The following is a 57641-nucleotide window of genomic DNA, read 5'->3' on the forward strand; positions in this document are numbered from 1 at the left end:
GCTCAGTTGGTAGAGCATCTCCCTTACAAGGAGGGGGTCATCAGTTCGAATCTGGTATCGCCCACCACTTCATCAGATTATTTCGCAGTTATCCCCCGATATTCAAAATAAGCTGTTCAATCAGCCGGCAGCGCAATTGATTCTTAATCGATTGGTCGCAGCTTCCTCAAATTCTACACAGCCCACCATCTAATGAATGATTCGAATTAAATGTCTCCTCAAATAGATTGTTAGCTAAATTTGTAGAACAGTTGACGTTCAATCAATTAATCATTTAGTTAATTAGTCACAAGTTCGAATCAGCTTCTTATGCCGCTCTGCTGCTTTTCTGATTTATCCTGAATAATTGTACATCAAAGCCAAATGCTCCATGTCTGAAGAGTACGCCAGTTCCGGCATACCGACATAGATGATGCAGATGCGTTATCCGGAATCCGGAGGATTTTAATTTATGCTATCAAAGTAAATGAGGCATATATTGATGTTCACATATTTACCCACGAGAAATAAATTGAAATCCACAAATAAACCCGCTATCTTGTTTAGTGTATTAAACAAAAATAAGCATATCTGCTATTTAATCTTATTATTTTACGTTCATTATATTTATGTACTAAACATTATTATGGTAAGGATAAGAAAGCATGGATTTTTTCGGCATTAATAACATATTAGAATATTTTTCGTTGGAAAAAACGTCATACATTGAAGTGGTCGGCGCTATAGCAGGGTTATTATGTATTTGGCTTGCCAGTCAGGAAAAAATTATTAACTATTTATTTGGGTTAATTAATGTTTCACTTTATGCCGTCGTTTTCTTCCAGATTCAGCTCTATGCCAGCCTTATGCTGCAAATTTTCTTTTTTGCCGCAAATGTTTATGGTTGGTATGCCTGGGGTCGGGTGAATGAGCAAAAGCAAGTTGAGCTCAAAATTCGTTGGCTTAAACCCAAGCAGATGATCATCGTCGCTGTTGTTTCCTTATTTGCCATTCTGGTGCTGACGTTTAACATCGATCATATATTTGGTTATATGGCTGAAACCGTGTTTATTATCTTAAAAGGGGTTGGTTTCAATATCGTAATGCCTGAATTACCACCAGATGCCCTCCCATTCCTGGATTCAGTCATTACAGTATTATCTATTGTGGCCATGATATTAATGACACGTAAGCATGTAGAAAACTGGTTAATATGGGGTGTTATCAATGTCATCAGTGTCGGGGTTTATTTCTACCAAGGTGCTTTGGTGATGTCGTTGCAATATGTCATTTTGACGGGTATTGCATTGAATGGCTCCCGTTTATGGATTCAGGCGGCGAAACATAATGGATAACCCCTTAAAGAAAGGGTAAAACAGAATTGATTTTTGGCTATAGGCAATGAATTTGCCTATAGCTTGTTATCAGTTTATTTATTTGAATTAACATCATTTTTACGTTTCATTATATTTTCTATACAGAAAGTATTCTTTTTTTACTCTCAAAGATTATTTACAGCACTACGCCTAACAGTTAGATTGAGATCACAAAATTATTTCAAATAGCTGTAAACACATTAGGTGAAAGTACAATGAACTACCAGAATGACGATATAAGAATCAAAGAAATAACAGAATTATTGCCACCAGTTGCATTACTTGAGAAATTTCCAGCGACAGAAGAAAGTGCTATTACTGTTCGTGAGGCACGTGAATCTATCCACAACATTTTAATTGGTGAAGATGATCGTCTCTTGGTAGTGATTGGGCCATGCTCCATTCATGATCCACTGGCTGCTTTGGAATATGCGGAGCGGCTGAAGAAATTACGTGAAGAATTGAAAGATGATTTAGAAATTGTTATGAGGGTTTATTTTGAAAAACCTCGTACAACCATTGGCTGGAAAGGGCTCATTAACGATCCAAATATGGATTGCAGTTTTAATATTAATAACGGATTGCGTATTGCCCGTAATTTGTTGCTTGATATTAATAACATGGGGCTGCCTACAGCGGGTGAATTCCTCGATATGATTTCACCACAATATCTGGCTGATCTCATGAGCTGGGGTGCGATAGGGGCGCGTACAACAGAATCTCAGGTTCATCGTGAATTAGCATCAGGGCTTTCCTGCCCGGTAGGTTTCAAAAATGGTACTGATGGCACGATTAAAGTTGCTATTGATGCCATTAATTCGGCCAGCTCATCGCATTGCTTCCTATCCGTGACTAAATGGGGTCACTCTGCAATTGTGAATACAACCGGCAACAATGACTGCCACATTATTTTACGTGGCGGAAAGGAGCCTAATTACAGTGCTGAGCATGTTAGTATCGTCAAGGAAAGTTTGGAGAAAGCCGGTTTAGCGCCTCGTCTGATGATTGATTTCAGCCATGCAAACAGTGCAAAGCAGTTCAAAAGACAAATGGATGTCGGAGTGGATGTTTGCGGTCAAATTGCAGGCGGTGAAAATGCAATTATGGGGGTCATGATAGAAAGCCATCTGGTTGAAGGAAACCAAAATCTGGAAAGTAGTGAACCTTTGGTTTATGGCCAGAGTGTGACAGACGCGTGTATCGGTTGGGAGGATACAGAAATCGTATTGCGTCAATTGTCTCAGGCTGCCAGAGATCGCAGAAAGTAATTCATTGATTTATGCCATAAAAAGCCGGAGAAACCTCCGGCTTTTTCGTTCTATTTTATTGAAACCCTGGCGGAATTACTTCGCTTTACCTTGGTTTGCAACTGCTGCCGCTTTTGCAGCGATTTCATCGGCATTACCCAAATAGTAGTGCTTTATTGGTTTCATGTTTTCATCAAACTCATAAACCAGCGGGACAGCAGTCGGAATATTCAGTTCAAGAATGGCGTCTTCACTCATATTGTCCAGATACTTAACCAGCGCACGAAGAGAGTTGCCGTGAGCGGCAATAATGACTTTCTCTCCTTTTTCCACACGAGGCTTGATAACTTCTTCCCAATAAGGAATAACACGCTCAATTGTAGTTGCAAGGCTTTCGGTAACCGGAAGCTCTTCGGATTTCAGATTCGCGTAGCGGGGATCATGGCCAGGATAACGTTCATCATCTTTGGTTAAATCAGGAGGGGTGATAGCAAAGCCACGACGCCATAATTTGACTTGATCATCGCCATATTTAGCGGCAGTTTCTGCTTTATCCAAACCTTGCAGTGCGCCGTAGTGACGCTCATTCAGTTTCCAGCTTTTTTCAACAGGCAGCCATTGCTGATCGACTTGGTCCAGAATGTTCCACAAAGTGTGAATGGCACGCTTTAAAACAGAAGTATAGGCAAAATCAAAAGAGAAGCCTTCTTGTTTCAGCAGTTGGCCTGCTTGCTGTGCCTCAGAGCGGCCTTTGTCAGACAATTCAACATCTGTCCAGCCGGTAAAACGGTTCTCTTTGTTCCACTCGCTCTCTCCGTGTCTTACAAGAACCAGTTTAGTTACAGCCATAGCTTAAACTCCTATCAGTACTTTTTAATACGAAATGAAATGGTTGCTGCGGGCATTATATGGCGCGACAGACCGAAACGGCAAACAATAGTCTCGTGACTTTTGCTTTAAATCATACCCACCAGCTTTATTGGATAGGTAAAGAATAAGAGATGGATGAGATTAAGGGTGAAATGGAATGCAACGGCAGTCCATAAACGGCCACTCCACATCCAGGACAGGCCATAAACCAATCCAGCCAATGTTGCGAAAATGACCATCAAAATGCCACCTGCAAAATGTGCACCACCAAAAAGCAGGGCGGTAATGGCAAGAGCGAGGTAAGGGTTCATCTTTTGACTGAGTTTTTGTTGAATATAACCCCGGAATAACGCTTCTTCAGCTAAAGACACGAAGAAAAGGTTAGCAACGATAAAAGCAGACAGCCAATCAGGAAGATGAAGTTCAACAGACAATCCGCCAAGGGCAGTTGCAAGCGACAACAATGCTGGAATCGAAACAATTAATAGTGACCATCCATGCGGAGGTGCATTAACCACAGGTGTTCGCATAAACAAAGTGGGTAAGCAGCATAATAAGATAAATGGCAGCAGCGCCTTATCAAAGTTGAAATACATTGAAAAAGGGGCACTAAGCGGGCCTGCCTGTACTTTATCCAGATATTTGAGGTTATCAAAACCAGGAAGATAATGGATGAACAGCAAGATACAGGATATGAACAGTAATGACTCTGTCAGGATGCTGAAAATAGCCCGCTTTTTACAATATGTGTGTTTTTTACAATAACAGTGTGTTAACCCCAGAATGGTTATTGCAATCAGTGTAATTATTGCCGGATAGGCAAGAATATTCGTGCTGATGCCTGCAATGACAGCGAAAAGTGCAATGATAAAAGCAATTTTCCGGAAATGTGCCAAAAATGCCAAGGAAGTGGCAAGTAATGCCCAGGCCATATAATCCCCTATTACCCTTAAAAAAATAACTCAATTAACTAAAAAATGGGTCGTTATTTTATATGTTTGGTTTAAAAATTCAAAATTAATAAAATTTTTTAAAAAATATTATTTTTTATAATCAAAGGATTGAGAACTATCGCCTGAAAGATGAAAGGGAAAATGGAGGATTTGGGGGGAAAGTACAACGAGTGATCCCGCTCATGACAGGAGCAGGATCACAATAATATCTGGTAAAACATAATAATTACAGTTGGTTGCGGATAACGCTTTCGGTTTCGTAACGATAAATATCACCATCAGCAATAAATCTCAGGCGGTGATTGATGCACTCTGGTGCGTCTTCCTGATGGTGGGAAACAAACAAAAGTTGCGTATTACCATTAGAAATCATGATATCAATGAATTGCAGAACCAACTGACGATTGAGGGGATCTAGCCCTTGTAAAGGTTCATCCAGAATCAGTAAGGCAGGATGCTTGACCAAAGCTCGAGCGATCAGAACAAGCCTCTGTTGTCCCCATGATAGGCTATGAAATGGAATAGTTGCTTTTTCACCGGATAAACCCAACAAAGTGAGCCACTCCCCCGCTAATTGTTGCTGGCGATCTGAAGCTGTCTGATAAAGCCCGATAGAGTCGAAGAAACCGGAAAGAATAACACTTTTGACATTAACGCTGACCCGGTATTCGAGATGCATAGTATTACTGACATAACCAATATGGCGTTTAATATCCCAAATGGTTTCCCCGCTTCCTCGTTGCCGGCCAAATAAGATTAATTCATTATTGTAGCCTTGAGGATGATCGCCTGTAATCAAGCTGAGGAGAGTTGATTTACCTGCTCCATTTTCACCGATGATCTGCCAATGTTCATTGGGATTGATTTGCCAGTTCAAGCCATGAAGAATGGGCTTGTCATTATACTGAACAACAATATTACGCATTGATACCAAAGGTTGGTCTACGGGAAGTGGTTCACTCACCCGGCTTTCATCTTTTCCGGGGAGATGAATATTTCTCAATTCTTCGCTGTGTCTTAATTGCGCAATGAGCGATTTTTTCAGAATACTTTCTTTTTCTCCGGATAAAGTGAGCTGACAATCAGCCAATACACCGATTTGCTCAACAAACTCCGGAATTTCGTGAAACCGGTTCAGGATTAAAACTAAAGTAATCCCTTTTGTTGCCAATGTTCCCAATAGTTGTGACAACTGGTTGCGGGCATAGGGATCTAACCCGTCAAACGGTTCATCCAGGATCAATAGATCGGGATTTGCCATTAATGCCTGACAAAGCAGAACCTTTCGGACTTCCCCGGTTGAAAGGTATTTGAAACGCCGTGAAAGCAAATCTTTGATACCGAAATATTGTGATAATTCGAGGCACTGCTCATTGTCTTTATGGTAAAGCTGGATGATGTCTGCTGCGGTGCGCCCGGTATCCTCCTCACCTTCACTGACTAAATCAGTATTATTTCGCTGCCATTCTTCATCAATTAATTTTTGCAATTGCTCGAAAGAGAGACGTATTGGTGTATGAAATGAACAATGGCGTTTACCTGATAGTTGAATTAATTCATTTGACAGGGCGCGTGCCAAAGACGATTTGCCACTGCCATTTGCGCCGACAAAAGCCCAACTTTCTCCGGAAATAATTTTCAGTGACGGCAACCGTAGGGTACGGGTGTCACTTAATCGGAAACTACTTTGCGTTATTTGCAATTCAGACATTCTTCTTCCTTTTTAAGCAACATCAACTAAAAGATCATCAGAAATAAGCGGAATAATGTTCAATGTCAATGAGTGGTTCTCTGTTATTCGCTGAGGATGAATAATTTTTGAAGGTGAGAGGAAAATTATTTAATGACAACAAATTGGATAACCAGTAGTTTTTCTCCTGATAAGTGAATCTGTCAAGGGGAAAAACTGGGTTAATTTGTTTAAGTAACCCCATGCACCGCGGATCAGCGAAAATGTTCTGCTGTAATTTGAGTGTTAACAATATTTCAGCTTGTTTCAGCTTGCATAATGGTTCATTTCAGGAAAATATTTGATAGCTTTAGGAAATGGCAGTAAGAACCGCACGTTTCGTCGGTTACTGTTACTGTTTTATTGTCTAAAATAGTGAAATTAACGTCTGTGTTATGTCAGGCATGGCACAGTTAATGGATTCGTCACTCAGAGTATGTGAGGTGGGCATGTTTGACTTGCTGAAAAGTATGGGTTTTTCACTGATTATGGTACCCGTAGTTATGGCGGCTATTTTGGCGCTGATTTACGTCATTGGTGAATTGTTCAATGTTATCTCCAAAACAGGAAATACCGGACAGCAGCCTTAATTTCTATGGTTTTCATTACCCGGTCATCCGGGTAATTCCTCAATCCTGCTTTCTTCCCGTCATTCTCTTCCGTATGTAACCTGATCGCTAAATTAACATAAAAGCTAAAACTGGCTCACAACTTGCCGACTAATCCCGGGATAGCATTTTCATTTAACGTTGTATCTTGTTATATACGACGCACCATATTGATTATCTTAGGTGAAATCTAAAATGAAAAAGAAAGTGAATCAATTGCTGATAGGTGCTGTAGTCTCTCTTGTTGTCGGAAATGCTTGGGCAGAAAATAAGGTGGTTGTTTTTGCTGCCGCTTCATTGACGAATGCGTTGGATGAAATAGCCACCCAATATAAAAAAGAAAAACAGGGAAGCATTATTGCTTCCTATGCATCATCCTCGACACTTGCCCGTCAGATAGAACAGGGAGCACCTGCGGACATTTTCATTTCAGCTGATCAACAATGGATGAATTACGCTGCCGATAAGCAACTGATTGCTGAACATACCCGCCACACTTTATTGGGTAACCAACTTGTCCTGATTGCCCCTAAAGAGAGTAAACTGGACAAAGTGGATATCAACAGGGAAACAAAGTGGAAATCTTTACTGGCAGGCGGGCGTTTAGCTGTTGGCGACCCAGATCATGTTCCTGTCGGTATTTATGCCAAGGAATCACTGCAATATTTAAATGCTTGGGATACGGTTAACCCGTTGATGGCCCGCGCTAATAACGTGCGTAGTGGCATGGTTCTGGTGGAACGGGCAGAAGTACCATTGGGCATTGTTTATGGTTCTGATGCGATGGCAAGCAACAAAGTGAAGGTTGTGGGTATTTTCCCGTCAGAGAGCCACAAACCAGTGGAGTATCCGATAGCAATAATTAAAGGTCATGAAAAACAGGCTGTTCTTGATTTTTATGATTATCTCAAATCCCCTGAAGCGGTAGCCATTTTCAAGCGCTACGGTTTTAATGCATTGTAGGAACTAAACTTTTGGAGATATTAAGTGAATATGAATGGCAGGCAATTTTCCTGAGTTTAAAAATCTCAGGGATTGCGGTGTTATGCAGTCTGCCATTCGGGATCTTAATGGCATGGATGCTAGCCCGTTGCCAATTTTTTGGAAAATCCCTGCTCGATAGCCTTATTCATCTGCCATTGGTATTGCCACCTGTGGTCGTCGGGTATTTATTACTTGTCAGTATGGGGCGCCGGGGTTTCATTGGCGAATTTCTTTATGGCTGGTTTGGGATTAGTTTTTCATTTAACTGGACAGGTGCGGCGTTGGCCTCGGCTATAGTGGCGTTTCCTTTAATGGTCAGGGCCATCCGTTTATCACTGGAAGCCATTGATCAGCGTCTGGAACAGGCAGCCCGAACATTGGGGGCGAATTCGCTTAAAGTCTTTTTTACCATCACATTGCCACTGTCCTTGCCGGGTATCATTGTCGGGGCAGTGTTGGCATTTGCCCGCTCATTGGGTGAGTTTGGCGCAACCATTACATTCGTGTCGAATATTCCGGGGGAAACCCGAACCATTCCCCTTGCCATGTACACATTGATAGAGATGCCGGGAGCAGAAACCGCAGCAGCACGTTTATGTATCATTGCCATTGTATTGGCACTGATTTCGTTGATGCTTTCTGAATGGCTGACCCATTGGGGAAGAAAACGTCTGGGGGCAGCATGTTAACATTGGATTTTGAACAACGATTGGGTGATCTGTATATGCAGATTGATACCACGTTATCGTCAGAAAGCATTACGGCCATATTTGGCCTTTCTGGTGCAGGAAAAACCTCACTGATTAACGTGATTGCGGGACTGACTCGTCCACAAAAAGGCCGGATCGTTTTAAATGATCGGACCTTGGTGGATGTAGAGCAGAAAATCTTTTTGCCGCCTGAAAAACGCCGTATTGGTTATGTTTTTCAGGATGCCCGACTTTTCCCGCATTACCGTGTGAAAGGCAACTTACAGTATGGCATAGCTCCCGAAATGAAACCCCAGTTTGATAACATTATTGGCTTGCTGGGGATTGAGCACTTACTTTCGCGTTTCCCTGTGACATTATCAGGCGGGGAAAAACAACGGGTCGCGATTGGCCGGGCTTTACTGACTGCCCCTGAAGTTCTGCTTATGGATGAACCACTGGCTTCACTGGATCTACCGCGAAAACGTGAATTGTTGCCTTATCTCGAAAAACTGTCGGAAGACGTTAAAATTCCGATATTGTATGTCAGCCACAGTTTGGATGAGATCTTGCACTTAGCTGATAACGTCATTGTCATGGATAAAGGCAAGGTCAAAGCAACAGGAACATTGGAAGAGGTCTGGTCAAGCAGCGTACTGCGACCCTGGCTACAAAAAGAAAGTCTGAGCAGTATACTTAACGTCACTGTTGTCGAGCATCACCATCGCTATCAAATGACAGCCGTTGCGGCAGCTGATAAAGCCCTTTGGTTACCTAAAATTAATGCGGCTTCGGGAACTGACTTGCATATTCGCATTGACGCATCGGATGTTTCTTTAGTTCTGGAGCCGCCGAAATCCAGCAGTATCCGTAACACCCTGCAAGTAAAAGTGGTTGAGTTTTTTGAAGATGATGATCAGGTTGATGTTAAGCTGGCTTTGGGTGAGCATTTTCTATGGTCAAGGATTACTCCTTGGGCGCGTGAGGACCTTAATTTGCGAGTAGGTCAATGGCTATACGCTCAGATAAAAAGCATTTCGCTCAACCGCCATCTGTAACGCATGATGCAACGTTTTTACAGGATATAAACAGGCGTACTGGGAGCAAATTATACCCAATGGATTTCAAGACAGCGCTCATTTGCTGATAAAACGGTGCTTGGTGTATGGCTGCAAAAATAAAAGCCAACAAAGCGCCAACTTGAAAGACTCTGGGTATAAGGCGTTGGGTATAATAAAACGAATAACCGATCCCTGCTCCCTTGCAAGGATTCAAACAATCACAGTACGTATTGTCGAATGATTTCAGCGATGCCGGGTTGGGTATTATCTTGAATGACAATATCAGCCCGCTCTTTAACGGCATCAACACCATTTCCCATCGCAACCCCCAGTCCTGCGGTTTCCAGCATACTGAGATCATTATGATTATCACCAAAAGCAATGACATCTTTCATGCTCATGCCCTGAGATTCTACCCATTGCTGTAAACGCATACCTTTGCTATTGCCTTTCTTGGTGATATCAACTTGATCAAACCATGACCATTCACACTCAAGGCCCACATTCTCTTCAATCTGCTCGCTGAGCTTTCGTAATTTCACCAAATTGGGTGAGCTGGTGGCAAATTTCCAAATAAAATTCACGTTATGGATAGCTTCTTCAAAGTTTCTGATTTGCTGTAGATTGGGACGCTGGTGTACAGGCAAAGAATCTGACCATGCAAGGGTGCGGGTTACTGTATGTGGGTGCTCATATAAAATGGCTTCATCTACATACATTAAATGCTGAATTTCAGCATCTTGCATATAAGTAAGTGCCTGAGAAGCCTCCAGGGGAGGGAGGGGATCAGAAGCCAATACTTTCTTTGCCCTAAAGTCATATGAATAAGTTCCATTGCAGCAAATTGCAGGGGTATCGAGTTGCAGGGCTTGATAGAAAGGATGGATGGCGACATGATGTCGACCTGTCACAATTAAAATTTTAATACCCGATTGGCGTGCTTCATGTAGGGCGGACAGTGATTCTGGCAAAATATGTTTTTGTGGATCGAGAAGCGTTCCATCTAGATCCAACGCGATAACGCGGTATGACATGAATTGGCCTCTATGATTGTCTGTGATTTAAACAAAGATTATACAGTAGTTGAAAATAGTTAAACCTTCTAGTGAGGAGTTTAGCAGACGACCTTGGTCAAAGATCGTTATAGCTCAATGAAATGACAATGAAGTATTAAGGAGAGAAAATGAAACAAGTGGTGTATACAGCCAGCCCGAACAGCCGTCAGATCCACGTGTGGTCGCTCAATGTTGCAGGAGAGCTTTCATTGCTCCAGACCGTGAATGTACCGGGTGAAGTGCAACCTATGGTCGTCAATCCTGATGGCAGGCACTTATATGTGGGAATACGCCCTCAATTCAGCATCGTGACTTATGCCATTGGTGAAGACGGGTGTCTTGAAGAGCGGGCCATTTCACCATTGCCGGGAAGCCCAACCCATATATCAACAGACAGAGCAGGGCATTTTTTATTTTCCGCATCTTACAGCTTCAATAACCTGAGTGTTCACCCCATTGACGAAAACGGCGTTGCCGGGGCACCAATGCAAATTGTCGAAGGGTTGCAAGCTCCGCATTCTGCCAATATTGATCGGGATAATCATCAATTGCTGGTTCCGTGCCTGAAAGAAGACCACATCCGTATTTTCAATTTGGATAAGCAAGGATACCTGACCGAAAACAGAGCCGATGAAATCACGGCAGCAGCAGGTGCTGGCCCGCGACATATGGCATTTCATCCGGAAAAACAGGCGATTTACTGCATTAATGAGCTGGATTCAACGGTTGATGTGCTGCGTAAATGGGAGAAATATCGCATTGTGCAGTCCGTTGATTCATTATCCACAGATTTTTCCGGTACTCGTTGGTCGGCAGATATTCACATTACGCCAGATGGCTGCCACCTTTATACCAGCGAGCGTTCAGAAAGTGTGATAAGCCACTTCACCGTATCAGAAGATGGTTATCATCTGACATTGGCGGGACACTATGCAACGGAAACTCAACCCCGTGGCTTTGCCATCGATCACAGTGGCAATTTCCTGATTGCATCAGGGCAGAAATCAGATCATATTTCAGTATCCCGCATTGATTCATATTCAGGAAAACTGACCCAACTTGCACGTTATCCGGTTGGTAAAGCCCCGATGTGGGTTACGGTATTGGCATTATAAATTTGGGCCGCGCTATTTTGGGCGCGGCAATTTGAAAGATGATCGGTATATTTATTGAGTACATCAACCCAGCCATAAATTATACCTGTCGTTTTTCAGGTTGCTTACCATTGTGCCACATCCTGAAATCCATAAAGTATATAACTGGGTTTCTGGTTCTTTGCCACAGAATGACAATTTAAAAATGATTAGATATTAAATAAAAACAGCCGGAGATCAGACTAAATTAAAAGAGCCTACACCGGAAAGAACAATCGGATAGTTGACGATTAAATTACTCTGATACATGGAAACCAAATCGCCAACATAAACATTTCCTCTGTAAATGCGCAAAATAACATTTTTAGGATTTATAATAAGCTGGAAGTTCAATTGAACATTCATAATGGTGTAAGGATGTCTGACTATTCCGCCAAGATGAATATTATTAAAATTCAATTGGGGAAGGTTATAGCCTCCGTAAACATAACCATGGAAATTAGTTCTTCTTCCTGTATAAGGTTCATGCCCGATGAGTGCATTAAAAGATGATATCTGGACAAAGGGATAATGACCATGTTGATAGTAGGTATGAATATTAAAATGCCCACTGACAAACTCCGTTTGCCTCAATGGTGGAATGACAGCTGAGTCTGGCTGTAGATTTTCTGAAAAAAGCGGGGCCAGTTCAGGTTTTTCTTTTGCAAGCGCTTCGTAATGAGCGATTTCTTGCTCATAGTTATTTTTAGATATTTCAAATAGAGTTTGCAGTTCTTCATTAGCAGGCGTGACTAAATTTTCATTATTCATAATAAATACCTCTTTATTTTCATGGATGTGATTTTATTTTGATGAACGTGGTTTTCACAATGAATATATCAGGAAATAGAATTTAAAATCTCTGTAATTGTTGGCTAATGTTTATCAGTGATTGATTTATTAAAGTCTTCTCATATTCTTTCATTTTTTATCAGAAATTGATTTTTAAAAGCTTTTTTGATTTTATTTTTTTTCAGTGAAAGTTTGGGTTCAACGCATTTTCTATCTTGATAAATGTTTCTTGTGATATTTATTTTATAAGAATGATATATTTTTGTGATGGTGGGGTTTTATCAATTGTTTTATATATTTCTTATGGTTTTTTTGAATGGAAAAATAACAGCCAGCACATAATGTATGCTGGCTGCCATTATTTAATTTATGGTACTGACAATCGAATTTGTCAATGTTGATAACTGCTCAGGTTGAATAATATAAGGTGGCATCAAATAAATTAACCGCCCAAATGGCCTGATCCAAACTCCTTGTTGGACAAAATGACGTTGCAATTCCGCAACATTGACAACTTGTTTCATTTCTACAACACCAATAGCCCCCAATATCCGGACATCTGCAATGGCATCGTGTGCTTTGAGGGGGAGCAATTCCGTTTTTAACTGAGTTTCAATTGAATGAATATGTTGTTGCCATGGACTGTCAGAAAGCAGTTTCAGGCTGGCACTGGCGACGGCACAAGCCAGGGGATTTCCCATAAAAGTGGGGCCATGCATAAAACAACCTGCTTCTCCCTGACTAATCGTTTCCGCCACGTGGCGGGTAGTGATTGTTGCCGATAACGTCATGTATCCCCCCGTCAACGCCTTGCCTAAACAGAGTATGTCAGGTTCGATTTGTGCATGTTCACAGGCAAACAGTTTACCGGTTCTGCCGAATCCGGTGGCAATCTCATCCGCAATGAGCAAAAGCTGATATTCATCACAGAGTTGACGAACCTGCCGCAGGTATTCGGGATGGTAAATCCGCATTCCACCGGCACCTTGCACAATCGGCTCAAGAACAACGGCGGCGATTTCACCATGATATTGCAATAAGAGTCGTTTAAAAGAGGTGATATCTTCTGGCCGCCATTCATCACCAAACTGACACTGTGGCGCATCTGCAAACAGATGATTTGGCAGATAACCGTTATACAGGCTATGCATGGAATTATCAGGATCACAGACAGACATGGCGCCAAATGTATCACCATGATAGCCATGGCGCAGGGTCAGAAAACGTTGGCGTTTTTCTCCTCTGGATTGCCAATATTGCAATGCCATTTTTAAGGCAACTTCGACTGCCACAGAGCCGGAATCAGCTAAGAACACACATTCCAGTGAATCAGGCGTCATGGCCACTAACTGTTTACACAGTTCAACGGCTGGAGGATGGGTGATCCCGCCAAACATGACATGGGACATTTTGTCGATCTGTGATTTTGCTGCTTCATTAAGCACGGGATGATTGTAACCGTGAATTGCAGCCCACCATGAAGACATACCATCAATGAGTTTACGCCCGTCTGGCAAAACCAGATCTACCCCTGTCGCTGATACGACAGGATAAGTGGGAAGAGGCCGGGTCATGGATGTATAGGGATGCCAAATGTGGCGCATGTCAAATTCAATATCGGAAGAGTCCATGATAAATTTATTGTAAACCTTTATGAGTTCATTTTGGTTGACATGATAACGGCGTTATTTAAACTGACAACATTTTTTCACATTGGAGATGTTATTGTGAGCGAGCGTCAACAATGGACTATCAAACAGGCACAGGAATTGTTTGATAAGCCTTTTTTCGAATTATTGTTTCAGGCCCAGCAGGTACACCGTGAACATTTTGATCCACAGCAAGTACAAGTCAGTACATTGCTTTCAATAAAAACGGGGGCCTGTCCGGAAGATTGTAAATATTGTCCGCAAAGTTCCCGCTATAAAACGGGGTTAGAAAAAGAACGCTTAATGGAAGTAGAACAGGTCATTGAGTCAGCACGCAAAGCGAAGAATGCAGGTTCAACCCGCTTTTGTATGGGCGCAGCCTGGAAGAACCCGCATGAACGTGATATGCCATATCTGGAAAAAATGGTCAAAGAAGTCAAAGCGTTGGGGCTGGAAACCTGCATGACTCTGGGAATGCTGAATCAATCTCAGGCTGAGCGTTTGGCCGAGGCTGGGCTGGATTATTACAATCATAATCTGGATACCTCACCGGAATTTTACGGCAATATCATCACTACCCGCAGTTATCAGGATCGGCTGGATACATTGGGCAATGTTCGGGATGCGGGAATTAAAGTCTGCTCGGGTGGCATCGTCGGTTTGGGTGAACAAATTCGTGACCGTGCGGCGCTGTTGGTGCAACTGGCGAATTTGCCAAAGCCCCCGGAAAGTGTGCCCATCAACATGCTGGTCAAAGTCAAAGGGACACCGTTGGAAAATAATGACGATGTAGATCCTTTTGATTTCATTCGCACTATTGCTGTCGCCCGGATCATGATGCCCAAATCCCATGTCCGTTTATCTGCGGGGCGTGAGCAGATGAATGAACAGACTCAGGCCATGTGTTTTATGGCCGGGGCCAATTCCATTTTCTACGGTTGTAAGTTATTGACGACCCCCAATCCGGATGAAGATAAAGATTTACAGTTATTCCGCCGTCTGGGGATCAACCCTCAGCAGACAAAGACAGCATTTGGTGACAATCAACAGCAACAGAACCTGACAGAAGCCATTCTTCATCATACTGATGACGAACAGTTCTATAATGCGGCAATATGATGAATTGGTCCGACTCTCTCTCTCGACGTTTGGCCGAACGTCGGGGAACTTCACTCTGGCGTAGCAGACAAGTCCATCAGGGAACTGATGGGCGTTTGTTGTCGGCACCAGAGGGGCAGTATTTAAATTTTTCCAGCAATGATTATCTTGGATTGAGCCGGCATCCCGAGATTATTGCCGCATGGCAACAAGGTGCAGGGCAATATGGTGTGGGAAGTGGGGGGTCAGGGCATGTGACCGGCTATACAACGGCACATTATTTGCTGGAACAGCAACTGGCGGAATGGCTGGAATATCCCCGGGCTTTACTCTTCATTTCTGGTTATGCGGCTAATCAGGGAGTCATTGCAGCCCTGATGGAGAAAGATGACCGCATCATTGCGGATCGCCTCAGCCATGCTTCACTGATGGAAGCCGCCATGCACTCTCCGGCACAATTCAGACGTTTTCTGCATAATGACAGCGGTTCTTTGCGGCAGCATTTGGCAAAGGCGTGTGCTGGAAAAACGCTGGTGGTGACTGAGGGTGTTTTTAGCATGGATGGGGATTGCGCGCCTCTTGAGGCAATTGCGCAACAGGCAAAAATCACAAAAAGCGGATTGATGGTGGATGATGCTCATGGCATCGGCATTATGGGTGATGAAGGACGCGGAAGTTGTTGGGCGCAAAACGTCAAACCAGAGATTCTGGTTGTTACGTTTGGTAAAGCATTCGGATTGAGTGGTGCGGCTGTTTTGTGTAATGAGCAAACAGCAGAGTATTTGATCCAATATGCCCGTCATTTGATTTACAGCACGACAATGCCCGCCGCTCAGGCGGTTGCGCTCTCTGAAGCAGTGCGGCAGGTCAGGGCGGGAAATGCACTGCGCAACGCACTGCAAAATAATATTCGCTATTTCCGCCATGAAGCCCAGCATCTTCCTTTTGAATTGATGGCGTCAGAAACGGCGATCCAGCCGTTAATCATCGGGGATAATGCACGTTGCATTGCCCTATCTCATTCGCTTAAACAGAAACGAGTCTGGGTCAAGGCGATACTCCCCCCGACCGTTCCTTCTGATAGTGCTCGCCTGCGCATTACGCTGACCGCAAGCCACACAAAACAGGATATTGATGCACTGTTGGAGGCGCTCGATGGATCTGACTGTTAAATCTGTGGATAAACAAGCGATTGCCAATGCTTTTGGTCGTGCGGCATCCAAATATGACTCTGTGGCTAAATTACAACAGCAAACAGGTGAATATCTGATGGAGTTGGCTCAGGCGGAAGATATCGGTAATCGGGTATTGGATGCTGGGTGTGGCACAGGCTCTTTTAGTGCCCGTTGGAAATGTCAGGGTAAGCAAGTGATTGCACTGGATTTGGCGGAGGGGATGTTAAGGCATGCTCAGGAGCAACACGCCGCCGATTACTATCTGCAAGGGGATATGGAGCATTTGGGATTGGCTGAGAATAGCATGGATCTCTGCTTCAGTAACTTGGCTGTCCAGTGGTGCAACGATTTGCCTTCTGCAATACAGGAGTTTTACCGTGTTACCCGTCCGGGTGGCCTGATTGTGTTCTCTACTCTTGCTCAGGGGTCATTGCATGAGCTGAAAACCGCATGGGAACAGGTGGATGATTATCAGCACATCAATCAATTTTTGCCCATGCAAACCATTCTGCAAGCCTGTACGCCTTATCGCCATAAGCTCATAACCCGGCAATATTGCCAGTATTATCCGCAGCTTTTGCCTTTGCTGAATTCCCTGAAAGGGATCGGGGCGACACACCTTCACCATGGCCGGCAGAGAGGATTGATGACACGAAAACGCCTGAGTGCCCTTGCTGAGGCATATCCACGTAATAACGGGAGTTTTTCATTAAGCTATCAGATTGTTTTTGGAGTTATTGACTGTGATAAATAAATATTTTCTGACTGGAACCGATACTGAAGTAGGTAAAACAGTTGTGAGTTGTGCGTTATTGCAGGCTGCTAATAAAAAAGGCCATAAAACAGCCGGTTATAAACCCGTGGCATCGGGCAGCGAAATGACGGCAGAAGGGATACGTAACGGTGATGCACTGGCCTTACAACGTAATAGCACTGTACCCCTGACTTATCAGGAAGTGAATCCATTGGCATTTGTTGAACCGACATCACCTCATATTGTGAGTGCCGAACTGAATCGACCCATTGATTTCCGGGTGTTATCAGAAGGGTTGACGGCGTTGGCAGAAAAATCTGATTGGATTTTGGTTGAAGGTGCAGGGGGTTGGTACACACCGCTATCGGAAAAGACGACTTTTGCTGATTGGGTGGTTCAGGAAAAGCTTCCTGTGATTTTAACCGTGGGTATCAAATTAGGCTGCATTAATCACGCTGTGTTGACGGCAAAAGCGGTTCAATATGCCGGGTTGAAATTGGTGGGTTGGGTTGCCAATGAAGTAGAGCCTGCGGGAAAACGGCAAGCTGAATATTTGGAGACGCTAACGCGTATGCTGCCAGCGCCTTTATTGGGGGTTATCCCTCATTTGCAAGCATTGCATGACCATGATGCACACAATGATAATATAGGGAAATATATCAATCTTAATTCATTGGTTAATTAATTGTTTACTTTGGATTAGTTAAAATAGTAACCCTAGGCAGCAGGGGGATCTATTCTTTTGGATAAAAAATGTTTTTTTTCAACAATTATTGAGCCATTTTTAAACAAAAAATAATGCAAATTAACGTCAAAACAGGCTAAAAATGTTCTGTTATTGAAAAAATCGTTGAATGAGGATAACTCTGCAACTTCCCATGTTCAATAGGATTTGTTGAGTTATCCACTATTCCTGTGGATAACCCTGTGCATTAGTTTTAGAAAAGTATCCTCACGCAAGATGGCATGCGGCTTGCGCAAGATTTGTTGTTATTCTCTCCTTGGATATTTTATCTCGTTAAAACAATTCATTAGATAAAATCAATATCTTTCTTCATCCCTGAGTGATTCAGTGCCTTATCATTTCAGTGGCTAATACAAAAATAGGAAAAAGCAAATTTATGGTCTGGGGATAAAAATAGCCACTGTTATTATTGTCAATGTTAATTAAAAGTTAATAACTTTATGTGTTGGGTACAGTTCTTCTGTTTGAAGTAATCTCATTCTTTGTTTATAAAATAAAAACACGATGAATTTTACCTGCATCACTTGAAGCTGTTTTTTTATCCAGTATCATAAAAGGTTATGTCAGTGTGTGGATAGGCATGGGGAAAATGAGTAAAGAAACAAGCAAAAAATTTAAGTTACATTCAGATTTCGCTCCCGGTGGGGATCAGCCGTCAGCTATTCAGCAGTTGCAAGAGGGGTTGGAAGATGGTTTGGCGCATCAAACGCTGCTGGGCGTCACCGGGTCAGGCAAAACTTTCACGATAGCCAATGTCATTGCAAATTTGAATCGGCCGACGATGGTTCTTGCTCCCAATAAAACTTTGGCTGCACAGCTTTACAGTGAAATGAAAGAGTTCTTTCCTGAGAATGCAGTGGAATATTTCGTTTCTTATTATGACTATTATCAACCAGAAGCCTATGTACCCAGCTCTGATACGTTTATCGAAAAAGATGCTTCCGTAAATGAGCATATTGAGCAAATGCGGTTATCCGCAACAAAAGCCCTGCTGGAACGCCGCGATGTCGTGGTGGTGGCTTCAGTTTCTGCGATTTATGGTCTGGGTGATCCTGACAGCTATCTGAAAATGATGCTCCACTTGACGGAAGGCATGCTCATTGACCAGCGGGCGATTTTACGTCGTTTGTCTGAATTGCAGTATACCCGCAATGATCAGGCATTCCAGCGAGGGACGTTCAGGGTACGCGGTGAAGTGGTTGATATTTTCCCCGCTGAATCAGATGAGCATGCATTGCGGGTTGAATTATTCGATGAGGAAGTTGAGCGCCTTTCTCTGTTTGATCCACTGACAGGGCAGGTGCAGTTTAATGTGCCGCGTTATACCATCTATCCCAAAACTCACTATGTAACACCACGTGAACGTATCCTTCAGGCAATGGAGGGGATCAAAGTTGAATTGGAGCAGCGGCGCAAGGTATTGCTGGCATCAGATAAGTTATTGGAAGAGCAGCGCATTACCCAACGAACCCAATTTGATCTCGAAATGATGAATGAATTGGGTTATTGCTCAGGTATTGAGAATTATTCCCGTTACCTATCCGGCCGGGCTGAAGGTGAACCGCCGCCGACATTGTTCGATTACCTGCCCGCGGATGGCTTATTGGTGGTAGACGAATCCCATGTCACGATCCCTCAGATTGGCGGCATGTACCGGGGGGATCGTTCCCGCAAGGAAACGCTGGTGGAATACGGTTTTCGGCTCCCATCCGCGTTGGACAACCGTCCACTGCGCTTCGAAGAGTTTGAAGCGCTGGTACCCCAATCCATTTATGTTTCAGCAACGCCCGGGCGCTATGAACTGGAAAAATCCGGCAATGACGTTGTTGAACAGGTTGTACGTCCGACGGGCTTGATTGATCCTGAAGTTGAAGTTCGTCCGGTAGCAACCCAAGTGGATGATTTGTTATCTGAGATTCGCATCCGGGCGGCAAAAAATGAACGTGTGTTAGTGACAACCCTGACCAAACGAATGGCAGAAGACCTGACTGAGTATTTGGAAGAGCATGGCGAAAGGGTGCGCTATCTTCATTCGGATATTGACACCGTTGAACGTGTGGAAATTATTCGCGATTTGCGTCTGGGGGAATTTGATGTGCTGGTGGGCATTAACTTGCTGCGTGAAGGTTTGGATATGCCGGAAGTTTCACTGGTAGCCATTTTAGATGCGGATAAAGAAGGCTTTCTCCGCTCAGAGCGATCACTGATCCAGACGATTGGCAGAGCCGCACGTAACTTGCATGGCAAGGCGATTTTGTATGGTGACAAGATGACGGATTCAATGGCAAGGGCCATTGAGGAAACAGAGCGCCGTCGTGCCAAACAGCAAGCTTTTAACGAAGAACACGGCATTGTGCCGCAGGGCTTAAATAAAAAAATTGGCGATATCCTGAAGATTGGTCAGCCAACCAAAGGAAAAACCAAAGGGAAAAGTAAAATTTCTCTGGAGACGGAAGATTACAGTAAATTACCCACAAAAGAGCTGGAGAATAAAATTCGGGAGCTGGAAGATAAAATGTATCAATATGCGCGTGATCTTGAATTTGAGCAAGCGGCTAACATGCGCGATAAAGTGCAGGCATTGCGGGCGCAATTTATTGCTAGCTCTTGAATAAAATGAACATTGAATAAAATGAATATTGAAGAAAGTGATGTCCATTCTTGTTGGCATTAACAGAAAAGCGGTGGCAGCAGGTTGAATTCCCCCGGTTATCCGGTGGCGTGGTGTCCGGGGGAATGATTGTGCAAATAATGACCGGTCAACCCAGTTTTTGCAGCGTACTTTCTATCGCTTTTCGCAGTAATTCCCGATCATGGCGATAGGGAATATCCTGCGCTTCCAAAACTTGTTGCGTGATAATCCGATCACTGAGAAGGCTGATATCGGTACATGGGCCAACAATAAGGGCATTAATCATTTTGCGCCCAATTTTATTTTCCATGATATCTATTTTATCTTTTAATGATAATCCTGCCGCTGCGTGGCTGAGTTCTTTCCCCAAATTACCGATATAAATCATGTTTGCGTTACTGCGGCGCAGGGATTGCGTCAGGTCTTCCAATAATAATAGGGGTATCAGGCTGGTGAAAAAACTACCGGGGCCGATCAGAATCAAATCTGCCTGTTCAATGGCGTCCAATGCTTCTTTAGTGGCATTGACGCGGGGATAAAGTGACAGTTCTTGTGGCACGGAACTGAGTTGGTCAATATTGACTTCGCCGTATACAGTATTACCTTGCTCATCCATTGCCATTAAATCTACAGATTGTTCCGACATCGGAATCAAGTGGGCATTGACTTTCAGCAAATTACGGATCAGATTAATCGCTTCAAGTGGACGGACACTTAAGTGATCCAGTGCTTTTAACATTAAATTACCCAGATTATGCCCGGCTAATTCACCATTGCCACTGAATCGGTACTCAAACATTGCGGAAGCAACGGTCGGTTCCGTGATTAACTGATTGAGACAATTACGCATATCCCCCCATGCAATGCCACCTTCAGAACGTCGTATCCTTCCGGTTGAACCGCCGTTGTCGGTTGTCGTGACTATGCCGGTCAAACGGGCGCCGAGGGAAGTAAGGGAGGACATCACTCGTCCAAGGCCATGACCGCCCCCGAGGGCGACAACGCGATCTAAATCAGCTAATGTGCGATTTCGCATAAGGTTCCTGTTACTGGCTGGATATTGAGAACTTTAATAAATTTCGTGTAATCTACCATAAAATATGATGTTTTCAGAAATTGTAGTTATTTTATCCGTCTTTTGACGGATTGTTTTTTAAATGGCATCGTATAAACGTCGCTGTACCCTGATGTCATGATATTATGTTAACCCTAGCCTCTGTGTCTAAGTCGCTGTTCTATCAAATGGATACCACATTGATATGATGCTCTGGCCGTGGCTGCTGAGCCACCAGGATGGCAAGGTAGAAATACCGTCATCTCCCGGACTTGGAAGGTGTTATTGTGGAACAACTTGTAGACGCATTCTCGCGCAAATTCTATTATTTGAGATTATCTGTTACTGATGTATGCAACTTTCGTTGCACCTATTGCCTGCCTGACGGATATCGCCCCAATGGGCATAAATCATTTCTTTCCTTAGCAGAAATTCGCCGCATTAGCCGCGCATTTGCCCAACTTGGGACGGAAAAAATCCGCCTGACAGGCGGAGAGCCTACCATGCGCCGCGATTTTTGCGACATTATTGCAGCGGTTCATGAAAATCCCCAGATCAAAAAAATTGCTGTCACAACGAATGGCTACCGAATGGAACGGGATGTATCCCGATGGAAAGATGCAGGGTTAACCGCCGTTAACGTCAGCGTTGATAGCCTTGATCCCCGCCAGTTTCATGCGATTACCGGACAGGATAAGTTTTTTCAGGTCATGCGTGGCATTGATTCGGCGTTTGAGGCTGGATTTACCACAGTGAAAGTCAACGTTGTATTGATGAAGAATGTCAATGACAGCCATTTTCCGGCCTTCCTTGACTGGATTAAACATCGTTCGATCCAGTTGCGCTTCATTGAATTGATGGAAACAGGAGAAGGCAGGGATATGTTTCATCGCCATCATCTTTCTGGTGACGTTATTCGAAACCAGTTGTTGCAACAAGGCTGGCAGCAACAACGACGTGAACGCAGCGATGGACCTGCTCAGGTTTTCCATCATCCGGATTATCAGGGAGAGATTGGCCTTATCATGCCGTATGAAAAAGATTTTTGCCAAAGTTGTAACCGATTGAGGGTATCCGCACTGGGGAATCTGCACTTGTGCCTGTTTGGTGAGCAAGGGATACCACTACGTGATTTATTGTCTGATGATGCATTGCTGGATGATTTGAAATTGCGTATCCAGGGTGGCTTGTCCCATAAGCGGGAAACCCACTTTTTACATCAGGGTGACAGTGGTATCACGCCTAATCTTTCTTTCATTGGTGGTTGAATTAACAACAAAACTCATTTTTCAGGAGTAAAAATGTCCCGACTGACCCATATCAACACTGCGGGTGAAGCCCATATGGTGGATATTTCTTCCAAATCAGATACTGTGCGTGAGGCAAAAGCGGAAGCCTTTGTTGAAATGCAGCCTGAAACACTGGCGATGATTGTTGCAGGTGATCACCATAAAGGCGATGTTTTCGCAACAGCGCGCATTGCAGGAATTCAGGCGGCAAAAAAGACTTGGGATTTAATCCCGCTTTGCCATCCATTATTGCTCAGCAAAATAGACGTCCGGCTGGAAGCACAGACAGAACATAACCGCGTCAGGATCGAATCTTGCTGTCGCTTAACAGGAAAAACCGGTGTGGAGATGGAAGCATTGACTGCGGCATCAGTTGCCGCACTGACGATTTATGACATGTGCAAAGCAGTACAAAAAGACATGGTTATCGGGCCGGTGCGTTTGTTGGAAAAAAGTGGTGGTAAATCAGGGCACTTTAAGGTGGAAGCATGATAAGGGTGTTGTTTTTTGCTCAGGTTCGTGAGTTGGTTGGGTTGGATGTTCTTGAATTGCCGGATGATTACCCAACTGTCGAGCATCTTCGCCAAGCACTGGCAGAAAAAGGTGAACGCTGGGCGCTGGCATTAGAGGACGGTAAATTGTTGGCCGCAGTGAATCAAGCTTTTGTTCATGCAGCTCATCCCTTGCATGAGGGAGATGAAGTGGCATTCTTCCCGCCTGTGACAGGAGGCTGAGCATGGAAAGTACACGCATTCATGTTCAACGTGAGGCATTTAATGTTGGCGATGAATACCAATGGCTTTCACAATGTGATGAAGATGGGGCGGTTGTTACGTTTACCGGCAAGGTTCGCAATCATAATTTGGGTGACCACGTGCATGCGCTGACGTTGGAACATTATCCTGGCATGACAGAAAAAATGTTGCGGGAAATTGCAGATGAAGCCCGTCAACGCTGGCCTTTGCAACGTATCAATATCATCCATCGAATTGGTGAATTATATCCGGGAGATGAAATTGTGTTTGTTGGTGTGACCAGCTCTCACCGTAGTATGGCTTTTATGGCAGCAGAGTTCATCATGGATTATCTCAAGACCAAGGCTCCGTTCTGGAAAAAAGAATCGCTGGCGGAAGGTGAGCGCTGGGTGGAAACACGACACAGTGATAAGACTGCGGCAAGTCGCTGGTAGTGCTGTTTTCAAGTGCATTTGCTGGCACCATTATTGATAACAAATGCGATTGACAATAAATGTAATTGGCAATGCATATTATTGGCCTTGCATGTATCGGAACTAAAATTTACTGGATAATTTTGTGAACTATAATGAAAACAGGGCGGACAAATAATATACTGCTAAAATCGTTATTAATTGGCTGATGGTTTTGTTAATGTTCTATGTTAATGTATAACTTTTGTATAGATTGTTTATTTTTAAACGGTCTTTCTCTTTAAACATTGTCATGAAAAGGTAATCATCATGGATCGATATCAACGTTCTAATGATTCGATTGTCCAGAAAACGGGTTCTGGCATACAAACATATATGGCACAAGTCTATGGCTGGATGACTTGTGGTTTGCTGTTAACCGCGTTTGTAGCGTGGTACGTAGCGAATACTCCTGAGATTTTATTCGCTATTTTCAGCAACTCCATTGTGTTTTACGGTTTGATCATCGCACAGCTTGCATTGGTGTTTGTACTGTCTGGCTTGGTTCATAAAATGAGCGGAACAGTGGCGACAGGATTATTCATGCTGTATTCCATGCTGACAGGGCTAACGCTTTCCAGCATCTTTGTGGTTTATACCAGCAGCTCCATTGCCAGTACATTTGTGGTTTCTGCGGGGATGTTTGGTGCATTGAGTGTGTATGGCTATACCACCAAACGTAGCCTGAGCGGTTTGGGTAGCTTCCTGTTTATGGGGCTGATCGGTATCGTTCTGGCTTCTTTGTTAAATATTTGGCTGAAAAGCCCGGCACTGATGTGGGCAATCACTTATATCGGCGTTTTAGTTTTTGCAGGTCTGACAGCATACGACACTCAAAAACTGAAAGAAATGGGTGAACAAATAGATGTTAATGATAAAGAGAATATGCGCAGATATTCCATTACTGGCGCGCTGACTCTGTATCTTGATTTCATCAACCTGTTCCTGATGTTGTTGCGCATTCTGGGTGATCGCCGGTAATCACTGATATACCGAATCATTTTTAAATAAAAAACCCTGCTTTTGCAGGGTTTTTTGTAACAGGTTTTTTATAAGGAGTATTACGCAATCTTATTGCGGAACAACCGGTAAGCGATCCCGCCTGTTGTTGCGGTAATTGCCAACAATGGCCATAAATTCGGCCAAATGACCGACAAATCAGCACCTTTCAAATAAATTTGCTTGGTGATATCCGTAAAATGCCGGATTGGATTAATCCATGTGATGTCTTGTAACCAAACAGGCATGTTCTCAACCGGAGAGATATAGCCTGAAAGCAAAATCGCCGGCATCATAAAAACAAACACGCCAATGAACGCCTGTTGTTGCGTAGAACAGACCGCAGAAATCAGCAATCCGAAACCAACCAGCGATAAGCCATAAATCAACATGCAGCCATAAAATAGCAACAATGATCCCGCGAAAGGAATTTGGTAAAACAACGTGCCAATCAGCAGCACTATGGTTGCCTGCATTGTTGCCACAACCAATGCAGGAATGGCTTTGCCGAGGAATATTTGCCATGTTGCCAGAGGAGAGACCAACAATTGATCCAACGTTCCCTGTTCCCGTTCACGGGCAACGGAGAGCGCGGTAACGATGAGAACACCAATAGTGGTAATCATGGCAACCAATGAGGGAACGACGAACCATTTATAATCCAAATTGGCGTTATACCAGTTACGAATAATTAACTCGCTGTTGTTGAAACGGGGAGAGTCCCCCAATAATTGTTTTTGGTAATCCATCACAATTTGCTGGATATAATTGGCGGCAATCTGGGCGCTGTTTGAGTTCCGCCCATCCAACAAAACTTGAATTGATGTCGGTTGATGGCTGGCTATATTGGCACTGAAATTCTGCGGGAAACGCACCAGCAGCAGAGCCTTGCGGTTATCAAGCGTCGGGCGGATCTCCTGTGAACTGGTCAGCAGAATAACATCAGGAAATGCTTTCGATTTTGCCAGTCGCTGAGTCAATTCAATTGAGGCTTGCCCCTTGTCTTCATTATAGATGGCGATGGTGGCATTTTTGACTTCCAGTGTGGCAGCCCATGGAAACAAGATCATTTGCAAAATGACGGGCAAGATTAAAATATTTCGGGTTTGCGGCTCCCTGAGAAGAGACTGCAATTCTTTCATGATTAACGTATACAGACGATAAAACATGCTCTTTCCTTTTTAATCCAGATGCCGGCGGGTTTTCCATGCAGTCAGGCCAATAAAGACGATGGTGCTGGCAACCAGCAGGAGAAGGTTGGTGATCAACACAGTGCCTATATTACCCGCCAGAAAGAGTGTCTGTAGGCTGCTGACAAAATAACGTGCCGGGACGATATAAGTAGATGCCTGAATCAGCACGGGCATGCTGTCTATTTCGAACACAAAGCCGGACAACATAATGGCAGGCAAAAACGCAGCATTTAAAGAAATCATGGCGGCATTGAACTGGTTACGTGTCAGGGTGGAAATAAGTAATCCCATGCCTAAAGCGGTGGCGAGATAAAGGCTGGAAACCAAGGCCAATATCCAGAGCGAGCCTCGATAGGGAACCCCCAATACAAAAACCGTAAATATCATGCAAAGGACCATGACAAAAGAACCGAGTACCTGATAGGGCAGTAACTTGGCGAGCAATAACTCGATGCGGGTAACTTGGGTAGAAAGGAGAGCTTCCATTGTACCGCGTTCCCATTCACGGGCGATCACCAATGATGTGAGAATGGCTCCCACGACAGTCATGATAATTGAAACTGCGCCGGGGATCAGGAAATGCCGGCTAATGGCGGCGGGATTAAACCAATAGCGGATTTGTGTATCAATTAATGGTGTCGTTGAAACACCTTTATTTTGCCCTCGTTGCTGGAGCCAGATTTGCCAGATGCCTTTGGTATAACCCTGAACAAAGTTGGCGGTATTCGGCTCACTGCCATCGGTAATAACCTGAATGGGTGCATGGCTATCCATGCGGGCAAGTTGTGCATCAAAATTCACGGGGATAACAATGATGCCCCGAATTTGGTTTTCCTGCATTTTTTGAATCAAGAACTGACGATTATCGCTGATTGTCGCATCAATATAAGGCGAACCGGTGAATGCATGCACCAATTCACGGGCATCTTCACTTTGTTGTTCCATCAGGACCCCAAGGCGAAGTTTGCTGGAGTCCAGATTGATGCCATAACCGAAAATAAATAGCAGCATCAAAGGGATCACGACAGCAATCAAGGCACTGCTGGGATCACGGATAATCTGTTTCGTTTCTTTAACACAAAGCGCTTTCAATCGACGCCATGAGAAACTGACTGCTTTTTGGGGGGCATGTTCAGGATGGCTCATTGCGGCTCCTTATCGTAGTTCACGACGAGATCGATAAAGGCATCTTCCATCGAAGGGTTAGGGCGCTCATCGGTGGCGACCAATTGCTTCAATTCATCCGGTGTGCCGGCGGCAATCAATTTGCCCCGGAACACTAACCCAATGCGATCACAGTACTCCGCTTCATCCATAAAGTGGGTTGTTACCATCACCGTAACTCCTTTATCTACCATGCCATTGATATGTAACCAAAACTCACGTCGTGTCAGGGGGTCGACACCGGAGGTGGGTTCATCCAGAAATAGAATGTCAGGCTCGTGCATCAATGCGCAGGAGAGAGCAAGGCGTTGTTTGAAGCCGAGTGGAAGGCTGTCTGTTTTTTGATTCAAAATGGGGCCAAGATTAAACGCATTGATCATCTCTGACATTTTTTCCTGCTGCCGCCGGCCCTTCAATCCGTAAACACCGGAAAAGAACCGGAGATTTTGTTCAACAGTCAGATTGCCATATAAAGAGAATTTTTGCGCCATATAGCCCAAACGTTGGCGGGCCTTGCCTGAGCTGGTTTTTAAGTCCATATCCAAAACCAGTGCCTTGCCGGAGGTGGGGATCATAAGCCCGCACATCATTTTAAACGTCGTCGATTTCCCTGCCCCGTTCGGCCCGAGCAAGCCAAAAATTTCCCCGCGTTTCACCTGAAAATCAACATCATCGGTGGCGGCAAAATCCCCGAATTTTTTAGTCAGGTGGCAGGCTTCTATCACGGTTTCTGTCGGATTGGGGGGGATTTGGGGCATAATTTCGGCCAATGCCGAACGATGGGAGGGACCACCGCCCAACAAATCAATAAAAGCATCTTCGAAACGAGGTTCTGCATCAAGGATGTTTGCTTCTGACAGCCCTATTTGTTGGAGTAATTCGTTTTTATCTGCCTCTGCCTTTAAGATCAGGCGAACATATTTTCCCTGAATCACACCATCGGTAACCTGAGGCAGGGTAAGAACATGTTGCAATATTTTACGACGGGTATGGGATTCAACATCAAGCAAAAAAGATCTGCCGGCAATATTTTGAGTCAAATCTTGTGGCCGGCCACGATAGAGTAATTCTCCATGGTTGATGAGCAAAACATCACGACATAACTCAGCTTCATCCAAATAAGAAGTACTCCACAGGATTAACATGCCTTCAGAAGCCAGCTCGTGCACCATTTGCCATAATTCACGGCGGGCGATGGGATCAACGCCCACCCCCGGCTCATCAAGCAACAGTATTTTGGGACTGCCCAATAACGTACAGGCAAGCCCTAATTTTTGTTTCATGCCTCCGGATAACTTTCCGGCCAACCGTGTCGTAAAACGCGTTAAATCGGTGAAGGTCAGCAATTTTTGAAATGTTGCTTTGCGTTCCTCACCAAGGACACCCCGCAGATCAGCATATAAAGTGAGATTTTCCATAACGGTTAAATCTTCATATAAACCGAATTTCTGTGGCATATAGCCGAGTTCAGAACGTACCTGAACGCTGTCTTTGATGGGATCAAGCCCCATGATTTCAATATTGCCGCTATCAGGTTTCAATAACCCGGCCAACATGCGTATCAATGTGGTTTTTCCCGCGCCATCCGGGCCGACAAGCCCGGTCACTGATCCACCCTGAATTTCCGCCTGCAAGTGTGATACAGCAGGAGTTTCCAATCCTGAGAAGGTTTTCTCCACGCCGTTCAGTTTGATGGTATAGGCTGAACTGGTCATGTCACCGCCTTATTTGTTTTTTTCAGGAGAATATGTTTCAGGAGAGCGTGAATCAGCAAAGCGCAGGGTGACGGGCATCCCTTGTTTCAGGCCTTCATCTGGATCAAGGACAATAACCCGCAGACGATAAACCAAATCGGTTCTCAAATCAGGCGTTTCAACATTTTTGGGGGTAAATTCAGCCGTTGGGGAAACGAAACCAATTTTGCCGTGATAAGGCTGGTTTTTTCGCCCATCGGTATAAATCAGGATTTCGCGTCCTGCGGTTGCCTGATGCAGATTGGGTTCATCAATGTATGCCCTGATCCAGACGGGCTTGGTCAATGAGAGGGTAAACACCGTATTGCCTGCTGTGAGCATTGTACCGGGTTCAATGGCTCTGGTCAGGATCACGCCATCTGATGGCGAAGTGAGTTGAGTATCTTTCAGGTTTAGCTCAGCTTGTGCGAGGCTCGCCTCTGCTTGTGCAAGTTGGGCCTTGGCGGCGGCAATTTCTTCTATACGATAACCGGCCTCAAACTGACGCAACTTATCTTTTGCTGCCTGATAGGCGGCCAGTGCCTGATTGCGCCCGGTTTTTGCATTTTCCAGATCATTGGCTGAGATAGTTTTGCTTTGCCACAATCCTTGCTGGCGTTTCAGAAAACTATCTGCAAAATGGAAAGCGGACTCTTTTTGCGCGACTTCTGCACGTACTTGAGCGATTTCCTCGCGCCGATAACCGGCTTCAGCTTTGGCAAGGTTAGCCTTGGCGACATCTTGGGCAGCTTTGGATTGATTCAGTGCATTGATAAAGGGAGCATCATCAAGATGACCAAGTCGTTGACCGGCAGTAATGGCATCACCTTCATCCACCTGCAAGCCCGATAACTTACCGGAAACCCGAAAGCCAAGATTGACGGTTCTGACATCCACATTGCCATACAAGGTTAATTCCCTGTTATTTTTTTCCTGATAATAGTAGATACCAACAACTGCACCGATAACAACAATGAGCGCCAATAGGGCAAGAGCAAACTTTTTACTGTTCATACTATCCCTTCTGCCTTGTTTAATCATACCCATTACCTTTCAGTTAATTGAACGCTTTCAGTTAATTGAGCAATAGAGGGTATATACATTTTTATTCTTGAGTCTTATCGCTGTCGTTTTTCAGGTTGCCGCCTGGTTGGTGGCATTCACTCATTCCTGCCACCCTTTTTATAAACAGACAGTTTCCTGAACTACCTATTTCGTAATCCGTTAAGTAATACATTGATATGTTGAGATAAAACTTGATTGATTAATTCGTACTCTTTAGCCCCAATATTGTCCCAACCGGTTTGGCGCAATAAAGCTTCCCGGGCAAGGCGGAAAGAGAGGATTTCACCCAGCAAAGCGTGAGTGTGGATTTGTGTTGAGATTTGGCTTTCATCTGCATCAATATAATTGGCGATCAATTTATTCAGGCGGGAATAAATCGGAGCCAGCCCCTGTTCATGCATAACGCTATAAGCTTCTGTTGGCGTTAATTGTTCATGTGACATGATGCGGCTAATATTAATGCTGCTTTTTTCAAAAATCAGGCGATTGTAACTGATCATTCCCTGATGGATAAATGCCAGGATTTCTTCTTTTGGATAAGGTTTTGGTGTTTCGGCAAAAAAGCGGTCAATCGCTTCAATTAATGAGGAAAATTCTGATCTTAGCTTATCGGCGATATGTTGCACGACAGAGAGGTATAACCCTTCTTTGGAGCCAAAATAGTAAGCTATGGCGGCAATATTTTGTTGCGCATGTTGCGCGATACTGCGGGTGGTAGCACCTTCCAAACCTGATTTGCCAAAAATTTCTATTGCTGCTTCAAGGAGTTGCTGTTTGGCTTGTTCGCCTCGTGAGGTTTGAGCGGTTTTCGCTGCCATGTTAGGATATTTCCTGTGACAAAAAGTTTCCGAGAATGTCGTAAATATATCAATCGTATGATTAACTTTAAAACTAAAGTAACTTGATGTAAAGCTGACGCAAATTGTCTTTTTAATAGACAGCAATAAAAAATAATTTACTTTTTTCGTTAAAATCTAAAAATAATTGTCTTCGATCAATGCATTCAGCATGAATAATTGTCTTTTCTGGGGCTGTTTGGAAAAACTTATCTGTTATAATCCCTGCCGGTGCATTGCAGTTTGTGTAATTTCTTTGCGATTTATCGCGTCTGTTTTCTTCCCATAAAACTGCCCCTGATGAATTGATATCAGGAATGGTGAAGTCTGGAGCATTTCTTATTTATGAATTTTGAGTCACTCGGCTTGAAGGCTGATATCTTGCGTGCTGTTGAAGAACAAGGCTACGCAGAACCTACCCCTATTCAGCAGCAGGCCATTCCTGTTGTGCTTTCCGGAAAAGATCTGCTGGCCAGTGCCCAGACGGGAACGGGAAAAACAGCAGGATTTACTTTGCCTATTCTGCAACTTTTAAGCGAATCACCGATCCAGTCAAAAGGCCGTCGCCCGGTCAGGGCACTGATTTTAACACCAACTCGTGAACTGGCCGCTCAGGTTGGCGAAAACGTGCGGGATTATAGTAAATACCTCAAATTACGTTCATTTGTCGTGTTTGGTGGTGTCAGCATCAACCCGCAAATGATGAAATTACGTGGTGGCGTCGATATTTTGGTGGCAACACCGGGGCGCTTGTTGGATCTTGAACATCAAAATGCGGTAGATCTTTCCCATGTTGAAATCCTGATCCTTGATGAAGCTGACCGTATGCTGGATATGGGCTTTATTCATGATATCCGCCGGGTGCTGAATAAACTGCCTGCCAAACGCCAGAATCTGCTGTTCTCTGCCACTTTCTCTGATGACATCAAAAGCCTTGCCAATAAATTACTGCACAATCCGGTCAGTGTTGAAGTTGCCCGCCGTAACTCGGCCTCTGAACAAATTGATCAATCCGTTCATTTTGTCGATAAAAAACGCAAAAGCGAATTGCTTTCCTACATGATAGGAAGCCAGAACTGGCAGCAGGTATTGGTATTCACGCGCACCAAGCACGGAGCGAACCGGCTGGCTGAGCAACTGAATAAAGATGGCGTGACTGCCGCAGCCATTCACGGCAATAAAAGCCAGGGGGCAAGAACCCGTGCATTGGCTGATTTTAAATCGGGGCAAATTCGTGCACTGGTCGCGACAGATATCGCTGCCCGAGGATTGGATATCGACCAGTTGCCTCATGTCGTCAACTATGAATTGCCAAACGTTGCAGAAGATTATGTGCACCGAATTGGGCGCACTGGTCGTGCCGAAGCGACCGGGCAAGCCATATCGTTGGTCTGTGTTGATGAGCACAAGTTGCTGAAAGATATTGAACGCTTATTGAAGAGAGAGATCCCGCGCATTGCCATTGAAGGTTATGAACCCGATCCTTCCATCAAAGCGGAGCCAATCCAGAATGGACGTAATGATCGTGGCAACGGCCCTCGTGGAAATAGCTCTCGAGGAGGAAGCTCGCGTGGAAGCAATTCACGCAGTAATCGTTCTCACGGCAATGATTCTCGTGAAAACAGCCCTTGGGGCAGCGGCTCCCGTGATAACTCTTCACGCAGTGAACAATCTCAGGGCCAGCGCAGAAATGGTAAACCCGGCCATGCTAAACCAAACCAGGCTAACCAACATGGTGACCGCCCGCGTAATCAGGGAGCGCCATCGCGTCCACGCCATCAGCGAAACACACGTACTGTAACATCAAGAGATTAATCTATGCGTGTTTTGCTGGCGCCAATGGAAGGTGTTTTGGATTCACTGGTCAGGGAATTGTTGAGTGAAGTCAACGATTATGACCTTTGCATCACAGAATTTCTGCGCGTGGTTGACAGCTTACAACCGGTAAAAGCTTTTTACCGGTTGTGTCCGGAATTATATCACCAGAGCCGTACACCATCAGGAACACCAGTCAGAATCCAATTATTAGGCCAATATCCGGAATGGCTGGCAGAAAATGCCGCAAGGGCGATTGAACTGGGTTCATGGGGTGTTGATTTAAACTGCGGATGCCCTTCCAAGACAGTCAATGGTAGTGGCGGTGGGGCGACGTTACTGAAAGATCCCGAACTTATCTACCTTGGTGCTAAAGCCATGCGTGAAGCTGTACCGGCACATTTGCCTGTTACGGTCAAGGTTCGTCTGGGATGGGATTCCGGTGATCGTCAGTTTGAAATCGCGGATGCTGTCCAGCAGGCGGGTGCAACTGAATTGGCGGTGCATGGCCGAACCAAAGAAGATGGTTACAAAGCTGAATGCATCAATTGGGAAGCGATTGGGGAGATCCGTCGTCGCCTCGTGATTCCGGTGATTGCCAACGGTGAAATCTGGGATTGGTGGAGTGCTCAGGAGTGCATGAAAACGACAGGATGTGATGCAGTCATGATAGGGCGTGGAGCACTGCATATTCCAAACTTGAGTCGGGTAATTAAATATAACGAACCAAGAATGTCATGGAATGACGTGCTCAATCTGCTGAAAAAATACACTTATCTGGAAAAGCTGGATGCGCCGGGGTTGTATCATGTTGGCCGTATCAAGCAGTGGCTGGGGTATTTACGGAAAGAATATGATGAAGCTGATGAACTATTTATGCAGATCAGGGCATTAAAAACCTCATCAGATATTGCCGGCGTTATCTCTCTGGCAGCCAATAAAGACATTGTTAATGTATAAGTAATTATTCGGCGGTGTGCAATACACCGCTGTTGTACAATAGAAGTAGTCATTGAATATATAAAATAAAGAAATGATTTTGGTTTAATGAAATATCTAACTATCTGATTGGATAATAATTAGTAAACATGGGTTTATTTTATTGTTTATTTTTTCTTATATATTTTTTTGGTATGTTTTCATTGTAAATTCGTTTTCATTCTAATAAATTAGAATTATTTTATGCTAATTAAGCAATGTTGTGAAATAATTTTTTATTAATCTGGCGTAGCATAAATGATCGTCTATAATATAAACATGACTCTTAAAATTCTACTTGCATTTAATCTATACATGCACCTTGAAACTTGGAGTTAATAGGGTATATCCGTGCTGTTTTTAAATGTTTTTATCTTATATTTAATAGAACATTAATTATGACGATAATTACTCCAGATGCGGGTTTATTTGGTTTGCTTTTTCTATTAATTTCCCGATAGATCAAGATATCAGAAAATAGTTTAATTCGCTTCTTTTATAATGAAATTGCTAAGAAATCATGCAGTTATTTAGATGGAAATTATAATGATATGTTTTTCATTACTGCCTATTGAGTTTTATACGCGTCGTACTTCAAGGTGCATGTATTATCATTCCGCGACGCGGAATGATAATACGTTGCTTTCTGAAACTTGGAGTTAATAGGGTATAAAGGGGTTAATTATGAATAGAGATAAAAAAGAAGAAACTCTGGTTTGGTCTGGTATTAGTGAGTTAGAAATAACACTACGTTCAGTAACTGATAGTTCCCTAATATTTGCTAATGGAAGGAATATGATTACTGTGGATGTTTTTTTAACAGCTACTGAAACTGAACATGGCGATGTTATTGAACTTCCATATGATGTTATTTTAAAGAATACCTATCTTATTGATTTCAGCTCAGGAGAAAAACTGAATAAAGGCGCATATTCAGGAGGAGTATTCGGCTGGGCATATACGAATGAGTCCAATGGTTTTACTGGCGTACCCATACTTAAAACTTCCATAGTCAAAACTTCTATAGATCAAGCTGCTGTTTCTGAAGATAATATTGACGGTAAGCAAAGGATATCCTTTTATATATATTGTTCTGAATCTGAACAGAATAAAATCAAGAATATAGCTGTAATGATAACTGCACCGGATATGACTTTTTCTACGGCGCATGGGCATCAAAAGGATTCGTTTATTCAATTAAAAGCATTAAGAGAAATTAAGTATAAATACTCTAATGCAAAAACTAAATCAAAGTTTGTGAATATTACAGAAACTTTGCCCAAGAATGTATCTGTAGCGCAGAAAAATGTATATTTCTCACTTAAGTCAGATGTTATATATGGAAAGTGCCTTATTACAAAAATGGAAGCAGATTTTCACAGTTTAATAGGCAAGGCTCATCAATGTTACCACTCTGATGATGGGTATTCTACTTATTACACCCACTTTCTTTGGGATGTAGGAAAAGAGAAGGAAGTGTCCATCGGAGAGCGTAAGTGGATTGAGCTGCCTATTAATTTTCCCCTAAATATTAGGATTAACCAACATTTTGGTGAACTTTGCTTTAGTATATTAATGGTAACGGATTATACTTTTCCTAAATTACAAGATAAGTGGTACGATGCATTTATATTTACTGTCTATGATCAATTCGGGAATAAAGGAATATATGGTTTGATACCTGATAATACGAATGATGAAAGTAAACAAGAAGTGTATTTTGCTGAGGTATAAAAACGTTAAATTAACTCCGGGAATATTTGGATTTTTTTGATGGTTATATTGTAACTAGTTGCTTGTTTTTTTAATTAAAAAACAGCTTTAGGTTTATATGATCATGAAGTTACGATATTTAAATAAGTTTAAATTATTAATAATGTATGTTCTCTTTTCTATACGCATCGTACTTCAAGGTGCATGTATTATCATCCCGCGACGCGGGATGATAATAAGTTGCTTCCTGAAACTAGGAGTTAATAGAGTATATATTCTCTTTTCTATATCCTATGGATTACAAAATATAGACAACAAAGCAGCAGTTTGAAAGACGGCGGGTATAAAAAAGCAGATAGAACTATTTTAATATAAATAAACATTGTTTTTCACAGAGTGAAAACTCAAAAAATGTTTACGTTTTTTTCTGCCTAAAAAGGTGACAACATGAATAATACTTTTTTTTCCCATGCCAATAACTTTCAAAGCGCAGTGACAAGCGGTGTTGATCCGCGAACCGGTTTGTTCAATTATTCTCTGCTCGTTGCCCAGCTTAATGGCAATAATGGTCTCGGTCCCAACCTGACGCTGGCGCTGTCATACAACCCGCTGAATACGGAAAATATTGGCTTTGGCATTGGTTTTACGCACGGTCTGACTCTGTATGACCGGAAAAATCAGCTGTTGATGCTGTCGAGCGGTGAACGTTACAAGGTGACTGAAACCAATAACAGTGTCTCGTTGAGGCAATATAAACTGGATGTTGTGCGCTTTGAAAAGGACGTTAAACAAAATGTTTATCGAGTGATCCATAAATCCGGTCAAGTTGAAGTGTTGACCGGTGCAAGAAATGCCTATGATCTAAAAGTCCCCACCAAGATTTTTACGCCTGTAGGTCACTTAATAACGCTAAATTGGGATTTCAAAAAAGGGGGGCGCCCCTATTTGATTAGCGTTTCGGATGAAACACAAGTCCTGCTAAGAGTGCATTATGAGTTCAGGAGTTATACGGAAATAACGGTCTGGCCAGATACCTCGGAATCCCATGAAATTCGATTGCAGTTTCAGAATGAGTATGTTGAGAAGGTCAAAAATAATGCGGCCGGTCAAACACTAGAATGGCAAATGGGGTACAATCAGGATCCACTCCGTTTATTGACCGAAATCATCTCCCCGACAGGCCTGATCGAGCGTGTAAATTACACGTCTGATGGCCAGCAGTTTCCTGATGGAGCTCACTTACCGGCTTTACCCTACGTTAATCAATACACCCAGCATTCCGATCATGGTCAGACTATTGTGCGAACTTACCGCTATACCAACCATAACTTCCTCGGTTACGGTACAGGCGGTCGCTGGGATCGGGACAGTGATAACCTCTATGGGGTGATGAGTAGTTATCAGTATGGTTCAACTGAAACCTGGCATAACGGTGACAAGCAGCGTCATATTACCCGGCGTTATAACAATTTCCATTTAATGGTGTCTGAAATCATTCAGCAAAATAACTGCAAACGGGAACACCAGACTGAATACTATGCCAAAGTGGGAAGTCTATTTGAAAAGCAGGATCCTTGGTTCCAAATGCCAAAATCAGCCACCATCTGTTTTAACGATGCCACTGATGGAGATGTTGTCCAGACGGAATTTGATGAGGCAGGAAACCTCATCAAGCAAACAATGCCGGATGGCACCTGCACGGCATGGGAGTATTATGAGGTTGATGGTGAAGGGGATGATTGCCCCGCATCCCCATACGGATTTAAGCGTTTTCTTAAAACCAAGACCGTGACACCGGGCCGATCCTTCCCTGAAGGGGCTTATAATGATGCCCCTGTACACAAAACAACTTATCGCTATAGCCGACTTCCTACCTGTAAAGGAGCGCCTGCTTCTTATGCGGTAGTACGCACGTATGAGGGGCATTCCATTGCTGACCAATTGCTGCGGGAACGCCAAATATATCATGTCAATGAGGTCGATTCTCCGGAGCATGGGCGTATTCAGCAGATTAAAGAGACTCTGCATCCTATCTCAGAGGCTTCTTCATCGGACAGTCCTTCCGATGGTAGCCTTTCATCCGACGACAGTTCTTCAAGGACGACTTTGATGACGTTCAGCTATACCCTCAAGGGAGAAGCACTGATACGGGATATTCAGACCAGTGATGGCAAACACAGCTCTAAAACGCAATCCACCCAATCTCGGTTCAGTAACAGATTGTGGAGTTCGGTCAGTGCCAATAATTGTACTGACCATTATGACTATGACGGGTATGGGCGCTTGTTGAGTAATGTCAATAATCAGGGAACAGATTATGTCCAAGATGTCCACTATGCTTATGCCATTGAGCAAGATGGAGGTGCCACAACCGTCAAAACAGATTTGTTGGGCAACCAGCTTCGTACTCGTTTTGATGAATTGGGGCAACCTTACCATCAACAACTCTTTGAAAAAGGAAAAGAAAATCAGGGTTGGTGGGATATCGCTGAAATAGAGCGTGACAGCTGGGGGCGGGTAGTGAAACAAACCTGTCATGACAAGCTGCCCATGGATGGTGATCTTGATAGTTCTGTGCAGGTTGCTTCCCGCCAATCTTTTGAATATGACGATTGGGGGCAGCAATCTTGCGTTATTAATGATACGGGAGGGAATGCTCGGCAGGATTACGATCCGGTAACGCGGACTTTGCAGATAACCATGCAAGTACCGGGAATGGCATTGGGTAAACGTACAGTGGTATATGATAAACGCCATCAGCCTGTCACCACCACACTTTATGATGCTCAAGGTAACCAACACAGCCAGCAAACCAATCATTATGATGGATTGGGACGCTTACGGGCAACGATTGATGAAACGAATCAAAAGACGGAAATGACTTATGACCTGTTGGGTCGGATCAGCACAATAACACTTAGTGATGGTACGGTAGTCAGAAAATCTTATGACCCGTTGAGTTCAGGCAATCTTGTGACTCAAATTAAAGTAAATGATCATATATTGGGTACCCGTAGCTTTGACAGATTGGGTCGCGTTACTTCAACAAGCAGTGGGGGACGAGCTTATCAATATACTTATGAAGGGATAAATCCTTATCCCAGCCAGATTACAGATCCCTTAGGCAATATTGTTACCTATGCTTATGATCCTTTACTGGATCATGCCTTGACACAGATGAGTGCTAAAGATATCCAAAATCACTTTAAGCACGATCTTAAAACCGGGAACGTCACTCAGGCCGCCTCTGCACAACAAGCGACCTCTGGATTCAATTATTCTCCTGCTGGTCGTTTGCAACAAGATACCTTCCGTTTTGATGATACGAAAGAAGGGATTGAACGGCAGGAGAATTATACCTATTCACCGGCAGGTAATTTGACGGTATACCAAGACATTACGGGGAAAACGCGTCGTCTGGCATTTGATAAATTTGGCCGTCCAGTTGCGGCTTTTGATCCCGATATTGATATGCATTTTACTTACGATGGCACGAATAGGGTCAATGGCTGGAGTGTGCATGATAAACAATCTGGTAAACAATTAACTGTCACACTGGAGTTTGATGATTTTGGTCGTGAAATCAGGCGCGTAATTCAGACAGAAAAAGAGACTCTGACCCTTGAACAAACATATACCATCAAAGGGCAGGTAGCATCACGCACCACAAACTCACAACATGCCGGTCTGTTGCGCCAGGAGAATTATACCTATGATCCCGTGCGTCATTGGCTGACAGAATATGACTGTACGGGGGAAGAGCAACCTTTAGATGCTTACGGTTTTGCCATCTCCCATCAACGTTTTACCTACGATTGTCTGGGAAATATATTAACGTGCCTCACGACGCTTGCTGATGGTAGTGATGATATGGCTGTATTTACCTATAGCCCGTTAGATCCTTGCCAGCTCAGTAAGGTAACCCATACCCATCCGAAGTACCCAGCGACCATTGAGCTGGAATATGATAAGGCAGGGCGCCTGCTCTGGGATGAAGCGGGTCGCCATTTAACCTATGATGCATTGGGGCGTCTGCTCAACGTTGAAGAGGGGGATATGACCAGTCATTACGCTTATGACGCACAGAATCGTTTAGTGTTGCAGAAGCTGGGAGAAGACAGCATCCATGAACTTTATTATCAAGGGCAGAAACAAATTGCCGAAGTCACGCGTGGAAATGGGTCGGTGACACGTTTTTTGCGTGCTCAGGGAACAACGGTTGCGACGGTGACGGATAATGAAACTTATATGTTAGGTACTGATCACAATAGTAGTGTGCTGACAAGCTATAAGCGTGATGGCACTCAAACCCATTATCGTTATTCGCCTTATGGTCAGCAGAATAGTGACGAACGTAACCCTGCGATTCCGGCTTATAACGGTGAACGGGTTGATCAGATAAGTGGTGCTTATCACTTGGGTAATGGATACCGGGCTTATAATCCTGTCTTAATGCGTTTTAATGCCCCCGATAGCGCAAGTCCATTTGGTGCAGGTGGCTTTAATACCTATGCGTACTGCCTTGGCGACCCTATTAATCATATTGATCCCAGCGGGCATATGAGTCCGAGCAGCATTTTTGGCATTGTTTTTGGTACGGTTGGGCTGGCGGTGGGGGTAGTTTTGGCTATTCCGACAGGGGGCGCGTCGCTGAGCATAAGTGGTGCGATTTTAGCCGGGTTAGGAATACTGTCAGATGTGACAGGGATAGCCAGTGCAATGCTTGAAGATAGTAATCCTAAGGCCTCTTCAATTCTTGGTTGGGTATCTCTGGGGCTTGGGGCAGTCACTATCGCGGGAGGCGCAATCAGTTTTATCAGGGGGATGCAACAAGCGAAGAGGGCGGCAACTTCGTTTGGTACTGTCTATAGAAGCGAAATCATGACTCACGAAGGAATGCCGGTGAGAACAAATATGATGGAGCCTTCTTCTGGCCCCACAGGATATCTAAGATTAGTTGATAATGATCCTGTAAGACAGTTTATCAGAGCAACAGAGCAGAATAGAATTGTTACACTTGAAAACCCTCCAAATAGTGGCTTTTATACAATAGGATTTAATCCCATAGACTTTGAGAGTACGGAATTTAATGAACTTAGACGGGCATTTTTTACATCCAGAAGAAGTGATACATCAATAGAATTTGTCAATAATGTTTATGACATACCAAACACCCCCTATTTTTTGAACATCACAGCGCAAGATTTCGAACTGTTGTATTTGGGTTATGCGGGAGAGAATATATTCAACCCTATTGAGAATTCTGAGTTTTTTATCACACATGTAAATAGCTTGCGTACTCTTGTGGATACTCATATACATAGTAGGGTCCTGAATAGATTGACCAGTAGTGAGTTTGTATCTATGCAAGAAACTTGGGCAGCAGGCCATTTTACATCAAGTATGAGTTTGGAAGGATGGATATCCGCCGAGTTACTTGTGAGATATCGTCATTTGATGCCACTAATACGTAATTATCGGAGGTCCGGTATGGACATTATCAGCATATTTAATAACATAATTGGGGCAAGACTCTAAAGCGTTGTAGTGATGTTTTTCAGGCTCAAATTTAGTGTCCTTGGATTCGACTAATAAAATCAATTAACAAGTGGATTCCTTATTAATATAAACAGATTGTTATTTTAGGTTTATTTTTTTATTCATGGAGGGAAACGTTAATTTCATCTAATAGAATAACTGTTATATTTTTAAAATTAAATTACCTGCAGTGATATAACCACCGAAAGAGCATCGAAATATTGACGATTTGCAATTTTTTTCGTTAGTGTCTTAAATTAGTCCGTAGAGATTCATCAATTTGTAGAAAAATAATCTAATCGACTCTGGAGGTTGTATATGGGTATCCTGTCATGGATTATCTTTGGCCTGATTGCTGGGATCCTTGCGAAATGGATTATGCCGGGTGATAACAGTAGCGGCATCATCATGACGATTATTTTAGGCATTGTTGGTGCCGTGCTTGGCGGATATGTCAGTACTTTCTTTGGCATGGGGAAAGTTGACGGGTTTAATTTAGGCAGTTTTGTCATTGCTATTGTGGGAGCGATGGTTGTCCTATTTGTTTACCATAAAGTTGTTAACCGATAGTTAACCGACAGCGCTACACATTTTTATGTTACTTATTCATATCATTAAAAATAGAAAAGGGCATGTTATTTCGATGCCCTTTGCTATTATCGGCTTTTCCGATTTATCTTTTTTGAAATTTATTTTTCCAATGGAAGCGAATCATCGGCTCCCCATTCAGCCCAAGAGCCATCATACAATCCCGCATCTTTGTGACCGATCATATCAAGCCCCAATACTAAAACAGCGGCAGTCATGCCTGAGCCACAACTGGTCATAATCGGTTGATTCAAATCAACACCCTGTGCCCTGAATATGGCGGAAATCTCTTCTGCAGATTTATAGTTTCCATTATCAATCAACGCCGTCCAAGGAACATTTTTTGCACCGGGAAGATGGCCCATTCTCAAACCGGGGCGCGGTTCGGGTGCTTTTGCCTGAAAGCGGTCTTCTGCTCTGGCATCAATAAATTGTACGGAGGTTTTGCTATTCAGTGCATCAAGGATTTTTGCCTGAGTAAAAACTTTTTCTGGCATAAACTGAACATTGAAAATTTCAGGTGAACGAATGACCTCACCTGATTCAGTCGGGTAACCTGCCTTCTGCCAGCCTTGTAATCCACCTTCAAGAATACGGATATGGCGTGCTCCAAAAATTTTGAATGTCCACCATGCCCGTGGTGCAGAAAACATGTTGCCCTGATCGTAAATGATGACCAGATGATCCTCGCTGATCCCCATTTTATTGACAGCTTGGCAGAAAACTTCCGGCTCAGGCAGCATGTGTGGCAGGTTGCTTTGTAGATTGGCGACTTTATCAAGATTAAAGAACTGTGCTCCCGGAATATGTTTATCCAACCAGAGTGGGTGATAATCAATGGATTGGGTAGGCATTGGGGCACTGGCGTCAATAACAACGACATTTTCATCATGGAGATGATCGTTTAACCATTGTGGACTAACAAAATATTCATTTTTCATGGGCTTCCTCACCTGACATCGTCATCTCAGATATCGCAACCCGATACGCGATAATATCCAGTGTTGCGATAAAAGCGGATATATTTATTGCTGCCCTGTCGGGGTATTTTCCTGCTGAATTTGTTGTGGTTCTTCTACAGGGGTTGTTGAGCGTGTGTACATATTCAATCCCGCCAGAAAAACACCGCCAATAGAGCCAATAGAAAATAATATGATAATAATAAGCAGGAGTTTTTTCATCGTTGTATCCAATCAGATTGTCATGATGCACGGTAATGGCCATAAAAAGCCCAAATACCCAAATATAGAAGCCCAGAAGTATATCGGCTTCTGCATCCCAGACAAGTGATATACCTTTCATATCTTGAGATGCAACTCAAAAGTGGATGAATAATCCATTTTTGTGCATGGATAAATTTTTGTGCTTTGATAATAAGTGCTGGGAAGCACTTCCCGGTAACGAACATATTAAGCTGATTTGATACTCACTCTATGGGAGAATAGCGTTCCCATTTTTAAGCAGCAGAACTCATGGCACTTTCCAGCTCAATAAAAAATCAGATTAGCCAATGGTATAAGGCATTATCCAGCCATATTGACGGCTTCATTCCACGCGCGCCCCAACGCCAGATGATTGCAGAAGTTGCAAAAACGCTGGCAGATGAAGAGGGGCGGCATTTGGTGATCGAAGCGCCTACCGGTGTCGGGAAAACTTTATCATATTTGATCCCCGGAATTGCTGTCAGTCGGGCTGAACAGAAACCGTTGGTAGTGAGCACAGCCAATGTTGCGTTGCAGGACCAAATCTACAGTAAGGATTTACCGCTATTGCGCAAAATCATTCCTGACTTGAAATTCACAGGCGCGTTTGGCCGGGCCCGTTATGTCTGTCCCCATAATCTGGAAGCGATTTGTGCCGCAGAGGGTGAGCAGATTGACCTGATGTTTTTGGTTGAGGATAAAACGGAAGTCGCCAATAGTGAAGAGAGGGAGTTATGCCGCCGATTACGCAGTGACTATACGACCTTTGTATGGGATGGCTTACGTGATCATCATCAATTAGCCTTATCGGATTCACTGTGGAAAAAAGTCAGCACAGATAAAGTGAACTGTCTGGCACGAAATTGTCAGTTTTATCATCGCTGCCCCTTTTTTCTCGCTCGTCGGGAAATTGAAAACGCGGATGTCGTGATTGCCAACCACTCTTTAGTGATGGCGGCTCTGGAAAGCGAGTCTGTTTTACCGGAAGCAAAAAATCTGTTGCTGGTTTTGGATGAGGGTCATCACATTCCGGATGTTGCAAGGGATTCTCTGGAGGTGGAAGGGGAAATCACCTCATTTCAACTCAATGGGCAATTGGACACATTTGTTCGCTATGTGGAGCAATATCTGGTTCAATTCAGGCCCGCGAAACCACCGGCTTTGGCCAATATGCCCCGATTGCAGACGCATTGTGCAACACTCCGTGAGTCTTTTAAGGAGTTGGCAGAGATCACACAAGCGCTATCGCCTGAACGTGGTGAAGCAGAAGAGTATTTGTTCGCATTGGGGAAACTGCCGGACAGCTTGTTATTGTGTTGCCAGCAATTATTTAAGCTTACCGATGGGTTGCGTGGTTTAGCTGAAGCTATTTTAAATGATTTGAGTGATCAGACGGCCAAACAAGATATTGTCCGGTTACATCGTTCTATTTTGCAGGCCAGTCAGGCTCTGGGCTATTTTGAAAATATGGCAAAATTGTGGCGTTTGGCTTCACAGGAAGAATCTTCCCATGCCCCTATTTCAAAATGGCTTACGCGTCGCCATGAAAAAAACCAGTCACACCTTTATTTTCACTGTGCAGGCATCCGGGTCAGTGAGCAGTTGACACAATTGTTGTGGCGCAATATCCCGCATGTTGTCGTGACATCGGCGACATTGCGTTCTTTGAACAGTTTTTCCCGCATTCAGGAACTCACAGGGTTGCACGAAAATCATCATGATCGCTTTGTGACCTTATCATCTCCCTTTGAGCATGTGCGACAAGGGCGTTTGATCATTCCTAAAATGGCACTGGAACCCACTATTCAGAAGGAAATGGAGCACCTTGAAGAAATGGCCCGTTACTTCCGTTTGCAAGTCATGGAAAGGAAACACCGGGGAATGCTGATATTATTCAGCAGCCTGCGGGCCATGGAAGGATTTCTGACTTTTGTCACCGACTTGCGGTTAATGCTGTTAGTACAAGGTGATCAACCCCGTTACCGATTGGTGGAAACACATTGCAAACGTATTGATGAAGGGCAATCCAGTGTGTTGGTCGGATTGCAGTCATTTGCTGAGGGATTGGATTTAAAGGGGGATTACCTTTCTCAAGTCCATATCCATAAAATTGCATTTCCGCCGGTCACCAATCCGGTTGTGATCACCGAAAGTGAGTGGCTGAAATCATTAAAACGTTATCCGTTTGAAGTACAAAGCTTACCGAGTGCATCTTTCAACTTGATTCAGCAGGTAGGAAGATTAATCCGTAGCCATGAATGTTATGGTGATGTGGTGATTTATGACAACCGGTTATTGACCAAACGTTATGGAGCGCGTTTGTTGAATTCTTTGCCTGTATTCCCGATTGAGCGGCCAGAAGTGCCATCAGAAAAGGAACTGGAAATCATAAAAAAGAATAACTAATTTAAAAATAAGTTACTTATTCAAAGTTAAAAATTAAAAGTGTCGTTTTCAATGTTTTAGAAAATGACACTTTTTGTGATAAGGCGGATTTTTTGCTTTGTTAATGTATTATTTAGTTAATTTATTGATGAAGGCAGATGTTATATATTTCTTTTAGACAACGTTGATATTTTTGGGGATGATTAATATGTTTTTTACATATTGTATGTGCGCGTGCTTCGCATTGTTCCGGTGAATTACGCTTTGTAATGTCTGACGAAGATATATTTGTTAATGAAAGCGTATTTGCAAATGTATTCCAGGATGTTAATGATAAAACAATTATGCATAGAGAAAGTAATCTTTTCATCTTGAACCTTTGTATAAAATTGAACCTTTTCAGAGTATTTGATCTTTTTTAGAAAAAGACAGGCTAATAATAAATTTTTTGCCAAGTTACAATCGAGGCAGGCAGGTGCTTGAGGAGATTAACCAAAAAAATAAATTTAGGAAAGGAAAACGATCCGAATTACGGGTGATAATTCGGATTTTATATTCTTTATTTTTTCATTTCAATAAGATGCTGGTAATTCCCCGTCAGGGAAATATCCAGCTTGTATATGTTTGCGATAGAAAGTCCAGCTTGTTTTGCTATTGGCCCAGAATGGGCAGGCTCATTAGTATTATGTTTATCGTGAGAATAGATGGATTCGGTATCAATCGACAAAGTGATGCCACGGTTTTGTGTGGTCATACTTAACAAGTGACGGGACTTGTTAATTGCTCTGAGGCAATGGCGCTCAAGAAAGGGAGAAAGCGGTGGGAAGTATAATTCAATTTTAATGTTAATGAGGTTGATAAAAAGGATAAATAATATAAAAGTTAATATTATTTACCCTTTAAGGCAGAATGGGTTTGTAACTGCTATTTATCCTATTTTTTTCAGGAAGCAGGTTTTCAGAACTAACCCTTTGATTTTATCTGCATTGCATTCAATTTCATCTTCGCGATGAGTCAGGCGGATATTTTTGATTAATGTGCCGCGTTTTAGGGTTTTAGACGTGCCTTTGACTTTAAGATCCTTGATAACCTGTACAGAATCACCGTCATTCAGCACTGCGCCATTAGAATCTTTAACTTCGGTATCCATCTATAGTGTCCTCATGTTCATTTTTACACCAAACATGGATTATAGAGATAAAAAACACTTTTTTAAAGGTTAGTGTGATTTTTTAGATGATAACTTCCATTTTTTGCATTTTTGTTGCTTGTCTATGGCGAGTTTGGTGAGCGGCAAAAAGGCCATAATGATGGCCTTAACAAGGTGAAACATAATATTTTTATTTTATTGCTCAATATTTGCTTCGATAAACCATAAAAATTTGTCGAGATCACGAGATGCGGCAGTAAACATATCTGCGGTATCTTCATCTTCTGCATCAATAATTGCCTGACGAACGGCATTGGCAACGGTAGCATAACGTTCTGCCAACGCTTTTAAATGATCCTGTACGCTATGAATTTCGGTTGGATAATTTTTCAGCATGGTATGCTGGTTCACTTCCTGAATAGTGCCGAGCGCTGTTCCACCTAGTTGAACCGCTCGCTCAGCGAATGTATCAAGGTGATCCGTGATCGCATCACGAAAGCCATCCAGCATTTCATGAATAGCAATAAAATTTCGGCCACGCATGTTCCAATGAGCTTGTTTAGTCATCATGGAAAGATCGATAAATTGGATAACCATATGATTCAACGCATCAATTGACCGTAGCTTAATACCATCATCAACATTGTTTCGGGTATAAATCAGACCAGATGATTGGGTTTTGACTAATTTTGCTGTATTCATAATCATGTCCTCTTGTTTCCAAATAATGAGCTATACCCGATATTTTTCAATTTCTTGTCACGGTTGGTGGGCGGCAATCCGAAATATATTGGGTATATATCTTTTTAGATGAAATAAATTTAACTGACAACTTATCAGAGGTCATATTGATTGTTTCTATCGTATTGATAGTCATGATATTGGACAGAGAATGCAGGGTTAATCCTGCATGGCAGAGAATTGATAAAAAATAACGATATAAACCGGAGAATAAAGAAATTTCTCCGGTTTATACAATAAATATCTTTTTGGGAGGGGAATTAATTATTCTATATTCTTTATTTTAGTTTTTCGTTTCATCGTAGATGTTGAACCTATAGATGCACATATAATGCAGAAAAGGGCAACCCATTGAGTCAGCGTTAGATGTTCATTCAGGAAGATAATGCCTGAAAGTGCACCTAATGCGGGTTCAAGGCTCATTAACGTCCCGAATGTCTTGGCTGGCAGGCGAGTCAGGGCGATCATTTCCAATGTATAAGGGAAAGCGGTAGACAAAATTGCGATCCCCAGTGCAACAGGCAGCAGTGAAGTATCAAATAGTAATTCAGGGCCAGTTTGCATTAATCCGATTGGAAAGAAGATAAAGGCAGCAATCAATGAACCAATGGAAACGGTTGCTGCGCCATAACCGGCTCCGGCACGTTGCCCGAAAATAATGTAAAGCGCCCAAAAGAAACCCGCTCCCAGCGCGCATAAAATACCAATGGGATCAAGTGTGCTGACACTGTCCCCCATTGGCAATAAGAAGCCCAATCCGGCTATGACCAAGGCGATCCAAAGAAAATCCACTGGGCGCCGGGAAGAAAACATGGCTACAGCCAAAGGTCCTGTAAATTCAAGGGCAACGGCAATACCGAGTGGAATGCGGGACAGGGAGACATAAAACAGATAATTCATTGCTCCAAGTGAAATACCATAGGCCAAAAGTGGAACAAGTGAATTTCGTTGAAATTTCAGGCGCCATGGTTTAAAAATGAGAAATAAAATTATTGTTCCTAATGCGAGTCTCAAGGCGGTGACACCAGGCGCACCAATGACAGGAAAGACAGTTTTAGCCAGTGATGCACCAGCCTGAATTGATGTCATTGACAGTAATAATAAAACCACGGGAAGCAGTGGAAAAGCACCTGCCCGATGTTTGGAAAGAGACATTTACAGAAACCTCAGTTTACAACGTGTAATTTAAGTGCGTCATCTTCGCAGTGAAACAGATATAACTCAACTGTATTATCAATTGTGTGCTTATTCGGCTGACCTATAATCAAAAATTAAAAACAACCTCGGAGTTTAATGATGAAAGAGATGACAATAAAAAATTCCTTACCTAAAAACAGTGACATAAAGAGCATCGCAGTTTATTGCGGCTCCAGTCTGGGTGTTTCGGAAATCTACAAAGAAAGTGCGGTATTTTTTGCCAATGAATTGGTTAAACGTGACATTACGTTAATTTATGGAGGGGCCAGCGTGGGGATTATGGGAACGGTGGCGGATACTGTTTTACAGGCTGGCGGGAAAGCGATTGGCGTGATCCCAACCTTGTTGGAAGAACGTGAAATTTCCCATAAGCATTTATCTGAACTGCATGTAGTAGAAACCATGCATCAGCGCAAAAGTAAAATGATCGAGTTGGCAGACGGCTTTGTTGCCCTGCCGGGGGGCTTTGGTACATTGGAAGAATTCAGTGAGGTTTTTACTTGGAGTATGATTGGATTAAACAGTAAGCCTTGCGGCATTCTTAATATAAACCGGTTTTATGACCCTTTGATTTCAATGATTGATAAAATGGCGGATGAGCAATTTTTACAGGAAAAATACCGTAATATGGCCATTGTTGAGCAAGATCCGGGTTTATTGCTTGACCGCTTTAATGATTATAAAGTTCCTTCGATTAAAACTTACGGGAAATAAAAGTTAACTTCCGTAAAATAAAATGGAAAAAGCCTAAAATGGGGAAAGGGAGAATAAGAGTAAGACGCTATTTTTGTATTTTAAAATTAATTATCACCAGCGTATTGACTGCCCCAAATGATAATATCATGATCCCGAATTCCAACGGATTTTTAAGATAGCAATGCGGTGGCAAGGGAATGCTGAATTCGTCCGGAGCTGATTAATCTACAAAAGTATCGTTAGCGATACAGTCTCTTTTCCTATTTTATAGTCATCACTGTTTTGACTTTTAAATTTTATTATTATTCAATTGATTACCTGAGTTTCCCTCTTCTTTTGGAGAGGGGTGAGCGCATTCTGGCGATACTTTTTTCTCGTTGTGGCATAATGCGCGGCTGTCGATTTTCAAATTCCCTTTTTATTCACTCACTTTAAGAGCAAAAGTTGTGTTAAGTACAAACAACATCACCATGCAGTTTGGCAGTAAGCCACTGTTTGAAAATATTTCTGTCAAATTCGGCAATGGAAACCGTTATGGTTTGATTGGTGCGAATGGGGCAGGTAAATCTACTTTCATGAAAATCCTGGGCGGAGATTTAACGCCAACGTCCGGTAATGTCAGTCTTGATCCTAATGAGCGTTTGGGTAAATTACGTCAGGATCAGTTTGCTTTCGAAGAGTATACCGTGCTGGATACCGTCATCATGGGTCATACCGAACTGTGGGAAGTTAAGCAGGAACGTGACCGTATTTATGCCATGGCGGAAATGAGTGAAGAAGACGGCTATCGTGTGGCTGATCTGGAAGTCGCTTATGGTGAGATGGATGGCTACAGTGCGGAAGCCCGTGCCGGTGAACTGCTGTTGGGCGTGGGTATTCCCGTCGATTTACATTACGGCCTGATGAGTGCTGTGGCTCCGGGCTGGAAATTGCGCGTATTGCTGGCGCAGGCGCTGTTTTCAAATCCTGATGTTTTGCTGCTTGATGAGCCGACCAACAACTTGGATATTGATACTATCCGCTGGTTGGAACAAGTGCTCAATGATCGTGACAGCACTATGATCATCATTTCCCATGACCGTCATTTCCTCAATACCGTATGTACTCATATGGCTGACTTGGATTATGGCGCATTGCGTCTGTTCCCCGGCAATTATGATGAATATATGGTTGCTGCAACGCAAGCCCGTGAACGCCTGATGGCGGACAATGCGAAGAAGAAAGCCCAGATTGCCGAATTGCAATCATTTGTCAGCCGTTTCAGCGCGAATGCTTCTAAATCTAAACAGGCGACTTCCCGTGCTCGTCAAATTGATAAGATCCAACTGGAAGAAGTGAAAGCCTCCAGCCGCCAGAATCCGTATATCCGTTTTGAGCAGGATAAGAAGCTGTTCCGTAATGCATTGGAATTGGAAAGCTTAACCAAAGGCTACGATAACGGGCCATTGTTCAAGGGCCTCAATCTGCTGATGGAAGTCGGTGAGAAGATGGCCGTGATTGGTGAAAACGGTATCGGTAAAACGACATTACTGAAAACGCTGGTTGGTGAAGAAGCACCGAATAGTGGTACGGTTAAATGGTCTGAAAACAGCATCATCGGCTATTATGCGCAGGATCACGCGAGTGATTTTGATTGCGATATGACCGTCTTCGAATGGATGAGCCAATGGAAGCGTGAAGGTGATGATGAGCAGGCAGTACGCGGTATTTTGGGGCGCCTGCTGTTTGGTCAGGATGATATCAAGAAGAAAGTTGGTGTACTTTCAGGTGGTGAACAAGGCCGGATGTTGTTTGGCAAGTTGATGATGCACAAGCCTAACATTCTGGTGATGGATGAGCCTACCAACCACTTGGACATGGAATCCATCGAATCGTTGAACCTTGCGCTGGAGCTTTACGAAGGAACACTGATTTTCGTTTCCCATGACCGTGCATTCGTAGGTTCATTGGCCAGCCGGATTCTGGAAATTAAATCTGATAGGGTGGTTGATTTTAAAGGGACGTATGATGAGTACCTGATAAGTCAGGGTATTGCTGAATAATTCCGCTCTCACGGCGGTAGCCCCGTAAAACGAACGGGGCTATGATTATTGTTCCTGACAGACTTCACATTGCGGATCTTTGGGAAGCTTTATTTCACGGAATTGCATTGTCATTGCATCAAACAGCATTACCCTGCCACAATTCGCCTGCCCATATTGAGTCAATAACTTAATGGCTTCCATTGCCTGTAAAGAACCGATGGTTCCTACCAATGGCGCCATAACACCTGTTTCAACACAAGTCAGGCTGTTTTCACCAAATAATCGGCTAAGGCAGCGATAACAAGGCTCTTTGGGCTGATAAGTGAAAGCAGACAGTTGGCCTTCCATACGAATGGCTGCACCTGAAACCAAGGGAATTTTATGCCTGTAACACACTCGGTTAAGTTGCTCACGGATAGCTACGTTATCCGTACAGTCCAACACGATATCATGTTGGCAAATTAACTTATCCAAAGCAGGCTCATCCAATAATGCCTCAATGGGCCGGATAGTGACATGCGGGTTTATCTCCCGCAATGTCAGTGCCGCTGAGTGGACTTTGGGCATACCAATGCGTTCATCGCGATGCAGGATCTGCCGTTGCAGATTGGAGAGAGAAACAGTATCGAAGTCTAAGAGGCTGATGTTTCCGACTCCCGCTGCCGCAAGGTATTGGGAAGCAGAACAACCAAGCCCTCCCGCACCCACGATGAGTACGCTGGCGGATTTCAGCTTTTCCTGCCCGTCGAAATCGAAACCCCGTAAGATAATTTGCCGGTTATAACGCAAGGTTTCTTCATCGGAGAGTTCGGTCGTCATGATTTCATTATCTTATTGGTTTTTGAGTAAATGATTGAAAAATTCAATGTGTACGGTTTCTCCCGCAGCGACATGCCCGCGCTCCTGTTCCAGAACAATAAAGCAGTTACCGAGACTGTAAGAACTGAAAATATGGGAGCCTTGATGCCCTGTCGTGCTCACTTCTAATTCTCCGTCTTTATTGATGACAGCAATGCCTCGCTGGAAATCTATTCTGCCGGGAGATTTTTTCAGTGGCGTCGTTGTCCTGGCGGTCAGACGCATGGGCGGTTGCCAGGCGGTAAAACCGGATAGCCGGGCAATGAACGGTTGTACCAATTGGTAAAATGTCAGTACGGCAGAAACAGGATTGCCGGGCAAACCACAGAACCATGCATTTTCCAGTTTGCCAAACGCAAAAGGTTTTCCTGGTTTGATGGCCAGTTTCCAAAAGCTGATTTTTCCCACTTCCTCTAAAATTTGCTTGGTATAATCGGCTTCCCCTACCGAAACGCCGCCGCTGCTGATGACTAAATCTGCTTGTTTATCCGCATCAATAAACGCTTGGCGCAAAGCCGTTGGATCATCGCGAATCACACCAAGATCAATCACCTCACAATCCAGTTTTTCCAGCATTAAACGAATCGCAAAACGATTAGTATCGTAAATTTGGCCCGCCTGTAGTGGCTCGCCAACAGCTTGCAATTCGTCACCAGTAGAAAAAATAGCCACTTTCAGTTTGCGAACAACATCGACTTTCGCAATGCCCAGTGAAGCAATCTGCGGTAAGTGCGCAGTGGAGAGTTTGGTGCCTTTGGGAAATACCTTCGCATTTTGCATGATATCTTCGCCAATGGTGCGAATGTTTTGCCCCTGTTTAACGGGATGGGTAAAGTAAATTCCCGTTTCAGTGACTTCAGCCTGCTCCTGCATCACAACAGCATCAGTACCGAAAGGAGTGGGGGCGCCGGTCATGATGCGAATACAATTGCCCTTTGGCCATTCTTCCTGAAATGGTGCACCTGCAAGTGCTTTGCCGGCCATTGGCAATGTTTGGTTTTCATTGAGATCCGCAAGGCGAATGGCATAACCATCCATGGCTGAATTATCAAAAGGGGGAACGTTTATGGGAGAGATGATATCGGTAGCGGTGATGCGGCCGGTTGCTTCATTAAGATGAATGGTTTCTGTGGCTATCAGAGGTGAGGCTTGAGCCAGTAATTTTTCTAGTGCGTCTTCAAGTGAGATTAAGCCAGAAATATGACAGTGATCCATGAGTAACTCCCTATAGGCTGCGATTGCGAATAGCAACAATGGCAGACAATTATTTTCTTGTGCCACAGTTAATTTTTTTGTGGGTAACAGTGTTATTGGTAACAATGTTGTCGGCAACGGTACCGTAGGTAACGATATTGCAGGTAACGGTGTTATAGGTAACTGTATTGCAGGCATTATGGCAAAGATTGCTTTGGTGGGAAATGGCGGAAATTGGCTGTTAATAAAAGATGTATATTATATTCATGATTTGTTATAAAGGACTTACTCCAAACAAACTATCTGATTTCACTACTATTTAATCACTATGAGCAATCAAAACATCACACCTCATGAACGCAATTATCAGGCGTTTCAGATTGCACTAAGCGGTTTCCTCGCTTTAGTTGTTGCAATGGGAATAGGGCGTTTCACATTTACTCCACAAGTGCCGCTAATGATTGATGAATCCCAACTGACATTGACGGGAGCCGGAATTGTTGCCGCATTTAACTACCTTGGCTATCTGGCGGGTTCTTATGATGCAATGCGCGCGCAGCGTTTTGTTGAATATCGCCTCTGGAGTGGCCTGTGGGGCGCGGTAATTATTACACTGCTTTCCGCATTGTTAGATGGGCCAATATTACACAGTATTGCGCGTTTTTTTATTGGCTGGGCAAGTGGCTGGACATTAGTATTGGTGGCGGCATGGGCGAATGAAGAATTAGGAAAACTCAATCGCCCGGGATTGAGTGCCGCTGTTTTCTCCGGGCCGGGGATAGGGATTTTTGTCAGTGGCCTAGTGGCAGTTGGGGTTCAATCCTGGCAAATGAGCGCAGCCAGTGCATGGCTGTTATATGGCATTCTGGCATTGCTGCTCAGTATTTATGTGAGTCGTCATCTGCCTCGCCGCGGAGAACTGCACCGTCCGCAGGTTGCCATCCAGAAACTTTCACTGACTCCGGAAATCAAACGATTAGTATGGAGTTACAGTCTGGCTGGATTTGGCTATATTTTGCCTGCAACATTTTTGTCCCAGATGGCATCAGAGCGTTTTCCTGATAGCTTGTTTGCCCAATTTGTTTGGCCAATTTTTGGCGGAGCTTCTGTGATTGGTATTATATTGGGCATTTTGATGCGAAATGTCTCCACGGCAAAAATCCGTTTGGCTGTTGTACTGTGGCTTCAGGCATTGGGTATTCTGCTTGCTGAAATATTGCCGGGCATCAGCGGGTTGATGATGGGGGCATTGTTGGTCGGAGGCGGATTTATGTGTGCTGTGCAGTTGGCCTTGCAATATGGGCGTGAATTGGCACCCAACCATGCGCGTTATATGGCGGGATTGCTTACCACCGGTTATGCATTGGGGCAGTTGGCCGGGCCGATGTTGTCAGCGATTTCGACATGGCTGACCAACAGGCTGGAACCTTCCCTGTATATTGCATTTATTGGTTTGGTCATTGGCGGAGTACTGGTATTTTATCGTAATCCCCATCATGAACCATCTTAATTTGGTGCATTGGCGATGTGAAAGTATAGTTATCCGCAGATCCGCGATAAGCAAATACAGTGCAAATATTGTATGGTGTCACATCCATTGATATCTGCGTAGAATAAACATCTAGATTACCCGTTAATTAACGGAAAGTATGACTCTTGGAGAAACTGATGTCATCCCTAAGTACAGAAGCCGCGCTGGTGCATTCAGCACTGGTTGCCCGTGGCCTTGAAACCCCATTGCGTGAACAAACTCTGGAGCCGGAAGTGCGTAAGGTACGCATTGAGGAGCATATGACAGAAATTATGAAACTGTTAAATCTTGATTTGAGTGATGACAGTTTGGTGGATACACCGAGTCGTATTGCAAAAATGTATGTGGATGAAATATTTTCAGGATTGGATTATAAAAATTTCCCGAAAATTACGCTGATCGAAAATAAAATGGAAGTTGATGAAATGGTAACCGTACGTGATATTACGATGACCAGCACGTGTGAACACCATTTTGTCATCATTGATGGCAAAGCCACGGTTGCCTATATTCCTAAGGATAAAGTGATTGGTTTGTCCAAAATTAACCGTATTGTTCAATTTTTTGCCCAGCGCCCACAAGTGCAGGAACGTTTGACACAGCAAATTCTGATTGCATTGCAAACGCTGCTTGGCACGAGCAACGTTGCGGTTTCCATTGATGCTGTTCACTATTGCGTGAAAGCACGGGGTATCCGCGATGCAACCAGCACAACGACAACGACATCCTTGGGTGGCTTATTCAAGACCAGCCAGAATACACGACAGGAATTCCTGCGAGCCGTGCGCCATCTGCACCTATCATGATGAACTTTGATTATTATGAAGCATAGTTGTAATGGTAATGGTTTTAACGGTAATAGTTTCAATGTTAATAGTTGTAATGGCGGCAGTTGTAGTGGTGTGATGCATCAGAGAATTGAAGTGCTTGATGGTGTGCGTGGTTTTGCCATTCTGGGAATATTAATGCTGAATATTTCTGGTTTTGCTTTGCCATATGCTGCTTATATGAATCTGTTTTATAAGGATTTTGTTCCATTCCCTGATATTGTGACATGGTCTGTTCTGAATACCTTTACCCAAGGAAAATTTCTGTTTATTTTGACGCTGTTGTTCGGAGCATCACTTGAGTTGCTCCGACAGAGAGGGCGTGAGTGGAATATTCCCAGATTATTAATTTTGGCTGCGATAGGGCTGTTGCATGGTATTTTGCTGTGGGATGGTGATATCTTGCTGTTTTATGGCATTATCGGCCTGTTGGCATGGCATTTTATCAACTCGCGGCGAAAACTGTTTGGTACAGCAATCACTTTTTATGTCTTTGGCGTGATGATGTTTTATCTTCTGGGACTGTTTCCGATAGAGGAAAATACTTCATTTTGGTTTCCAACGCCGGAAGATATTTTTCATGAAAGTTATTGGAAAACTCAGGGCGGATTATTGGCTATGGCGCATCGCATACGCCAAATCAGTGGCATGATCATTGTTTTGGCTGTGCAATATGGCTGGCAACTCATCGGAGCGATGCTCTTGGGGGCGATGTTACTGCGCAGTGGTTGGCTGAAGGGGGAATTTAGCGCCAGGCATTACCGTCTCTTGGCATTATGTTTTATCCCGGTTGGTTTGATCTTTCAGGGAATTGCTTTATCAATACAGTTTTTATCACCACACAGCTATTTCATGTTGTGGACTGTCCGATATACGATCACAGAATTGGCAACCCCATTGTTAGGATTGGCTTATATTGCCCTGATTTACGGTTTTTGGCCGGTCATTTCACGTTGGCGAGTCACGTTTTGGTTACAGCAGGTCGGGAAAATGGCATTGAGCAGCTATTTGCTACAAACCTTGATCTGTACCACACTTTTTTATCGTTTCGAATTATTTAATCAGTTTACTCGTTTGGAATTAATGGCGTTTGTTCCATTTATCTGGGCACTGAATATCTTGTTTGCTTGCTGGTGGTTAAAACGTTATTCACAAGGGCCAATGGAGCAACTGTGGCGTTATTTAACCGCAAAGTTGGTGTAAACATGTAGTGATGAAATTTTAGTGATGAAATTTAAAAGCAGAGCCTGTTTAACAGGCTCTGCTCAGATTATTGACAAAGTGCTGGTTTTTTATCCGGTACTTTGCTTTAATCAAATTCCGTTCACCCGACGGAGCTGCCGCCATGTTAAGAGTTCCCTCTCCCCAGACGTTTCCGCCCGAAACACTCTCACTTGATGACCTCGTCCCCCAAAACCATCTGGTTCGCAAAGTCGATGCCGCCCTTGATTTCGAATTTATCCGAGATTTAGTCGCCCCGTTGTATTGCCAAAATAATGGCCGTCCGGCTATCGATCCGGTGATGCTGATTAAAATGATGTTACTGGGCTATTTATTTGGGATCCCCAGTGAACGCCGGTTGGTTCAGGAGATCCAGGTGAATATGGCCTACCGCTGGTTTTTGCGGCTGGGGTTGACTGAAAAAGTCCCTGATGCCTCTACCCTCAGCCAAAATCGGCGACGTCGCTTCAACCACTCCGAGGTGTTCCAGTCCATTTTTGACAATATTGTCGAACAGGCTATCCGCCGCGGTTTGGTGGGCGGCCGGGTGCTCTATACGGACAGTACCCATCTGAAAGCCAGTGCCAATCCCCATAAAACTGAGCGCCTCCAGCGTCCTGTTCTTCCGGGCGCCTATCTGGACGAGTTGGAACAGGCCGTAAGTGAAGACCGGGCTCAATCCGGAAAAAAAAGTTGACGCCAACCCACAAGGAACGGCAAAAACAGATAAAAGTCAGTACGACTGACCCGGAAAGCGGTTTTATGCACCGGACGAACAAACCGACAGGATTTTTCTATCTCGACCACCGTACCGTGGACGGGAAAGCCAATATTATCATGGATACTTACGCCACCGCAGGCAATGTCCATGACAGCCAGCCGTTGATTGGGCGTCTGAAACGTCAGTTGGCCCG

49 protein-coding genes, 2 pseudogenes and 1 riboswitch are annotated in these 57641 nt (G+C 43.6%); of the genes and pseudogenes, 30 read left to right on the top strand and 21 right to left on the bottom strand.

Annotated elements, in window-relative coordinates:
* Window positions 1-644 precede the first annotated feature (644 nt).
* On the top strand, window positions 645-1334 hold the full coding sequence (pnuC, locus tag Xsze_RS11835; protein ID WP_038238173.1) for a nicotinamide riboside transporter PnuC: 690 nt from the start codon (window positions 645-647) through the stop codon (window positions 1332-1334).
* A 236-nt stretch (window positions 1335-1570) separates the two neighbouring features.
* Entirely contained in the window at window positions 1571-2623 is a 1053-nt protein-coding gene (aroG, locus tag Xsze_RS11840) for a 3-deoxy-7-phosphoheptulonate synthase AroG (RefSeq protein ID WP_038238171.1), read from the top strand.
* Window positions 2624-2698: 75 nt separating this feature from the next.
* On the opposite strand, the gene gpmA is transcribed toward aroG, so the two are convergent.
* The 4 genes and pseudogenes from gpmA to Xsze_RS11860 all read right to left on the bottom strand — a co-directional run.
* The gene (gpmA, locus tag Xsze_RS11845) at window positions 2699-3451 is read right to left on the bottom strand and encodes a 2,3-diphosphoglycerate-dependent phosphoglycerate mutase (RefSeq protein ID WP_038238168.1); all 753 of its coding nucleotides are present in this window, start codon (window positions 3449-3451) and stop codon (window positions 2699-2701) included.
* Window positions 3452-3558: 107 nt separating this feature from the next.
* Window positions 3559-4404 carry a CPBP family intramembrane glutamic endopeptidase gene (locus Xsze_RS11850; RefSeq protein WP_038238166.1) on the bottom strand — a complete coding sequence of 282 codons (846 nt, stop codon included), beginning with the start codon at window positions 4402-4404 and terminating at the stop codon, window positions 3559-3561.
* A 247-nt stretch (window positions 4405-4651) separates the two neighbouring features.
* A complete protein-coding gene (gene modF / locus Xsze_RS11855) occupies window positions 4652-6136 on the bottom strand; it encodes a molybdate ABC transporter ATP-binding protein ModF (RefSeq protein ID WP_038238163.1) in 1485 nt (494 codons plus the stop codon).
* Between the two features lie 199 nt (window positions 6137-6335).
* Window positions 6336-6425, bottom strand: a pseudogene (locus Xsze_RS11860) (molybdenum-dependent transcriptional regulator); the annotation flags it as partial.
* A 145-nt stretch (window positions 6426-6570) separates the two neighbouring features.
* Here Xsze_RS11860 and Xsze_RS11865 point away from each other — a divergent pair.
* The 4 genes from Xsze_RS11865 to modC all read left to right on the top strand — a co-directional run bounded on the left by Xsze_RS11865 (window position 6571) and on the right by modC (window position 9493).
* On the top strand, window positions 6571-6744 hold the full coding sequence (locus Xsze_RS11865) for an AcrZ family multidrug efflux pump-associated protein (RefSeq protein WP_407078851.1): 174 nt from the start codon (window positions 6571-6573) through the stop codon (window positions 6742-6744).
* Between the two features lie 213 nt (window positions 6745-6957).
* Window positions 6958-7725, top strand: coding sequence for a molybdate ABC transporter substrate-binding protein (gene modA / locus Xsze_RS11870; RefSeq protein ID WP_038238160.1), 768 nt, complete (start codon window positions 6958-6960; stop codon window positions 7723-7725).
* Between the two features lie 17 nt (window positions 7726-7742).
* Complete coding sequence (modB, locus tag Xsze_RS11875; RefSeq protein ID WP_038238189.1) at window positions 7743-8435, top strand: molybdate ABC transporter permease subunit; 693 nt, start codon at window positions 7743-7745, stop codon at window positions 8433-8435.
* Window positions 8429-9493, top strand: a complete 1065-nt coding sequence (gene modC, locus Xsze_RS11880; RefSeq protein ID WP_038238156.1) for a molybdenum ABC transporter ATP-binding protein ModC — start codon at window positions 8429-8431, stop codon at window positions 9491-9493. Before modB ends, modC begins: the two co-directional genes overlap by 7 nt.
* A 221-nt stretch (window positions 9494-9714) precedes the next feature.
* Here modC and Xsze_RS11885 read toward each other — a convergent pair whose 3' ends face one another.
* Window positions 9715-10530, bottom strand: coding sequence for a pyridoxal phosphatase (locus Xsze_RS11885; protein WP_038238153.1), 816 nt, complete (start codon window positions 10528-10530; stop codon window positions 9715-9717).
* Window positions 10531-10679: 149 nt separating this feature from the next.
* Here Xsze_RS11885 and pgl point away from each other — a divergent pair, with 149 nt between their 5' ends.
* Window positions 10680-11666 (top strand): 6-phosphogluconolactonase, encoded by a 987-nt coding sequence (gene pgl, locus Xsze_RS11890; RefSeq protein ID WP_038238150.1) that lies wholly within the window; start codon window positions 10680-10682, stop codon window positions 11664-11666.
* 216 nt (window positions 11667-11882) lie between these two features.
* On the opposite strand, the gene Xsze_RS11895 is transcribed toward pgl, so the two are convergent.
* Window positions 11883-12455, bottom strand: coding sequence for a hypothetical protein (locus Xsze_RS11895; protein WP_038238147.1), 573 nt, complete (start codon window positions 12453-12455; stop codon window positions 11883-11885).
* A gap of 383 nt (window positions 12456-12838) precedes the next feature.
* Window positions 12839-14107, bottom strand: a complete 1269-nt coding sequence (gene bioA, locus Xsze_RS11900) for an adenosylmethionine--8-amino-7-oxononanoate transaminase (protein ID WP_038238146.1) — start codon at window positions 14105-14107, stop codon at window positions 12839-12841.
* A gap of 96 nt (window positions 14108-14203) precedes the next feature.
* Between bioA and bioB the strand changes: the two genes are divergently transcribed.
* The 5 genes from bioB (at window position 14204) to uvrB (ending at window position 20508) form a co-directional block, all read left to right on the top strand.
* Window positions 14204-15244: a biotin synthase BioB gene (gene bioB / locus Xsze_RS11905; RefSeq protein WP_038238186.1), complete on the top strand. Its 1041-nt coding sequence runs from the start codon at window positions 14204-14206 to the stop codon at window positions 15242-15244.
* Window positions 15244-16395: an 8-amino-7-oxononanoate synthase gene (gene bioF, locus Xsze_RS11910; RefSeq protein WP_038238144.1), complete on the top strand. Its 1152-nt coding sequence runs from the start codon at window positions 15244-15246 to the stop codon at window positions 16393-16395. Before bioB ends, bioF begins: the two co-directional genes overlap by 1 nt.
* Window positions 16379-17152: a malonyl-ACP O-methyltransferase BioC gene (bioC, locus tag Xsze_RS11915; RefSeq protein WP_038238143.1), complete on the top strand. Its 774-nt coding sequence runs from the start codon at window positions 16379-16381 to the stop codon at window positions 17150-17152. Before bioF ends, bioC begins: the two co-directional genes overlap by 17 nt.
* On the top strand, window positions 17142-17837 hold the full coding sequence (gene bioD, locus Xsze_RS11920) for a dethiobiotin synthase (RefSeq protein ID WP_038238141.1): 696 nt from the start codon (window positions 17142-17144) through the stop codon (window positions 17835-17837). The genes bioC and bioD overlap by 11 nt, the downstream gene beginning before the upstream one ends.
* Before the next feature lie 649 nt (window positions 17838-18486).
* Window positions 18487-20508 carry an excinuclease ABC subunit UvrB gene (gene uvrB / locus Xsze_RS11925; protein ID WP_038238184.1) on the top strand — a complete coding sequence of 674 codons (2022 nt, stop codon included), beginning with the start codon at window positions 18487-18489 and terminating at the stop codon, window positions 20506-20508.
* A 148-nt stretch (window positions 20509-20656) separates the two neighbouring features.
* Here uvrB and yvcK read toward each other — a convergent pair whose 3' ends face one another.
* Window positions 20657-21565, bottom strand: a complete 909-nt coding sequence (yvcK, locus tag Xsze_RS11930) for a uridine diphosphate-N-acetylglucosamine-binding protein YvcK (protein ID WP_038238139.1) — start codon at window positions 21563-21565, stop codon at window positions 20657-20659.
* Between the two features lie 158 nt (window positions 21566-21723).
* Window positions 21724-21882, top strand: a riboswitch (molybdenum cofactor riboswitch).
* On the opposite strand from yvcK, the gene moaA reads away from it, so the two are divergent.
* The 5 genes from moaA to Xsze_RS11955 all read left to right on the top strand — a co-directional run bounded on the left by moaA (window position 21871) and on the right by Xsze_RS11955 (window position 25060).
* A complete protein-coding gene (gene moaA, locus Xsze_RS11935; RefSeq protein ID WP_038238181.1) occupies window positions 21871-22851 on the top strand; it encodes a GTP 3',8-cyclase MoaA in 981 nt (326 codons plus the stop codon). It overlaps the preceding riboswitch by 12 nt.
* 33 nt (window positions 22852-22884) lie before the next feature.
* Window positions 22885-23364, top strand: coding sequence for a cyclic pyranopterin monophosphate synthase MoaC (moaC, locus tag Xsze_RS11940; RefSeq protein ID WP_038238136.1), 480 nt, complete (start codon window positions 22885-22887; stop codon window positions 23362-23364).
* The gene (gene moaD, locus Xsze_RS11945; RefSeq protein ID WP_038238134.1) at window positions 23361-23606 is read left to right on the top strand and encodes a molybdopterin synthase sulfur carrier subunit; all 246 of its coding nucleotides are present in this window, start codon (window positions 23361-23363) and stop codon (window positions 23604-23606) included. Before moaC ends, moaD begins: the two co-directional genes overlap by 4 nt.
* A 2-nt stretch (window positions 23607-23608) precedes the next feature.
* Window positions 23609-24061 carry a molybdopterin synthase catalytic subunit MoaE gene (gene moaE, locus Xsze_RS11950; RefSeq protein WP_038238132.1) on the top strand — a complete coding sequence of 151 codons (453 nt, stop codon included), beginning with the start codon at window positions 23609-23611 and terminating at the stop codon, window positions 24059-24061.
* Between the two features lie 288 nt (window positions 24062-24349).
* The gene (locus tag Xsze_RS11955; RefSeq protein WP_038238129.1) at window positions 24350-25060 is read left to right on the top strand and encodes a Bax inhibitor-1/YccA family protein; all 711 of its coding nucleotides are present in this window, start codon (window positions 24350-24352) and stop codon (window positions 25058-25060) included.
* A gap of 80 nt (window positions 25061-25140) precedes the next feature.
* Here the strand turns inward: Xsze_RS11955 and Xsze_RS11960 are convergent, their stop codons facing one another.
* The 5 genes from Xsze_RS11960 to Xsze_RS11980 form a co-directional block, all read right to left on the bottom strand.
* Window positions 25141-26247 carry an ABC transporter permease gene (locus Xsze_RS11960; RefSeq protein ID WP_038238126.1) on the bottom strand — a complete coding sequence of 369 codons (1107 nt, stop codon included), beginning with the start codon at window positions 26245-26247 and terminating at the stop codon, window positions 25141-25143.
* 12 nt (window positions 26248-26259) lie between these two features.
* Window positions 26260-27417 carry an ABC transporter permease gene (locus Xsze_RS11965; protein WP_038238124.1) on the bottom strand — a complete coding sequence of 386 codons (1158 nt, stop codon included), beginning with the start codon at window positions 27415-27417 and terminating at the stop codon, window positions 26260-26262.
* On the bottom strand, window positions 27414-29150 hold the full coding sequence (locus Xsze_RS11970) for an ATP-binding cassette domain-containing protein (protein ID WP_038238122.1): 1737 nt from the start codon (window positions 29148-29150) through the stop codon (window positions 27414-27416). Before Xsze_RS11970 ends, Xsze_RS11965 begins: the two co-directional genes overlap by 4 nt.
* Before the next feature lie 9 nt (window positions 29151-29159).
* Window positions 29160-30182, bottom strand: coding sequence for a secretion protein HlyD (gene hlyD, locus Xsze_RS11975; RefSeq protein ID WP_051462394.1), 1023 nt, complete (start codon window positions 30180-30182; stop codon window positions 29160-29162).
* A gap of 191 nt (window positions 30183-30373) precedes the next feature.
* Window positions 30374-31051, bottom strand: a complete 678-nt coding sequence (locus tag Xsze_RS11980) for a transcriptional regulator (protein ID WP_038238118.1) — start codon at window positions 31049-31051, stop codon at window positions 30374-30376.
* 363 nt (window positions 31052-31414) lie between these two features.
* Between Xsze_RS11980 and rhlE the strand changes: the two genes are divergently transcribed.
* The 5 genes from rhlE to Xsze_RS12005 all read left to right on the top strand — a co-directional run bounded on the left by rhlE (window position 31415) and on the right by Xsze_RS12005 (window position 41683).
* On the top strand, window positions 31415-32884 hold the full coding sequence (rhlE, locus tag Xsze_RS11985; protein ID WP_038238116.1) for an ATP-dependent RNA helicase RhlE: 1470 nt from the start codon (window positions 31415-31417) through the stop codon (window positions 32882-32884).
* Between the two features lie 3 nt (window positions 32885-32887).
* Window positions 32888-33844, top strand: a complete 957-nt coding sequence (gene dusC, locus Xsze_RS11990) for a tRNA dihydrouridine(16) synthase DusC (RefSeq protein ID WP_038238114.1) — start codon at window positions 32888-32890, stop codon at window positions 33842-33844.
* Window positions 33845-34546: 702 nt separating this feature from the next.
* Window positions 34547-35596: a hypothetical protein gene (locus Xsze_RS11995; RefSeq protein WP_038238112.1), complete on the top strand. Its 1050-nt coding sequence runs from the start codon at window positions 34547-34549 to the stop codon at window positions 35594-35596.
* 426 nt (window positions 35597-36022) lie between these two features.
* Window positions 36023-41113, top strand: coding sequence for an RHS repeat domain-containing protein (locus Xsze_RS12000; RefSeq protein ID WP_038238110.1), 5091 nt, complete (start codon window positions 36023-36025; stop codon window positions 41111-41113).
* Window positions 41114-41431: 318 nt separating this feature from the next.
* A complete protein-coding gene (locus tag Xsze_RS12005) occupies window positions 41432-41683 on the top strand; it encodes a GlsB/YeaQ/YmgE family stress response membrane protein (protein WP_038238107.1) in 252 nt (83 codons plus the stop codon).
* A 119-nt stretch (window positions 41684-41802) separates the two neighbouring features.
* On the opposite strand, the gene sseA is transcribed toward Xsze_RS12005, so the two are convergent.
* Together sseA and Xsze_RS22190 are read right to left on the bottom strand one after the other, a co-directional pair.
* A complete protein-coding gene (gene sseA, locus Xsze_RS12010) occupies window positions 41803-42642 on the bottom strand; it encodes a 3-mercaptopyruvate sulfurtransferase (RefSeq protein ID WP_038238105.1) in 840 nt (279 codons plus the stop codon).
* The gene (locus tag Xsze_RS22190; protein ID WP_038238103.1) at window positions 42632-43003 is read right to left on the bottom strand and encodes a hypothetical protein; all 372 of its coding nucleotides are present in this window, start codon (window positions 43001-43003) and stop codon (window positions 42632-42634) included. Before Xsze_RS22190 ends, sseA begins: the two co-directional genes overlap by 11 nt.
* Window positions 43004-43173: 170 nt before the next feature.
* Here Xsze_RS22190 and dinG point away from each other — a divergent pair, with 170 nt between their 5' ends.
* The gene (dinG, locus tag Xsze_RS12015; protein ID WP_038238100.1) at window positions 43174-45309 is read left to right on the top strand and encodes an ATP-dependent DNA helicase DinG; all 2136 of its coding nucleotides are present in this window, start codon (window positions 43174-43176) and stop codon (window positions 45307-45309) included.
* Window positions 45310-45847: 538 nt separating this feature from the next.
* Here dinG and Xsze_RS12020 read toward each other — a convergent pair.
* The 4 genes from Xsze_RS12020 to rhtA form a co-directional block, all read right to left on the bottom strand.
* Window positions 45848-46042, bottom strand: a complete 195-nt coding sequence (locus tag Xsze_RS12020; protein WP_038238097.1) for a hypothetical protein — start codon at window positions 46040-46042, stop codon at window positions 45848-45850.
* 174 nt (window positions 46043-46216) lie between these two features.
* Complete coding sequence (locus tag Xsze_RS12025; protein WP_038238094.1) at window positions 46217-46438, bottom strand: alkylphosphonate utilization protein; 222 nt, start codon at window positions 46436-46438, stop codon at window positions 46217-46219.
* A 195-nt stretch (window positions 46439-46633) separates the two neighbouring features.
* Complete coding sequence (gene dps / locus Xsze_RS12030) at window positions 46634-47140, bottom strand: DNA starvation/stationary phase protection protein Dps (protein WP_038238177.1); 507 nt, start codon at window positions 47138-47140, stop codon at window positions 46634-46636.
* A gap of 303 nt (window positions 47141-47443) precedes the next feature.
* The gene (gene rhtA, locus Xsze_RS12035) at window positions 47444-48334 is read right to left on the bottom strand and encodes a threonine/homoserine exporter RhtA (RefSeq protein WP_038238092.1); all 891 of its coding nucleotides are present in this window, start codon (window positions 48332-48334) and stop codon (window positions 47444-47446) included.
* A gap of 141 nt (window positions 48335-48475) precedes the next feature.
* Between rhtA and Xsze_RS12040 the strand changes: the two genes are divergently transcribed.
* A complete protein-coding gene (locus Xsze_RS12040; protein ID WP_038238090.1) occupies window positions 48476-49090 on the top strand; it encodes an LOG family protein in 615 nt (204 codons plus the stop codon).
* A 428-nt stretch (window positions 49091-49518) separates the two neighbouring features.
* Window positions 49519-51114 carry an ABC-F family ATPase gene (locus tag Xsze_RS12045; RefSeq protein ID WP_038238175.1) on the top strand — a complete coding sequence of 532 codons (1596 nt, stop codon included), beginning with the start codon at window positions 49519-49521 and terminating at the stop codon, window positions 51112-51114.
* A 45-nt stretch (window positions 51115-51159) separates the two neighbouring features.
* Here the strand turns inward: Xsze_RS12045 and moeB are convergent, their stop codons facing one another.
* Together moeB and moeA are read right to left on the bottom strand one after the other, a co-directional pair.
* Complete coding sequence (gene moeB / locus Xsze_RS12050) at window positions 51160-51915, bottom strand: molybdopterin-synthase adenylyltransferase MoeB (RefSeq protein WP_038238087.1); 756 nt, start codon at window positions 51913-51915, stop codon at window positions 51160-51162.
* A gap of 12 nt (window positions 51916-51927) precedes the next feature.
* Complete coding sequence (gene moeA / locus Xsze_RS12055) at window positions 51928-53169, bottom strand: molybdopterin molybdotransferase MoeA (protein WP_038238084.1); 1242 nt, start codon at window positions 53167-53169, stop codon at window positions 51928-51930.
* Window positions 53170-53248: 79 nt separating this feature from the next.
* Here moeA and Xsze_RS12060 point away from each other — a divergent pair, with 79 nt between their 5' ends.
* The 5 genes and pseudogenes from Xsze_RS12060 to Xsze_RS22760 form a co-directional block, all read left to right on the top strand.
* On the top strand, window positions 53249-53428 hold the full coding sequence (locus Xsze_RS12060; protein WP_038238081.1) for a hypothetical protein: 180 nt from the start codon (window positions 53249-53251) through the stop codon (window positions 53426-53428).
* A gap of 48 nt (window positions 53429-53476) precedes the next feature.
* Complete coding sequence (locus tag Xsze_RS12065; protein WP_038238079.1) at window positions 53477-54658, top strand: YbfB/YjiJ family MFS transporter; 1182 nt, start codon at window positions 53477-53479, stop codon at window positions 54656-54658.
* Between the two features lie 158 nt (window positions 54659-54816).
* The gene (gene folE / locus Xsze_RS12070) at window positions 54817-55485 is read left to right on the top strand and encodes a GTP cyclohydrolase I FolE (RefSeq protein WP_038238077.1); all 669 of its coding nucleotides are present in this window, start codon (window positions 54817-54819) and stop codon (window positions 55483-55485) included.
* Window positions 55486-55584: 99 nt separating this feature from the next.
* On the top strand, window positions 55585-56709 hold the full coding sequence (yeiB, locus tag Xsze_RS12075) for a DUF418 domain-containing protein YeiB (RefSeq protein ID WP_038238074.1): 1125 nt from the start codon (window positions 55585-55587) through the stop codon (window positions 56707-56709).
* A gap of 142 nt (window positions 56710-56851) precedes the next feature.
* A pseudogene (locus Xsze_RS22760) lies at window positions 56852-57641 on the top strand (transposase); the annotation flags it as partial.

This window comes from Xenorhabdus szentirmaii DSM 16338 (assembly GCF_002632585.1).
Taxonomy (GTDB): Bacteria; Pseudomonadota; Gammaproteobacteria; order Enterobacterales; family Enterobacteriaceae; genus Xenorhabdus; species Xenorhabdus szentirmaii.

What these genes read in the sequence shown, in the direction of transcription:
- pnuC (WP_038238173.1), top strand. Translation starts at nt 645, where the DNA reads ATGGATTTTTTCGGCATTAATAACATATTAGAATATTTTTCGTTGGAA.
- aroG (WP_038238171.1), top strand. Translation starts at nt 1,571, where the DNA reads ATGAACTACCAGAATGACGATATAAGAATCAAAGAAATAACAGAATTA.
- gpmA (WP_038238168.1), bottom strand. Translation starts at nt 3,451, where the DNA reads ATGGCTGTAACTAAACTGGTTCTTGTAAGACACGGAGAGAGCGAGTGG.
- Xsze_RS11850 (WP_038238166.1), bottom strand. Translation starts at nt 4,404, where the DNA reads ATGGCCTGGGCATTACTTGCCACTTCCTTGGCATTTTTGGCACATTTC.
- modF (WP_038238163.1), bottom strand. Translation starts at nt 6,136, where the DNA reads ATGTCTGAATTGCAAATAACGCAAAGTAGTTTCCGATTAAGTGACACC.
- Xsze_RS11865 (WP_407078851.1), top strand. Translation starts at nt 6,571, where the DNA reads ATGGATTCGTCACTCAGAGTATGTGAGGTGGGCATGTTTGACTTGCTG.
- modA (WP_038238160.1), top strand. Translation starts at nt 6,958, where the DNA reads ATGAAAAAGAAAGTGAATCAATTGCTGATAGGTGCTGTAGTCTCTCTT.
- modC (WP_038238156.1), top strand. Translation starts at nt 8,429, where the DNA reads ATGTTAACATTGGATTTTGAACAACGATTGGGTGATCTGTATATGCAG.
- Xsze_RS11885 (WP_038238153.1), bottom strand. Translation starts at nt 10,530, where the DNA reads ATGTCATACCGCGTTATCGCGTTGGATCTAGATGGAACGCTTCTCGAT.
- pgl (WP_038238150.1), top strand. Translation starts at nt 10,680, where the DNA reads ATGAAACAAGTGGTGTATACAGCCAGCCCGAACAGCCGTCAGATCCAC.
- Xsze_RS11895 (WP_038238147.1), bottom strand. Translation starts at nt 12,455, where the DNA reads ATGAATAATGAAAATTTAGTCACGCCTGCTAATGAAGAACTGCAAACT.
- bioA (WP_038238146.1), bottom strand. Translation starts at nt 14,107, where the DNA reads ATGGACTCTTCCGATATTGAATTTGACATGCGCCACATTTGGCATCCC.
- bioF (WP_038238144.1), top strand. Translation starts at nt 15,244, where the DNA reads ATGAATTGGTCCGACTCTCTCTCTCGACGTTTGGCCGAACGTCGGGGA.
- bioC (WP_038238143.1), top strand. Translation starts at nt 16,379, where the DNA reads ATGGATCTGACTGTTAAATCTGTGGATAAACAAGCGATTGCCAATGCT.
- uvrB (WP_038238184.1), top strand. Translation starts at nt 18,487, where the DNA reads ATGAGTAAAGAAACAAGCAAAAAATTTAAGTTACATTCAGATTTCGCT.
- yvcK (WP_038238139.1), bottom strand. Translation starts at nt 21,565, where the DNA reads ATGCGAAATCGCACATTAGCTGATTTAGATCGCGTTGTCGCCCTCGGG.
- moaC (WP_038238136.1), top strand. Translation starts at nt 22,885, where the DNA reads ATGTCCCGACTGACCCATATCAACACTGCGGGTGAAGCCCATATGGTG.
- moaD (WP_038238134.1), top strand. Translation starts at nt 23,361, where the DNA reads ATGATAAGGGTGTTGTTTTTTGCTCAGGTTCGTGAGTTGGTTGGGTTG.
- moaE (WP_038238132.1), top strand. Translation starts at nt 23,609, where the DNA reads ATGGAAAGTACACGCATTCATGTTCAACGTGAGGCATTTAATGTTGGC.
- Xsze_RS11955 (WP_038238129.1), top strand. Translation starts at nt 24,350, where the DNA reads ATGGATCGATATCAACGTTCTAATGATTCGATTGTCCAGAAAACGGGT.
- Xsze_RS11960 (WP_038238126.1), bottom strand. Translation starts at nt 26,247, where the DNA reads ATGTTTTATCGTCTGTATACGTTAATCATGAAAGAATTGCAGTCTCTT.
- Xsze_RS11965 (WP_038238124.1), bottom strand. Translation starts at nt 27,417, where the DNA reads ATGAGCCATCCTGAACATGCCCCCCAAAAAGCAGTCAGTTTCTCATGG.
- Xsze_RS11970 (WP_038238122.1), bottom strand. Translation starts at nt 29,150, where the DNA reads ATGACCAGTTCAGCCTATACCATCAAACTGAACGGCGTGGAGAAAACC.
- hlyD (WP_051462394.1), bottom strand. Translation starts at nt 30,182, where the DNA reads ATGAACAGTAAAAAGTTTGCTCTTGCCCTATTGGCGCTCATTGTTGTT.
- Xsze_RS11980 (WP_038238118.1), bottom strand. Translation starts at nt 31,051, where the DNA reads ATGGCAGCGAAAACCGCTCAAACCTCACGAGGCGAACAAGCCAAACAG.
- rhlE (WP_038238116.1), top strand. Translation starts at nt 31,415, where the DNA reads ATGAATTTTGAGTCACTCGGCTTGAAGGCTGATATCTTGCGTGCTGTT.
- dusC (WP_038238114.1), top strand. Translation starts at nt 32,888, where the DNA reads ATGCGTGTTTTGCTGGCGCCAATGGAAGGTGTTTTGGATTCACTGGTC.
- Xsze_RS11995 (WP_038238112.1), top strand. Translation starts at nt 34,547, where the DNA reads ATGAATAGAGATAAAAAAGAAGAAACTCTGGTTTGGTCTGGTATTAGT.
- Xsze_RS12000 (WP_038238110.1), top strand. Translation starts at nt 36,023, where the DNA reads ATGAATAATACTTTTTTTTCCCATGCCAATAACTTTCAAAGCGCAGTG.
- Xsze_RS12005 (WP_038238107.1), top strand. Translation starts at nt 41,432, where the DNA reads ATGGGTATCCTGTCATGGATTATCTTTGGCCTGATTGCTGGGATCCTT.
- sseA (WP_038238105.1), bottom strand. Translation starts at nt 42,642, where the DNA reads ATGAAAAATGAATATTTTGTTAGTCCACAATGGTTAAACGATCATCTC.
- Xsze_RS22190 (WP_038238103.1), bottom strand. Translation starts at nt 43,003, where the DNA reads ATGAAAGGTATATCACTTGTCTGGGATGCAGAAGCCGATATACTTCTG.
- dinG (WP_038238100.1), top strand. Translation starts at nt 43,174, where the DNA reads ATGGCACTTTCCAGCTCAATAAAAAATCAGATTAGCCAATGGTATAAG.
- Xsze_RS12020 (WP_038238097.1), bottom strand. Translation starts at nt 46,042, where the DNA reads ATGACCACACAAAACCGTGGCATCACTTTGTCGATTGATACCGAATCC.
- Xsze_RS12025 (WP_038238094.1), bottom strand. Translation starts at nt 46,438, where the DNA reads ATGGATACCGAAGTTAAAGATTCTAATGGCGCAGTGCTGAATGACGGT.
- dps (WP_038238177.1), bottom strand. Translation starts at nt 47,140, where the DNA reads ATGAATACAGCAAAATTAGTCAAAACCCAATCATCTGGTCTGATTTAT.
- rhtA (WP_038238092.1), bottom strand. Translation starts at nt 48,334, where the DNA reads ATGTCTCTTTCCAAACATCGGGCAGGTGCTTTTCCACTGCTTCCCGTG.
- Xsze_RS12040 (WP_038238090.1), top strand. Translation starts at nt 48,476, where the DNA reads ATGAAAGAGATGACAATAAAAAATTCCTTACCTAAAAACAGTGACATA.
- moeB (WP_038238087.1), bottom strand. Translation starts at nt 51,915, where the DNA reads ATGACGACCGAACTCTCCGATGAAGAAACCTTGCGTTATAACCGGCAA.
- moeA (WP_038238084.1), bottom strand. Translation starts at nt 53,169, where the DNA reads ATGGATCACTGTCATATTTCTGGCTTAATCTCACTTGAAGACGCACTA.
- Xsze_RS12065 (WP_038238079.1), top strand. Translation starts at nt 53,477, where the DNA reads ATGAGCAATCAAAACATCACACCTCATGAACGCAATTATCAGGCGTTT.
- folE (WP_038238077.1), top strand. Translation starts at nt 54,817, where the DNA reads ATGTCATCCCTAAGTACAGAAGCCGCGCTGGTGCATTCAGCACTGGTT.
- yeiB (WP_038238074.1), top strand. Translation starts at nt 55,585, where the DNA reads ATGCATCAGAGAATTGAAGTGCTTGATGGTGTGCGTGGTTTTGCCATT.